Source organism: Lipingzhangella rawalii (assembly GCF_031628175.1).
GTDB classification, from domain to species: domain Bacteria; phylum Actinomycetota; class Actinomycetes; order Streptosporangiales; family Streptosporangiaceae; genus Lipingzhangella_A; species Lipingzhangella_A rawalii.
On record NZ_JAVLVT010000001.1, the window covers coordinates 344,417 to 401,206 of the forward strand.

52 protein-coding genes (2 of these 52 only partly in view) are annotated in these 56,790 nt (G+C 68.3%); 27 read left to right on the forward strand and 25 right to left on the reverse strand.

All coding sequences use genetic code 11. The annotated features are described in order from the left end of the window. The 3 genes in view from RIF23_RS01505 to RIF23_RS01515 are tightly spaced (at most 36 nt apart) and all read left to right on the forward strand, a layout consistent with a single transcriptional unit that may run on beyond the window. Nucleotides 1–1,025, forward strand: the 3' portion of a protein-coding gene (locus tag RIF23_RS01505) for an ABC transporter substrate-binding protein (protein WP_310910474.1). Its footprint begins 298 nt before the window's first position; the window shows 1,025 of its 1,323 coding nt (coding positions 299–1,323); its start codon lies beyond the left edge, outside the window; it ends in the stop codon at nt 1,023–1,025. A gap of 36 nt (nt 1,026–1,061) precedes the next feature. Then, nucleotides 1,062–2,423, forward strand: a complete 1,362-nt coding sequence (locus RIF23_RS01510; protein ID WP_310910475.1) for an ABC transporter permease subunit — start codon at nt 1,062–1,064, stop codon at nt 2,421–2,423. After that, on the forward strand, nt 2,420–3,355 hold the full coding sequence (locus RIF23_RS01515) for a carbohydrate ABC transporter permease (RefSeq protein WP_310910476.1): 936 nt from the start codon (nt 2,420–2,422) through the stop codon (nt 3,353–3,355). The genes RIF23_RS01510 and RIF23_RS01515 overlap by 4 nt, the downstream gene beginning before the upstream one ends. Nucleotides 3,356–3,478: 123 nt before the next feature. Here the strand turns inward: RIF23_RS01515 and RIF23_RS01520 are convergent, their stop codons facing one another. Beyond that, nucleotides 3,479–4,735: an ABC transporter ATP-binding protein gene (locus tag RIF23_RS01520; RefSeq protein WP_310910477.1), complete on the reverse strand. Its 1,257-nt coding sequence runs from the start codon at nt 4,733–4,735 to the stop codon at nt 3,479–3,481. Nucleotides 4,736–5,318: 583 nt separating this feature from the next. Here RIF23_RS01520 and lnt point away from each other — a divergent pair. Together lnt and RIF23_RS01530 are read left to right on the forward strand one after the other, a co-directional pair. Continuing rightward, on the forward strand, nt 5,319–6,950 hold the full coding sequence (lnt, locus tag RIF23_RS01525) for an apolipoprotein N-acyltransferase (protein WP_310910478.1): 1,632 nt from the start codon (nt 5,319–5,321) through the stop codon (nt 6,948–6,950). A 77-nt stretch (nt 6,951–7,027) separates the two neighbouring features. Continuing rightward, nucleotides 7,028–7,591, forward strand: a complete 564-nt coding sequence (locus RIF23_RS01530) for an FxsA family protein (RefSeq protein ID WP_310910479.1) — start codon at nt 7,028–7,030, stop codon at nt 7,589–7,591. A gap of 65 nt (nt 7,592–7,656) precedes the next feature. Here RIF23_RS01530 and RIF23_RS01535 read toward each other — a convergent pair whose 3' ends face one another. From RIF23_RS01535 to RIF23_RS01555, 5 genes are all read right to left on the reverse strand, one after another. After that, a complete protein-coding gene (locus RIF23_RS01535; protein ID WP_310910480.1) occupies nt 7,657–8,052 on the reverse strand; it encodes an RNA polymerase-binding protein RbpA in 396 nt (131 codons plus the stop codon). Nucleotides 8,053–8,190: 138 nt separating this feature from the next. Next, complete coding sequence (locus RIF23_RS01540) at nt 8,191–9,573, reverse strand: MFS transporter (protein ID WP_310910481.1); 1,383 nt, start codon at nt 9,571–9,573, stop codon at nt 8,191–8,193. Beyond that, complete coding sequence (locus tag RIF23_RS01545) at nt 9,570–10,418, reverse strand: glycerophosphodiester phosphodiesterase (protein WP_310910483.1); 849 nt, start codon at nt 10,416–10,418, stop codon at nt 9,570–9,572. The genes RIF23_RS01540 and RIF23_RS01545 overlap by 4 nt, the downstream gene beginning before the upstream one ends. An 88-nt stretch (nt 10,419–10,506) precedes the next feature. Next, nucleotides 10,507–11,163 carry an alpha-ketoglutarate-dependent dioxygenase AlkB family protein gene (locus tag RIF23_RS01550; RefSeq protein ID WP_310910485.1) on the reverse strand — a complete coding sequence of 219 codons (657 nt, stop codon included), beginning with the start codon at nt 11,161–11,163 and terminating at the stop codon, nt 10,507–10,509. A gap of 83 nt (nt 11,164–11,246) precedes the next feature. Continuing rightward, nucleotides 11,247–11,672 carry an OsmC family peroxiredoxin gene (locus RIF23_RS01555; RefSeq protein WP_310910487.1) on the reverse strand — a complete coding sequence of 142 codons (426 nt, stop codon included), beginning with the start codon at nt 11,670–11,672 and terminating at the stop codon, nt 11,247–11,249. Between the two features lie 308 nt (nt 11,673–11,980). On the opposite strand from RIF23_RS01555, the gene RIF23_RS01560 reads away from it, so the two are divergent. After that, complete coding sequence (locus tag RIF23_RS01560) at nt 11,981–13,405, forward strand: glycosyltransferase (RefSeq protein ID WP_310910488.1); 1,425 nt, start codon at nt 11,981–11,983, stop codon at nt 13,403–13,405. Here the strand turns inward: RIF23_RS01560 and aroQ are convergent. Both aroQ and RIF23_RS01570 read right to left on the reverse strand, forming a co-directional pair. After that, on the reverse strand, nt 13,374–13,835 hold the full coding sequence (gene aroQ, locus RIF23_RS01565; protein WP_310910489.1) for a type II 3-dehydroquinate dehydratase: 462 nt from the start codon (nt 13,833–13,835) through the stop codon (nt 13,374–13,376). The genes RIF23_RS01560 and aroQ overlap by 32 nt on opposite strands. Before the next feature lie 45 nt (nt 13,836–13,880). Next, nucleotides 13,881–16,391: a DEAD/DEAH box helicase gene (locus RIF23_RS01570; protein WP_310910490.1), complete on the reverse strand. Its 2,511-nt coding sequence runs from the start codon at nt 16,389–16,391 to the stop codon at nt 13,881–13,883. 191 nt (nt 16,392–16,582) lie between these two features. Here RIF23_RS01570 and RIF23_RS01575 point away from each other — a divergent pair, with 191 nt between their 5' ends. Continuing rightward, the gene (locus RIF23_RS01575) at nt 16,583–17,374 is read left to right on the forward strand and encodes a cupin domain-containing protein (RefSeq protein ID WP_310910491.1); all 792 of its coding nucleotides are present in this window, start codon (nt 16,583–16,585) and stop codon (nt 17,372–17,374) included. Nucleotides 17,375–17,438: 64 nt separating this feature from the next. Here the strand turns inward: RIF23_RS01575 and RIF23_RS01580 are convergent, their stop codons facing one another. Next, entirely contained in the window at nt 17,439–18,797 is a 1,359-nt protein-coding gene (locus tag RIF23_RS01580; protein ID WP_310910492.1) for an isochorismate synthase, read from the reverse strand. 179 nt (nt 18,798–18,976) lie between these two features. Here RIF23_RS01580 and RIF23_RS01585 point away from each other — a divergent pair, with 179 nt between their 5' ends. From RIF23_RS01585 to RIF23_RS01595, 3 genes are all read left to right on the forward strand, one after another. Further along, nucleotides 18,977–19,822, forward strand: a complete 846-nt coding sequence (locus tag RIF23_RS01585) for a DMT family transporter (protein WP_310910493.1) — start codon at nt 18,977–18,979, stop codon at nt 19,820–19,822. A gap of 143 nt (nt 19,823–19,965) precedes the next feature. After that, nucleotides 19,966–20,382, forward strand: coding sequence for an acyl-CoA thioesterase (locus RIF23_RS01590; RefSeq protein WP_310910495.1), 417 nt, complete (start codon nt 19,966–19,968; stop codon nt 20,380–20,382). After that, entirely contained in the window at nt 20,379–21,506 is a 1,128-nt protein-coding gene (locus RIF23_RS01595; RefSeq protein WP_310910497.1) for a zinc-binding dehydrogenase, read from the forward strand. Before RIF23_RS01590 ends, RIF23_RS01595 begins: the two co-directional genes overlap by 4 nt. A gap of 54 nt (nt 21,507–21,560) precedes the next feature. Here the strand turns inward: RIF23_RS01595 and RIF23_RS01600 are convergent, their stop codons facing one another. Beyond that, a complete protein-coding gene (locus RIF23_RS01600) occupies nt 21,561–21,764 on the reverse strand; it encodes a cold-shock protein (RefSeq protein WP_310910498.1) in 204 nt (67 codons plus the stop codon). A gap of 310 nt (nt 21,765–22,074) precedes the next feature. On the opposite strand from RIF23_RS01600, the gene RIF23_RS01605 reads away from it, so the two are divergent. Beyond that, nucleotides 22,075–22,491: a MarR family winged helix-turn-helix transcriptional regulator gene (locus RIF23_RS01605; RefSeq protein WP_310910499.1), complete on the forward strand. Its 417-nt coding sequence runs from the start codon at nt 22,075–22,077 to the stop codon at nt 22,489–22,491. 37 nt (nt 22,492–22,528) lie between these two features. Here RIF23_RS01605 and RIF23_RS01610 read toward each other — a convergent pair whose 3' ends face one another. The 3 genes from RIF23_RS01610 to RIF23_RS01620 all read right to left on the reverse strand — a co-directional run bounded on the left by RIF23_RS01610 (nt 22,529) and on the right by RIF23_RS01620 (nt 24,913). Then, nucleotides 22,529–23,077, reverse strand: a complete 549-nt coding sequence (locus RIF23_RS01610; RefSeq protein WP_310910500.1) for a GNAT family N-acetyltransferase — start codon at nt 23,075–23,077, stop codon at nt 22,529–22,531. An 80-nt stretch (nt 23,078–23,157) separates the two neighbouring features. Beyond that, on the reverse strand, nt 23,158–24,237 hold the full coding sequence (bioB, locus tag RIF23_RS01615) for a biotin synthase BioB (protein WP_310910501.1): 1,080 nt from the start codon (nt 24,235–24,237) through the stop codon (nt 23,158–23,160). 169 nt (nt 24,238–24,406) lie between these two features. Further along, nucleotides 24,407–24,913 carry an NUDIX domain-containing protein gene (locus tag RIF23_RS01620; protein ID WP_310910502.1) on the reverse strand — a complete coding sequence of 169 codons (507 nt, stop codon included), beginning with the start codon at nt 24,911–24,913 and terminating at the stop codon, nt 24,407–24,409. Between the two features lie 463 nt (nt 24,914–25,376). Between RIF23_RS01620 and rraA the strand changes: the two genes are divergently transcribed. The 4 genes from rraA to RIF23_RS01640 all read left to right on the forward strand — a co-directional run bounded on the left by rraA (nt 25,377) and on the right by RIF23_RS01640 (nt 29,605). Further along, the gene (gene rraA, locus RIF23_RS01625) at nt 25,377–25,877 is read left to right on the forward strand and encodes a ribonuclease E activity regulator RraA (RefSeq protein ID WP_310910503.1); all 501 of its coding nucleotides are present in this window, start codon (nt 25,377–25,379) and stop codon (nt 25,875–25,877) included. Nucleotides 25,878–25,995: 118 nt separating this feature from the next. Continuing rightward, on the forward strand, nt 25,996–28,212 hold the full coding sequence (gene pabB, locus RIF23_RS01630; protein ID WP_310910505.1) for an aminodeoxychorismate synthase component I: 2,217 nt from the start codon (nt 25,996–25,998) through the stop codon (nt 28,210–28,212). Between the two features lie 141 nt (nt 28,213–28,353). Further along, nucleotides 28,354–29,343 carry a DUF2332 domain-containing protein gene (locus RIF23_RS01635; protein ID WP_310910507.1) on the forward strand — a complete coding sequence of 330 codons (990 nt, stop codon included), beginning with the start codon at nt 28,354–28,356 and terminating at the stop codon, nt 29,341–29,343. 40 nt (nt 29,344–29,383) lie between these two features. Beyond that, nucleotides 29,384–29,605, forward strand: a complete 222-nt coding sequence (locus RIF23_RS01640; protein WP_310910508.1) for a hypothetical protein — start codon at nt 29,384–29,386, stop codon at nt 29,603–29,605. Nucleotides 29,606–29,723: 118 nt separating this feature from the next. Here the strand turns inward: RIF23_RS01640 and RIF23_RS01645 are convergent, their stop codons facing one another. Next, nucleotides 29,724–30,689 carry a bile acid:sodium symporter family protein gene (locus RIF23_RS01645; protein WP_310910509.1) on the reverse strand — a complete coding sequence of 322 codons (966 nt, stop codon included), beginning with the start codon at nt 30,687–30,689 and terminating at the stop codon, nt 29,724–29,726. A 255-nt stretch (nt 30,690–30,944) separates the two neighbouring features. On the opposite strand from RIF23_RS01645, the gene RIF23_RS01650 reads away from it, so the two are divergent. Both RIF23_RS01650 and RIF23_RS01655 read left to right on the forward strand, forming a co-directional pair. Then, nucleotides 30,945–32,270 (forward strand): aminotransferase-like domain-containing protein, encoded by a 1,326-nt coding sequence (locus tag RIF23_RS01650; RefSeq protein ID WP_407659352.1) that lies wholly within the window; start codon nt 30,945–30,947, stop codon nt 32,268–32,270. Between the two features lie 169 nt (nt 32,271–32,439). Further along, nucleotides 32,440–33,396 (forward strand): D-alanine--D-alanine ligase family protein, encoded by a 957-nt coding sequence (locus RIF23_RS01655; protein ID WP_310910510.1) that lies wholly within the window; start codon nt 32,440–32,442, stop codon nt 33,394–33,396. Between the two features lie 30 nt (nt 33,397–33,426). Here the strand turns inward: RIF23_RS01655 and ptsP are convergent, their stop codons facing one another. The 7 genes from ptsP to RIF23_RS01690 all read right to left on the reverse strand — a co-directional run bounded on the left by ptsP (nt 33,427) and on the right by RIF23_RS01690 (nt 43,455). Further along, nucleotides 33,427–35,190 carry a phosphoenolpyruvate--protein phosphotransferase gene (gene ptsP / locus RIF23_RS01660; RefSeq protein ID WP_310910511.1) on the reverse strand — a complete coding sequence of 588 codons (1,764 nt, stop codon included), beginning with the start codon at nt 35,188–35,190 and terminating at the stop codon, nt 33,427–33,429. A 222-nt stretch (nt 35,191–35,412) separates the two neighbouring features. Then, on the reverse strand, nt 35,413–36,126 hold the full coding sequence (locus RIF23_RS01665; protein ID WP_310910512.1) for a SanA/YdcF family protein: 714 nt from the start codon (nt 36,124–36,126) through the stop codon (nt 35,413–35,415). A gap of 515 nt (nt 36,127–36,641) precedes the next feature. Further along, on the reverse strand, nt 36,642–38,075 hold the full coding sequence (locus tag RIF23_RS01670) for an NCS2 family permease (RefSeq protein WP_310910513.1): 1,434 nt from the start codon (nt 38,073–38,075) through the stop codon (nt 36,642–36,644). Nucleotides 38,076–38,328: 253 nt separating this feature from the next. After that, entirely contained in the window at nt 38,329–40,728 is a 2,400-nt protein-coding gene (locus RIF23_RS01675; RefSeq protein WP_310910514.1) for a xanthine dehydrogenase family protein molybdopterin-binding subunit, read from the reverse strand. Further along, on the reverse strand, nt 40,728–42,080 hold the full coding sequence (locus RIF23_RS01680; RefSeq protein ID WP_310910515.1) for an 8-oxoguanine deaminase: 1,353 nt from the start codon (nt 42,078–42,080) through the stop codon (nt 40,728–40,730). The genes RIF23_RS01675 and RIF23_RS01680 overlap by 1 nt, the downstream gene beginning before the upstream one ends. Further along, on the reverse strand, nt 42,077–42,595 hold the full coding sequence (locus RIF23_RS01685; RefSeq protein WP_310910516.1) for a (2Fe-2S)-binding protein: 519 nt from the start codon (nt 42,593–42,595) through the stop codon (nt 42,077–42,079). The genes RIF23_RS01680 and RIF23_RS01685 overlap by 4 nt, the downstream gene beginning before the upstream one ends. Further along, a complete protein-coding gene (locus RIF23_RS01690; protein ID WP_310910517.1) occupies nt 42,586–43,455 on the reverse strand; it encodes an FAD binding domain-containing protein in 870 nt (289 codons plus the stop codon). The genes RIF23_RS01685 and RIF23_RS01690 overlap by 10 nt, the downstream gene beginning before the upstream one ends. Nucleotides 43,456–43,663: 208 nt before the next feature. Here RIF23_RS01690 and RIF23_RS01695 point away from each other — a divergent pair, with 208 nt between their 5' ends. Both RIF23_RS01695 and RIF23_RS01700 read left to right on the forward strand, forming a co-directional pair. Further along, the gene (locus tag RIF23_RS01695; RefSeq protein WP_310911207.1) at nt 43,664–45,292 is read left to right on the forward strand and encodes a PucR family transcriptional regulator; all 1,629 of its coding nucleotides are present in this window, start codon (nt 43,664–43,666) and stop codon (nt 45,290–45,292) included. Between the two features lie 9 nt (nt 45,293–45,301). Further along, nucleotides 45,302–46,558, forward strand: coding sequence for an MFS transporter (locus RIF23_RS01700; protein ID WP_310910518.1), 1,257 nt, complete (start codon nt 45,302–45,304; stop codon nt 46,556–46,558). Here RIF23_RS01700 and RIF23_RS01705 read toward each other — a convergent pair. Further along, nucleotides 46,458–47,231: an ArsR/SmtB family transcription factor gene (locus tag RIF23_RS01705; RefSeq protein WP_310910519.1), complete on the reverse strand. Its 774-nt coding sequence runs from the start codon at nt 47,229–47,231 to the stop codon at nt 46,458–46,460. The genes RIF23_RS01700 and RIF23_RS01705 overlap by 101 nt on opposite strands. 64 nt (nt 47,232–47,295) lie before the next feature. Here RIF23_RS01705 and RIF23_RS01710 point away from each other — a divergent pair, with 64 nt between their 5' ends. Together RIF23_RS01710 and RIF23_RS01715 are read left to right on the forward strand one after the other, a co-directional pair. Beyond that, nucleotides 47,296–48,300 carry a cytochrome P450 gene (locus tag RIF23_RS01710; RefSeq protein ID WP_310910521.1) on the forward strand — a complete coding sequence of 335 codons (1,005 nt, stop codon included), beginning with the start codon at nt 47,296–47,298 and terminating at the stop codon, nt 48,298–48,300. Next, nucleotides 48,297–49,154 carry an isocitrate lyase/PEP mutase family protein gene (locus RIF23_RS01715; RefSeq protein WP_310910522.1) on the forward strand — a complete coding sequence of 286 codons (858 nt, stop codon included), beginning with the start codon at nt 48,297–48,299 and terminating at the stop codon, nt 49,152–49,154. The genes RIF23_RS01710 and RIF23_RS01715 overlap by 4 nt, the downstream gene beginning before the upstream one ends. 262 nt (nt 49,155–49,416) lie before the next feature. Here RIF23_RS01715 and RIF23_RS01720 read toward each other — a convergent pair whose 3' ends face one another. Beyond that, the gene (locus RIF23_RS01720) at nt 49,417–49,941 is read right to left on the reverse strand and encodes an NUDIX hydrolase (protein WP_310910523.1); all 525 of its coding nucleotides are present in this window, start codon (nt 49,939–49,941) and stop codon (nt 49,417–49,419) included. A gap of 134 nt (nt 49,942–50,075) precedes the next feature. Between RIF23_RS01720 and RIF23_RS01725 the strand changes: the two genes are divergently transcribed. Then, nucleotides 50,076–51,632, forward strand: coding sequence for a serine/threonine protein kinase (locus tag RIF23_RS01725; RefSeq protein WP_310910524.1), 1,557 nt, complete (start codon nt 50,076–50,078; stop codon nt 51,630–51,632). Nucleotides 51,633–51,861: 229 nt separating this feature from the next. Here RIF23_RS01725 and RIF23_RS01730 read toward each other — a convergent pair whose 3' ends face one another. Beyond that, nucleotides 51,862–52,497, reverse strand: coding sequence for a flavin reductase family protein (locus RIF23_RS01730; RefSeq protein ID WP_310911208.1), 636 nt, complete (start codon nt 52,495–52,497; stop codon nt 51,862–51,864). Nucleotides 52,498–52,531: 34 nt separating this feature from the next. Here RIF23_RS01730 and RIF23_RS01735 point away from each other — a divergent pair, with 34 nt between their 5' ends. After that, nucleotides 52,532–53,470, forward strand: coding sequence for a threonine ammonia-lyase (locus tag RIF23_RS01735; protein WP_310910525.1), 939 nt, complete (start codon nt 52,532–52,534; stop codon nt 53,468–53,470). A gap of 201 nt (nt 53,471–53,671) precedes the next feature. On the opposite strand, the gene RIF23_RS01740 is transcribed toward RIF23_RS01735, so the two are convergent. Beyond that, nucleotides 53,672–54,574, reverse strand: coding sequence for a sucrase ferredoxin (locus tag RIF23_RS01740; protein ID WP_310910526.1), 903 nt, complete (start codon nt 54,572–54,574; stop codon nt 53,672–53,674). 131 nt (nt 54,575–54,705) lie between these two features. On the opposite strand from RIF23_RS01740, the gene RIF23_RS01745 reads away from it, so the two are divergent. The 4 genes from RIF23_RS01745 to RIF23_RS01760 form a co-directional block, all read left to right on the forward strand. After that, nucleotides 54,706–54,927: a hypothetical protein gene (locus tag RIF23_RS01745; protein ID WP_310910527.1), complete on the forward strand. Its 222-nt coding sequence runs from the start codon at nt 54,706–54,708 to the stop codon at nt 54,925–54,927. Nucleotides 54,928–55,056: 129 nt separating this feature from the next. Further along, nucleotides 55,057–55,548 carry a hypothetical protein gene (locus tag RIF23_RS01750; RefSeq protein WP_310910529.1) on the forward strand — a complete coding sequence of 164 codons (492 nt, stop codon included), beginning with the start codon at nt 55,057–55,059 and terminating at the stop codon, nt 55,546–55,548. Between the two features lie 87 nt (nt 55,549–55,635). Further along, the gene (locus tag RIF23_RS01755; protein ID WP_310910531.1) at nt 55,636–56,637 is read left to right on the forward strand and encodes a nitronate monooxygenase; all 1,002 of its coding nucleotides are present in this window, start codon (nt 55,636–55,638) and stop codon (nt 56,635–56,637) included. A gap of 101 nt (nt 56,638–56,738) precedes the next feature. After that, a protein-coding gene (locus RIF23_RS01760) for a helix-turn-helix transcriptional regulator (protein ID WP_310910533.1) crosses the window boundary here: on the forward strand, nt 56,739–56,790 show its 5' end (the start). It continues 398 nt past the right edge of the window; the window shows 52 of its 450 coding nt (coding positions 1–52); its start codon is at nt 56,739–56,741; its stop codon lies off the right edge, out of view.

Genomic DNA, 56,790 nt, shown 5'->3' on the forward strand with positions numbered 1-56,790 from the left:
CGGGGCTGATGGCCGAGTACGCCGAGCAGGGGGACCTGGAACCCCTCTCCGAGACGGTCCTTGACGAGGTGGACGCCAACTACGTCGACTACTGGCAGGAGCTGGGCACCGTGGACGGACACGCCTACGGGGTCATGCTCAAGGCCGCCCACAAGTCCCTGATCTGGTACCGGCCCGAGGCATTCGAGAATGCCGGTGTCGAGCCACCCGACACCTATGACGAGCTGGTCGGTGGGGTGGCTCCAGCGCTGGCCGAGGCGGGGGAGACCCCGTTCGCCATGTGCGGTAGCGACGGCTGGACCCTGACCGACTGGTTCGAGAACGTCTATCTCTCGCAGGCCGGCCCCGAGCGCTACGACCAGTTGCTGGAGCGGGAGATCGCCTGGACCGACGACTCCGTCGTGACAGCGTTGGAGACCTTGGCCGAGATTTGGGCCGACGAGTCGCTGATGCACGGGGGAACCGACGGCGCCGTGGGCACCGGTTTCCCCGACTGCGTCACCGACGTCTACGGAACCGAGGACGCGGCGATGGTGTACGAGGGGGACTTTGTGGCGGCCAGCGCCGAGGAAGCCGGGGCCGTGGTCGGGGAGGACGCCCGCGCCTTCACCTTCCCCGCCGTCGGCGACGAGGCACCGGTGGTGCTCGGTGGAGACATCGCGGTGGCGATGACCGAGGAGGAGGCGGCCCAAGAGCTTCTGGCCTTCCTGGCGACCCCGGAGGCGGGGACGGCATGGGCACAGCAGGGCGGATTCCTGTCCCCGAACGACAACGTCGACGTGGAGGCCTACCCGGACGAGTTCACCCAGGGGCTCGCCGAGAGCGTCCACCAGGCCGGTGACGACGTGCGCTATGACCTCTCCGACCAGCTCCCCAGCGGTTTCGGAGCGACCGAGGGCTCCGGCATGTGGGCCACGCTCCAGGACTTCCTACGGGATCCCGGTGACCCCGAGGCCATCGCCGAGGAACTGGAGGAGGACGCCGCTGCCGCCCATGGCAACGGCAGTGACGAAGACGACGACTAGCCGGTTTCCGTCGGCGCACCGAGACGGAGGACACCCATGGCGCAGGGTGGCGACACCGCGGAGCACCGCGGGCAGGAGCCATCGGAACTCAGCGCACCCACGGCGGCGGGCCGCCTCGGCCCACCGCCGTGGCTGGGGGCCGTGTTCCTGCTCCCCGCCCTGGTGTTCCTCGGCGCGTTCATGCTGTATCCGATCGGGTACTCGGCATGGCGCAGCCTGTTCGACGCGAGCGGCGACACCTTCGTCGGTCTGGACAACTACGTTACGATCTTCACCAACCCGGACACGTTCATCGCGCTACGCAACAACGTGATCTGGGTGGTTGTTGCCCCCATCGTCGTGACCGCGGTCGGGCTCGTGTTCGCCGTGCTCACCGAACGTATCCGCTGGGCCACCGCGTTCAAGATCGTGGTATTCATGCCCATGGCGATCTCGTTTCTCGCCTCTGGCGTGATCTTTCGGCTGGTCTACGAGCAGGATCCGGACCGAGGGCTGGCCAATGCGGTCCTGACCACGGTCAGCGACACCGTGTCCGCACCGTCACCGTATCCCGGTGCCAGCCCGCGCGACGACGCCGGACTGCACCCCGCGGAGGGGGGCTACACACTGGACGCCGAGGTTGCGCCCGGTCAGGATCCGGTGCTGCTGCCTCTCGTCGGCCTGCCCCCGGACGACCTCCCGTCCGAGGCTGAGCCCGCCACCGTCCCGGAACCGCAGGAATCGGCGATCACCGGAACGGTCTGGCTGGACTTCACGCCCGGCGCCGAGGGTACCCAGGGGGTGATCGACCCCGACGAGCGGGGAATGCCACAGATGCGCGTCGAGGTGCTGGACGGCGACGCGGTAGCGGCCGAAGCCGTGACGGGACCCGACGGAACCTTCGTGGTCCCCGAGCTCACCGCGGACACCTACACGGTCCGGCTGGCGGCCGACAACTTCACCGAGCCCTACCGCGGTGTCAACTGGCTCGGACCGACCCTGGTCACCCCCGCGATCATCGGTGCCTATGTGTGGGTGTGGGCCGGGTTCGCCATGGTGCTGATCTCCGCGGGACTCGCGGCGATTCCACGGGAAGCGCTGGAGGCCGCACGGGTGGACGGGGCCACCGAGTGGCAGGTGTTCCGGCGGGTGACGGTCCCTCTCCTGTCTCCCGTACTGCTGGTGGTATTCGTGACCCTGATGATCTATGTCCTCAAGATCTTCGACCTCGTCTTCGTCATCGCACCGGGTGACGTCCAACGCGACGCCAATGTACTGGCCCTGGAGATGTGGCGGGTCTCCTTCGGTGGCCCCAACGACCAGGGGCTGGGCAGCGCACTGGCGATCTTCCTGCTGGTGCTCGTCATTCCCGCGATGATCTTCCAGGTTCGCCGCTTCCGACAGGAGAGGGCGCAATGAGTAGCGACAGGCACGCGGCTGTGCCCCCGCCCCCGCCCCCGGTCCCGTCCGCAATCGAGGACCCGGCGGCGGGCGCTCCCCGCCGTTCGGTGGCCGCTCGGATCGTGGGCACGGTGGGTTCCGGTCTCGTGCAGGTGCTTCTGGTGCTGATCGCCCTGTTCTGGCTGGTGCCCACGCTGGGATTGTTCGTGGTGTCGCTGCGCGCGCCGGCCGACAACGCGGCCAGTGGCTGGTGGACCGTTCTTGCGCAGCCAGCGCAGTTGACCGCGCGCAACTACCAGGCGTTGCTCGGAAACGAGCCGTTCGTCGCCTCGTTCTGGAACACGATCGCGATCACCGTACCGTCGACCGTCCTGATCGTGGTGATCGCCTCACTGGCCGCCTACGCCTTCGCCTGGCTGGAGTTTCCCGGCCGGGACTGGATCTTCCTCGGGGTGGTGGGGTTGCTGGTGATTCCACTCCAGGTCGCCCTGATCCCGATCGCGCAGCTGTACGGACTGTTGGGGATCTTCGGCACACTCGGCGGCGTCATCCTGTTCCACGTGGGGTTCGGGCTCCCGTTCGCGATCTTTCTGCTGCGCAACTTCTTCGCGGCGATCCCCCGGGACCTGCTGGAAGCGGCACGGATGGACGGGGGACGCGAACTCGCCATCTTTCGACGGGTGATTCTTCCCCTCGGCGGGCCCGCGATTGCCTCCCTGACAATCTTCCAGTTCCTGTGGGTGTGGAACGACCTGCTCGTTGCCCTCGTGTTCGCCGGAACCGACGCCCAGCCCATGACCGTGGAGTTGCAGGGGCAGATGCGCCAGTTCGGCGCCAACCTGGACATCATCGCACCGGGGGCGTTTCTGTCCCTGATCGTTCCCCTGGCGGTGTTCTTCGCCTTCCAGCGCTACTTCGTCCAGGGCGTCATGGCCGGATCGGTCAAGTAGCACACGGGACACACGGGCCGCTCCCCGCGCGCCCGAGCTGCGGAGCCCGCACCCGGACCGGGGTCTTGAGACCGCCGAGCCGTCCCGGGGCTGGATCCCGGAACGGCTCCCGCGACACCAGCTCTAGCTCGCGTGTGCTGCCTGGGCCGTGGCCGCCGCACCCACGTTCTGGGGGTGACCAATCGCCAGGCCGCTGGTGAGGTCGAAGAAGTGCAGGTGCCGGGTGTCGACACTCAACCGCACCGGCTCACCGGGACGCACCGAACTGCGGGGGTTGACCCGGGCGGTGAACACCGACTTGTCTCCCTGGAGGGGCAGAGCCGCCGCCTCCGCGTCGTCGCCGTCGCCGGCGGCGTCGGCAGCGAGCGCCACGGCGTCCTCATGTTGGAGCGGCGGAGCGTTCACACTGAAGATGACGTTGATCTCGGTGCCGAGCTCCTCCGTGACGTCGGCGGTGACGTCCATATAGCCGAGATCGTGGTTGCTCAGCTCCGCGTCGTCGAAGTCCGAGGGGCGAACACCGAGGACGAGCTGGCGCCCGAGGTACTCCCGCAGCTCGGGGCGTTCCCGGAGGGTTTCCATCGGCAGCTGGAGCCGGTGATCGGCGAACTCGAGTCGGGCGCCGTCACCCTCACGCTCGAGCCGGGCCTCAACGAAGTTCATGGCCGGTGATCCGATGAACCCGGCCACGAACAGGTTGACGGGGCGGTTGAACAGGTTCTTGGGGGTGTCCACCTGCTGGAGGCGCCCGTCCCGCAGGACCGCCACCCGGTCGCCCAGGGTCATGGCTTCGATCTGGTCGTGGGTGACATAGACCGTGGTGACTCCCAGTTCGGAGTGCAGTTGGTTGAGGGAGGCGCGCATCTGCACGCGCAGCTTGGCGTCCAGGTTGGACAGCGGCTCGTCCATGAGAAAGGCCTGGGGCTCGCGTACGATCGCGCGACCCATGGCCACGCGCTGGCGCTGCCCCCCGGACAGGGCCGCTGGCTTGCGTTTGAGGTAGCCCTCGAGTCCGAGCATGCGGGCCGCTTCCTGGACGCGCTGGTTGATCTCGGACTTCGGGGTCTTGCGCAGCTTGAGTCCAAAGGCGAGGTTCTGCTCGACGGTCATGTGCGGATAGAGCGCGTAGTTCTGGAACACCATGGCGATGTCCCGGTTCTTCGGAGGAAGATCGTTGACCACGCGGTCCCCGATACTCAGGGTTCCCCCGCTGATCTCCTCCAGGCCCGCGATCATGCGCAGTGCCGTGGACTTTCCGCAGCCGGACGGGCCGACCAGCACCATGAACTCCCCGTCCTTGATCTCCAGGGAGAGCTGGTCCACTGCGGTCACGTTGCCGGGGTACACCTTGTCCACATTGTCCAGGACGATCTGGGCCATGGCCGGACACTCCTCGCCTTATGCTTTCGAATTTGATCGAATCGCGTGTTGATTCGTTCATCATCGAACATCATCGAAGGGGGGGTTGTCCAGAGGGGGAGGCCGGGCCGGGGGAACGCTGGCGTGCTCCGAGGAGGTGCGTTAGCCTGGCGCATGGCCCCAGAGCTCTGGCGCCGGCTTCGTGAGGCGGGTGAATCGACACGCGATCCGAATTGTGGGTGCGGTGAGGATCCCATGGCGCCGGGTATCTCGGTAGGCTGCTGACCAGTCCAGCACTGGACGGACCGGCTGTGCGGTCCGGTTCTTGCGTCGCTGGCCGCCGTGCCAGGAGCCAGGCACGATGGCGGGTGATGGTAAGCCCGGAGCCCGCGGTCGGGCGGGGGGTTGGACCCGGAAAAGGCCCGAGCATCCAGTAGACAACGGTCTCCGCGCTCGCCGCCGACGAGACGGATCCGGTCCGAAGGGTGTTCCGGGCCCTTTTCCGTGTTCCGCTACCGGGGCTGGAGTCCGCCGGACTCCAGCCCCGGTGTGTACCCGTAGGCTCAGGAGCACGGCGGGTACCGACAGCGGAGGTCGACTGTTCATGGTGGCGAAGGAGGCCCGGTCTCCGGATCGGGAGGGACCGCAGCAGCCGCAACATTCGGGCACGACGGCTGGTCTGGACGGTACGGTCGACCAACGATTCCCTCCAGAACCCGCAGGAACGACGTTACTGCGTGCGGGTGCTGCCGCGGGCTCGGGGCTGGCACAGCTCTTGGCGCTTCCCCCCTACGGTCTGTGGTACCTCGCCCCACTCAGCGCCACCCTGTTGCTGCTGGCCGTACGTGGCGTGCGGCCACGCCGCGCCGCATGGCTGGGCGCACTTGCGGGAGCGGCCCTCATGGTGCCGTTGATCCGTTGGCAGGCCGTGTTCGGGTTCGACGTGTGGCTGCTGATCGCAGCGGCGGAGACCGCCTACTTCATCCCGATGGCGGTGGGGATTGCCCTGGCGGCACGTCTACCCGGCTGGATCGTGTGGACCAGTGCCCTGTGGGTCGCCCAGGAACTGGTGCGGGCGCGATGGCCGCTCGGAGGGTTTCCCTGGGGCAAACTGGCCTTCAGTCAGCCGGACACTCCCTTCACCGGATACGCGGCGGTGGGCTCCTCGGCGCTGGTGACGTTTGCGGTGGCGGCAACCGGTGCGCTGATCGCCGCCGCTCTCCTTCGCCTGTGGCGCCAGCGCCGCCCCGACCTTCCCACCGTCATCCTCATGGTCGTGGTGGCGGGGATTGTCGCCGGGGGGACACTCACCCCCCGGCTGGGCTCGGTCGAGGCGGACCGCACGGTTACAGCGGGAATCGTGCAGGGCAACGTTCCCGGTGTCGGCGAGATGGACATCACCGGTGAACGCCGGGAGGTGCTCAACAACCACGTCGCGGCCACCCACGAGCTCGCCGACGCGGTGGCTGCGGGTGCCCACGAACAGCCCGACATGGTCATCCTGCCCGAGAACGCGAGTGACATTGATCCCTACCGGGACGCCGATGCCCAGGATGCGATCCAGGGCGCTGCCGACGCCGTGGACGCGCCACTCCTGATCGGGGTGACCGAGGTCGTGGGGGAGCAACAGCGCGAGGTGCAGTCGGTGGTCTGGGAGCCCGAGGAGGGCCCCGGCGAGACCTACGTGAAGCGTTATCTGGTCCCGTTCGGTGAGTACATTCCCTACCGGGACTTCTTCACCACGTTCGTGTCGAGGCTGGACCAAGTCGGCATGGACGCGATTCCCGGGACCGATCCGGGAGCACTCGACCTTGGCGAGACCCGGGTTGCCACCGCGATCTGTTTCGACGTGGCCTTTGACGCGCCCGTGCGCCAGGCCGTGGCCGAGGGTGGGGAGGTTCTGGTCGTGCCCACGAACAACGCCAACTACAACTTCACCGGGCAGTCGGAGCAGCAGCTGGCCATCACCCAGCTGCGTGCTGTGGAACACGGCCGGGCGGCACTGGTCTCCTCCACCAGCGGTATCAGCGCCGTGGTCGAACCGGATGGGTCGCTCAGCTACGTCTCTGCGGAGGCCCAGCGCGATATTCACGTCGCCAACGTTCCCGCGATGCAGGGCCACACCCCGGCAACGAGCCTGGGCGCCATCCCGGAGTGGGCGATCACCCTGGTCGGTGTGGGGGCGCTTGCCGTGGGATATGTCCTCCAGCGGCGCGCGAAGCGTGGACCGGCGTAGCCCGCGATGTGCGGGGAACGAATCCGGGTCGGGGCACGTTCCCCGCAGTGGAGACCTATGGTGATCGGGTGATGTCCATGCCCCTACTGATACTCGTCGCGATCGTGGCGCTGCCGTTCCTGGAGATCTGGAGTGCCATCCTGGTCGGCCAGCAGATCGGCGCCCTGTGGACCGTCGCCGCACTCGCGGCCGCGTCCGTCGCCGGCATCATGGTGATGCGCTGGTCCGGACTGCGGGTGATCCGGGATATCGACGCCACGGCACGAACCGGAGAGATGCCACGCAGGGGGATGCTGGACCCGGTCATGCTCCTCGTGGGGGGAATGCTGTTGGCGTTCCCCGGTTTCGTCTCCGGAGCCCTCGGGCTGCTGCTCGTGCTTCCGTTCACCCGGCCGGCCCTGCGCTGGGTCTTCGCAGCGTGGGCACGGCGCCGGTTCGAACGGATGCAGGCGCGCATGGATGCGGCAGCGACCGGCGCGCCCCCCGGAGTGGTCGTCGTGGACGGGGAAGTGGTGCGTCGGGACCCAGAGGCGCAGGCGTCCTCCGACGCCGCCGACGAGTCGCGCCCCACTGTGATCCGTGGGGAGATCGTGGACGGGAAACCGCCACACGGGGGCGGCCCCACCGGCCCCACGGCGTGACCAGCCCGAGACAGGCCCAGATGCCCGGGCTCCGTGGGATCCGGTGGTGGGCACGTGCTCCCGCGCTAGGAGGCCTGGGCGCTGGCCGAGTCCTCCTCGGCCTTGGCCTCCAGGTACTCCTGCTCCTTACTCCGTTGCGACCGCAGGAGCTCCAGGCGCTCGGCCAGCACCTCCTCCAGGTCCTCGACGCTGCGCCGTTCCAGCAGCATGTCCCAGTGGGTGCGAGCGGGCTTCGCCTGCTTTTCCTCGGGGCGATCTCCGTCCACCATCAGGGCGGTGTCTCCGCAGAACCGGCACTCCCAGTTGGTCGGGACGTCGGCTTCGGTAGCGAAAGTCACGGAGAATCGATGGCCCTGAGGGCAGTCGTAGGTGACCTCTTGGCGAGGGGCCAGGTCGGTGTTGCGGTCGTTCTCGTAGCTGGTCGCTCCGAGTCGCGTGCCGCGCAGTGCTCGCTCGGCCATCGTGTGAGTGCCTCCAGGCGCTGTGTCGGTGTCATCGGTGACAACGTGCCAGTCCGGGTCAGGATTCCCCGGAGCGGGATGTTCCAACCCCGTGACCACGATCGTCTCGTCAGCGCCCCTGGGTGCACAACTCGGTGCCTACAGGTGGGCGGGAACGGGATTTCCCGCCTGTTGCACACCACGCCGCAGGTTCGCCAGGACCAGCAGCACACCGCCCACGATGAAGAATGCCACAAGAGAGAAGATCGCCGCGCGGTAGCCCCCGGTCAGCTGGACCGCCACGAAACCCACCAGCGCCGCTGTGAGGGTTCCGGCCCGGTCACAGATCGTGTAGAGGCCGAAGTACTCACCCTCCTTGCCCCGGGGGATGAGCTGGGAGAACAGGGAACGGGCCAGCGCCTGGCTGCCGCCCAGGACGAGCCCGATGCAGAATCCGAGCGCCATGAACGGGAGGGCCTGCCCGGCCGGCAGAAAGTAGCCGCTGGTCAGAATCAGCGTCCAGCAGACCAGAATGGCCACCAGGGTGCGTTTCGTCCCCAGGACGGTGGCCAAACGCCCGGTCAGCCATGCTCCCGCGAAGGCGACGAACTGGATCATCACCACGGTGGTGATCAGGTCGTCCATGTCCAGTCCCAGGTCCTGCTCCCCGGTGGCGTACGGGCCGGCGAACCGGATCGTGGCCTGGATCCCGTCGTTGAACAGTAGGTAGGCACACAGGTACAGCAGTGTCTGCGGATACCGGCGCAGCTCGCGCAGGGTGTGCCACAGTTGTCGGAACGTCGCGCCGACCGATGCCGGGCGGTCCGCGGTCGCGGCTGGCGCCACACGGTTTCGCAGCGGCCGTACCGCCAACAGAGTGAAGCCCAGCCACCACAGACCCGCCGAGGCGAAGGCGATTCGGACCGCGTGTCCCTCGCCGACCCCAAGTGCCTCCGCATTGAGAACCAGGGCCAGGTGGACCAGAAGCAACACCACACCCCCGAGATAGGCGAACGCCCATCCGGTGGAGGAGACCCGGTCGCGTTCGTCGGCGGTGGCGATCTCGGGGAGGAACGCGTTGTAGACCACGAGTGCCGCCCCGTAGGACACGTTCGCGACGAGAAACAGGCCAACAGCCAACAGGTAGTTGTCGCCACTGGCCAGGTACAGGCAGGTCGTGGCGCTGGCACCGACGGTCGCGAACCCCAGCAACAGTCGCTTTTTCGTCCGCGACCGGTCGGCGATGGCACCGACCACCGGAAGGAGTGGGATCTGGATGGCGGGCGCCAACGCGGTGGCCAGAGGCCACACGGCGTTGTAGTGGATCGCCAGCCCCAACAGGTACACATGCTCACCACTGGGCGACCCCTGCGCGGCGGCGCGGGCGAGTTCGGCGAGGTAGGGGCCGAGGAAGACGGTGACGACCGAGGTCCAGAACACCTGGTTTGCCCAGTCGTACAGGTACCAGCCGCGTTGCTCCCGACGGCGCTGTCGGGGGTCGTTCGACGGAAGGTTGGTGGGGGGAGTGGGGGTGTTCGTCATGGTGGCCCGTCGTTCGTCCTTCCGGTGCTGTGCGTGCTGGGGACGGCGGTCCCGGGCCACTGGCCGCGTTCCGTGAGGACCCGGCGCAGCGCCACGGTGTTGTCGGTGACGATGCCATCCACCCCAGCGTCGAGCAGCCGGTGCATGGTGGATGCCTCGTTCACGGTCCACACATGCACCTGCATGCCGTGCCGGTGCGCGGTCCGGATCAGGTCCCGGGTCAACAGTGGGAAGCCACGAATATGCCGGGGGATCTGGACACAGCCGACACCACGACGCACCAGCAGTGACAACGCCCGGCTCCAAGCGCCGACTCTGATCCGGGCTACGTCCACGGGGCCCGCCGACATGCACACCGGCCGGTCCAGGATCCGACGAGCCCGTTCCAGGCGAGCCTGCGAGAAGGAGCCGACACACACCCGGCGCCAGGACCGCGTGCGGCGCAGGGCCCGTGCCAGCGGCTCCACGGCCCGATCATCCTTGATGTCGATGTTGAGACGGACCCGCGGCCAGGCATCCAGCAGTTCCTCCAGGCTCGGCACGGTCTCCCGGCCACCGACCCGGGCACGGCGAATTTCGGCGTAGTCCAGTTCCGCGATGGCCCCATCGCGGTCGGTCACCCGGTCGAGGGTGGCATCGTGGAAGGCCATGGCGACGCCGTCGCGGGAGGCGTGGATATCGGTCTCCAGGTACTGGTATCCGAGCTCGACTGCGTTCCGGAACGCGGGCAGGGTGTTTTCCAGGAGCAAGGCGTCGCGCCCCGGGGGACCTTCGGTGTCGGTCAACCAGCCGCCCCGGTGGGCCAGAGCGATCGGGGGACGGATGTCCAGATAGTGGTTGGTCAACGTTCCTCCCAGTGAGCCCCGGGGTGCACGCCCGGGACAGGGTCCGGTCAGTATGCTCAGCAGGGGCGAACCGCTGGAGAACAGGGGATCACGTGTCGGTGTCGAATCCGGTCGCGCGGATCGTGATGTTCAAGCGCCCCTCCGCGAGCCCACAGCGTGGGTCGGCCGTGTTCGGGTGGATCCGAACCACCCCATGGTGGGCCATACGTGTCGGACCTCCGAAGACGAACAGGTCGCCGCTGCCCAACTCGATGTCCGTGTAGGGGCGGCTTCGCGTTTCGGTGTTGCCGAAGCGGAACACACAGCTGTCTCCCAGGCTCACGGAGATGACCGGGGCGTCGCTGCGTTCGTCCCGGTCCTGGTGCATGCCCATCCGGGCCGTGGAGTCGTAGAAGTTGACCAGGGCGACGTCGTAGTGGGCTTCGTGGGCACCGTCCGGAGGCGTGTCGCCGTAGGCGTCCGCGAGTGCACGTCGCGCCAGCTGCTCCAGCTCCTGGGGGAATGGCTGGACGGGCTGGCCGTCGGGAAGAACCGAGGTGTAGCGATAGGGGCGCCAGTACCAACCGAGTGCGGTCATCCGGACGCTCATCACCCCGCCTCGGGTGCGGTGTTGGTGCAGTCCACCAGGTCCCTGCGCCCAGGACCGGCAGGTGTCCACCAGCCTGCGTTGACGCCCCGGATCCAGCCAGCCCGGTAGGTGGACAGCGCCGGGGGCGATCTCGATTCGTGGGATCTCAAACAGCATGTGTGTCCTTGTTCTGATCGGTGACCGGGTGGTGTGCTCACGGATCGGCCCCTGGCTTCTGCGCCCCGGTCACCGACCGCGCCTCACTCCAGAGTGGCGTCCAGCGTGATGGTGGTTCCGGTCAGGGCCTTGCTGACCGGGCAGTTGGCCTTGGCTTCCTCGGCGGCGGAGGTGAAGTCGGCGGCGGAGATGTCGGTGACCTGCGCCCGAACCGTGAGATGGCTGCCGGTGATGCCCTCCCCGGCCTGGAAACTGACCTCGGCGGTGACCCGCACGCTCGTGGGCTGGTATCCGGCCTTGGTGAGGCCGTTGGTGAGCGCCATGGACATACAGGACGAATGCGCCGCGGCGATCAGCTCCTCGGGGCTGGTCACGCTATCCGAGCCCTCGGCGCGGGCCTTCCAGGTCACCTCGGTCTCGGGAAGCGCCGAGGAGTCGACCGTGACGGTGCCACCGCCGGTGGCCAGGTCGCCCTGCCATTGGGCGTGTGCGCTGCGGACTGCTGCCATCGCGAGAACTCCTTGGATCGAATCTGTCACTGGGATGGCCCCGCGCACACCTCGTGGTGCGGGGCACGGTCCCTGAATACCAGGGTGTGGAGCGCGGCCCGACCACCGCGGTGGTCCGAAGTTTCTGGGTGTCTCTGTCGTACGCCGTCACATTCCCGTATAGTTACAGTGTGCAATCAATCTTGTTCGAAAAGTCACTGTCCGTCGATGCGGGACATCCTGATTGCGCGCCCCCAATCTTCCGAAACGACTGGCGGGTGGTGCAGCCGCCGACGCTGGGGGCGTGGACACCCACGCGGTCAGTGAGCGTGGTGATCCCAGCGTACGGCGGGCAGTCCGGAGTGGACCGGACCCTGGCGGCGTTGGCTGCACAGAGTTATCCGGGCCATCTGCTCGAAGTCGTGGTTGTCGACGACAACACGGCACCCCCGCTCCAGCTCCCCGAGGTGCGTCCGAGCAACTGTCGGCTGGTGCGAGCCCCGGACAACGGCTGGGGAACGGGTCATGCGCGGGCCTATGGCGCACATCTCGCCACCGGCGAGATCCTGTGCTGGCTCGACTCCGATCTGGTCCCAACGGTGCACCATATCGAGGCCCATGCCCGGTGGCACCACGCCCACCCGGAGGTGGTAACCCTCGGCATCGCCTACACCCAGGACCCCGAGCGGGCCGTGGCGCATCCGCACGTGCAGGATCTGGTGGCGAGCACCAACGGCCTCTGCCGGATCGGCCACCTCGGTTTCCAGGCCTACGTGGGGGCCGCGTCCGCTGTTCCCCGGTGGCTGTACGAGGAGACCGGGGGGCTGGATCCGACTCTCGGACCGGGGCAGGATCTGGAGTTCGGGTACCGACTGTGGCAGGCCGGGGCGGTCCTCGTGCCCGAGCGGCGCGCTGTCGCCCACTACACCGACGCGGCACCCCAGGCGACACTGTCCCGCACCCGAGCGCCCACGCGTCGCCTACGCACCGGGCGGCTCGCAGAGGTCATGCCCCAGCCGCGTTCCGACCGTACGCCGACGGCGGCGCAGCGGGCCACGGTGCCACTGGTGCGGGTGTCGGTGCAGGCGTTGGGGTACTCGGTGGCCCAGGTGCGCGCCACGGTCGACTCCCTACTCAGCGAACCGGGAGCCGATCTGAGCGTCGCGTTGGTGGCACCGTGGAGCCGGCTGGACACCGTCGCCGACCGTGCGGCGCAACACTCGCGGGAACTGGGACGTGAGGACCTGCTGGAGCTCCAGCTGGTGCAGGCAAACTACCTTGGGGACAGCCGTGTGGTGTTCACGGAATCTCCCCCGCGCACAGGGTTCCCCTCGCCCTATCTCCTGGAGATTCCCACGGGCGTACGGCTGCGGCCCGCGACCGTGCGCTGGCTGATCGCCAGGTCGGACCGGGCGCAGGCTGGTCTCCTGGAGCTCTCCACCGCCGGGGAGGGGAAACCGGCCCGGTTGTGGCGATGCCGTTCGGTGACCCGGGCCCTGCGGGTGCGAGAGTGCGGCGAGTCCTGGGCCCAGGCGGTGGCTCGGGTGCACGGTCGTTACCGCATTCGAGTCGAACAGGAGGAGCTCGAGGGTCCGGACGGTGGTGGTGCCCCAACCCCAGCAGCGTTCGTTGGTCTACCGGAGCTGTGCAGCCTGGCGCCGCCCAAGCCGCGCTGGTGGGCCTGGCTGCGTCGGGTGCGTGGATGGCTACGTCACTGTCGGTTTACTCCTGGCCGGAGGTCCACCGCTCGATGACGGCCCGCAGCCCCAGCTCGTAGCCGAACACACCGCAGCCGACGATGTAGCCGGAGGCCACCGCAGCGGTTAGCGAGGTGTGCCGGAAGGATTCCCGGGCGTAGACGTTGGAGATGTGTACCTCCACGTAGGGGGTTGGAACCGCGTCCACGGCATCGCGCAGCGCCACGCTAGTGTGCGCGTAGGCGCCGGGGTTGCAGACGATACCCGCGCTCCCGTGCGCGGCGTGGACCTGTTCCACGAGCTCGCCCTCATGGTTGCTCTGCACACAGGTCACCCGCACGCCGAGCTCCGCACCCAGGTCACGCAGGCGCTGTTCCACCTGGGGCAGTGTCGTCGATCCGTACTGGTGGGGGTCGCGTTGACCCAGCAGGTTCAGGTTCGGGCCGTTGAGCAGGAGTACGGTGGGGCGTTCGCCGGACTCGGCCACGTGGGATCCCCTCGGCTGTGTCGACTCGTGTGTGGGACAGCGATTCTACAGACGTTCCACGCCCGCCACCGTGATCGCTGCGTACCCCGCGGCGTCGGAGGCGGCAAGATCCACATCGGCGAGAATCGCCCAGTCGCGGTCCCCGGCAGGGTCGTCCAGCACCTGGCGCACCCGCCACACCCCCTCCGCCTCGGTGATCTGCACCAGGGTGGGCCCACGGGCATCCGGACCGATTCCGATTTCCTCATGCTCGGCGAAATAGGCCGCCAGGGCGTTCTGCCACCGGTCGGCGTCCCATCCGGTCGCACCATCCAGCTCGCCAAGCTCGTCGTAGCGCCCCAGGGCGGCCAGCTCCACCCGCCGGAACATGGCGTTGCGGACCAGCACCCGAAAGGCGCGGTGGTTGGCGGTGACAGGTGTGGTCTCTTCCTCCGTGTCCGGGTCACGGTCGGTTTCCGGATCGACCGAGGGGTTGGCCAGGCGTTCCCACTCGTCCAGGAGGCTGGAGTCCACCTGGCGCACCAGCTCACCCAGCCACTCCACGAGGTCGTGCACGTCCTCGGTCTTGGCGTCCTCGGGCACGGTCTGACTGACCGCCTTGTAGGCGCTGGCGAGGTAGCGCAGCACGATTCCCTCGGAGCGGGCCAGCTCGTAGTGGCCGACATACTCGGTGAAGGTCATCGCCCGTTCGTAGAGATCGCGCACCACCGACTTGGGACGGAGCGGATGGTCGCCAACCCAGGGATGGCCACGCCGGTAGGTCTCGTAGGCGTGCTCAAGAAGCTCCTCCAGAGGCCGCGGATGGGTGATCTCCTCCAGCCGCTCCATTCGCTCCTCGTACTCGATCCCCTCCGCTTTCATCGCTGCGACCGCTTCGGCCTTGGCCTTGTTCGTTTGGGCGGCCAGGATCTGGCGTGGGTCGTCGAGCGTGGCCTCGATGATCGAGAGCAGATCCAGGGCATAGCTGGGCGAATCCCGGTCCAACAGTTCGAATGCCGCCAGGGCGAAGGTCGACAGCGGCTGGTTCAGTGCGAAGTCCGCCTGGAGGTCGACGGTCAGCCGGACCCACCGTCCCTGCTCGTCCGGAGTGTCCAGCTCCTCCACGACTCCGCCGGCGCGCAGGGACCGATAGATCCCGACGGCTTCCCGAATGTGTCGCCGTTGGGAAGCAGGATCCTCATGGTTGTCGCGCAGCAGGTGCCGCATCGCTGCCAGGGCGTTTCCGGGACGCCCGATGACACTCAACAGCATCGCGTTGGTGACCTTGAATCGGGAACGCAGCGGTTCCGGCTGCGCGGCCACCAGGCGTTCAAAGGCGGTCTCGTCCCAGGCGACGAATCCCTCCGGCGGCTTCTTACGCACAACCTTACGGCGCTTCTTGGGGTCGTCGCCCGCCTTGGCCAGCGCCTTCTCGTTCTCCACCACGTGCTCGGGGGCCTGCACGACCACACTGCCGGCCGTGTCGAAACCGGCCCTGCCGGCCCGGCCCGCGATCTGGTGGAACTCACGGGCGGTGAGCCGACGCACCTTCGAACCGTCATACTTGGACAGGGCGGTCAGCAGGACTGTGCGGATCGGCACGTTCACCCCGACCCCCAGCGTGTCGGTGCCGCAGATGACCTTGAGTAAACCGGCCTGGGCCAGGCGTTCCACCAGACGTCGGTACTTGGGCAGCATGCCCGCGTGATGCACCCCGATTCCGTGGCGCACATACCGGGAGAGGTTCCTGCCGAAGCGTGTCGTGAACCGGAATCCACCAATTTCCTCGGCGATCGCATCCTTCTCGGCGCGGGTGCACATATTGATGCTGGTGAGGGCCTGTGCCTGGCTCATCGCCGCGGCCTGGGTGAAGTGCACGATGTACACGGGGGCCTGATGGGTGCTGAGCAGCTCCTCCAAGGTCTCGTGGAGGGGAGTGGTGCGGTAACTGTAGGACAGCGGCACCGGTCGGGTCGCTGAGGTCACGACCGCTGTGGTACGGCCGGTGCGGCGGGTGAGATCCTCCTTGAAGAAGGACACGTCGCCGAGCGTGGCCGACATCAACAGGAACTGTGCCTGTGGAAGTTCGATCAACGGAACCTGCCAGGCCCAGCCCCGGTCTGGCTCACCGTAGAAATGAAACTCGTCCATCACCACGGTGCCGATATCCGCCTCCGTCCCCTCGGCCAGGGCGATCTGGGCGAGCACCTCCGCGGTACAGCACACGATGGGGGCGTCTGCGTTGACGCTGGCGTCGCCGGTGAGCATGCCCACGTTCTCCGTTCCGAAGACGGAACAGAGGTCGAAGAACTTCTCCGAGACCAGCGCCTTGATCGGAGCGGTGTAGAACACACACTGGTCGCGGGCAAGTGCCGCGAACAGTGCGCCCGTCGCCACCAGGCTCTTACCGGAGCCAGTGGGGGTGTTGAGGATGACGTTGGCCCCGGAGACGAGCTCGATCAACGCTTCCTCCTGGGCCGGGTACAACTCGAGCCCCTGGGAGCCAGCCCACTCCTCGAAGGCCAGGTACAGGGTGTCGGGATCCGGGTCCTTCGGTAGCGCGTCGATGAGTCTCACCCGTCCATGGTGCCTTGTCGCAGCGGGTGAGTGGGCCGCCCCGGAGACCGTCGGGACTGCCCAGGCGAACAACGGCGAGCCCTCGGGTAGGCAGGACCGCTACCCTCCATCAGCGGCCCATCCCGCAGGAGCCGGGTGGTTTGGCCACCCCCCTCGGAGTGCCCGGTGTGGGTTGCGGTACCCGTGGAGCTATGACACACGTGCTTCATCTCCTGTCCGTCCACGACGAACAGTGGGACGAGGACGGACTACTGCGGCCCGCCTCGCTCCACGACGAGGGCTTCGTCCACGCCAGTGACAGTGCACACACCCTGCTGGCGGTCGCCAACTTCCTCTACCGCAACGCCTCGGCGCCACTGGTCGCCCTCGTCCTCGACGTGGAGCGGCTCGGGTGCACGGTGCGTTGGGAGGAGCCAAGCCCCGCCCCGCCGCCCGGGATTCCCGCCGGGACCACCTTCCCGCACATCTATGGTCCGCTGCGGCGGGAGGCGGTTGTCGACCGTCAGTACCTGCGCCCCGACCCCGACGGAGGGTATCTGGGGGTGGAACCACGCCCCGCGACCGCGGACATCCTGGACATGTACCCACATCCCGAAGGCGGATGGTTTCGCGAGACCTGGCGCACGGGCACCACCCTTACCCCCTCCGGATATTCGGGATCGCGCGCCACGGCAACCGCCATCCACTACCTACTGGGTCCCGGCGAATCATCCCGGTGGCACCGGGTACGTTCCGACGAGCTGTGGATCTTCAATCGGGGCGGCCCACTGGAGCTCTCCCTCGGCGGTGACACGTCCACACCCACCGCACCCACCACGATGCACCTCGGCCCCGAGCTTGAGCAGGGACAGCAGTGTCAGCTGCTCGTACCCAGCCAGACCTGGCAGTCGGCCCGCCCGGTGTCCGGGGAGTGCCTGGTGACCTGCGTCGTCTCGCCCGGCTTCGATTTTGCCGACTTCGAGGTCACCGCGAACGCAACCTGAGCCGCGGTCACCGCACGGGGCTTGGCCTCGTGCGGTAGCTGCGGTGGCACCATTTCCGTTGTTGTCAGTCGCTCAGGGCGCCCCGCATCACCCGGAATTTCGATCCGGCCTCGGCCAGTTCCGCCTCCGGGTCGGATCCGGCCACGATGCCGCATCCGGCGAACAGGCGGGCGCTCGAGCCCTCGACCAGTGCGCTGCGCAACGCGATCCCCCACTCGCCGGCCCCGTGGGCGTCGATCCAGCCCACGGGGCCCGCGTAGCGGCCGCGGTCCATGCCCTCCAACTCCCGGATCAGCTCCAGAGCTCGACCGGTGGGCGTGCCACCGACCGCGGCGGTCGGATGTAGGGCAGCGACAACGTCGAGGGTGGAGGTATCGGGACGCAACCGCGCCCGAACCGCGGAGGCCAGGTGCTGCACGTTACGCAGGCGCAGTAGTTCCGGCCCCCCGGGCACCGTGATGTCGGCGCACAGTGGAGCAAGCGTCTCGCGCAGGGACTCTACCGCGTAGCGGTGTTCTTCGGCGTCCTTGATCGATGCACACAGCTCGTCGGCGAGCTTCTCGTCCTCCGTGTCCGAGGCCCCGCGGGGGCGGGTCCCAGCGAGGACCAATGACGAAACGGTGTCGGTGTCGGTCGCGGCTCGGCCCGACGAAGCCGTGGCGTCCGCGCCGGTGACTCCGGGGTTGGTGCTCGCAACGGCGCGGCGGAGGAGAAGTTCTGGGGTGGCGCCGACCAGTCCGTCGACCGCGAAGGTGTAGCAGTCGTCGAAATCGTGCGTCAGCCGCTTCAGTACGGTCCGGAGGTCGATGGTGTCCGCCGCGTGTGCGTACTGGTCGCGGGCGAGGACCACCTTGTCGAGCTCGCCGCGTTGGATGCGTCGAACCGCCGCGGCCACCGCGTGGACCCAGCGACGGGGACCCAGCGCACCGGTGGTCCAGCGTAGGAGCCCCAATGGTGCAGGGTTTCCCGTTACCAGTTCCGGACTGGGTGCGGGCGCATCGGTCACCTCGGTCCCGGTGCGCGGAACAACCGTGGTGATCCACGCCTGACCATCTCGCCGCCCCACGATGATCTGGGGCACGATCAGGACCGACCCCGCGGAGGCAGGATCGAAGGTGAAGCTGCCGAAGGCTACAGGGCCACAGCCGGGACGTTCCACGGTGTCCTGGACATGTGCGGCGTCCAAGAGCTCGTCGAACCAGGCGCGGGCCCGGGCGAATCGAGCCGTGCGCTGCTGGTCGGACGGGCCGTCCTCAGCGGGGAGCCGCAGCCGGGCGGCCTCGCCCCAGCCGACGAGGCCCTCCCCCCGCTGGATCCACGCGAGTGGCCGTGGGGTGGGCAGAATGTCGAGTAGCTGCGGGCAGTCGGGTAGTGGGGTCGTGCGTACCGTCAGGCGCGGCGGGAACCCAGGCACGTCATTCACGAAGTTCGAGTCTATGCGTCACCTTGGCGTGGCCCACCCCATGCCAGGGCACCCCCGGACGGCCGGACCGGCCGCCCGCGTCCTAGAATCACGGTTCCCCGGGCCGTGTGCCGGCTCTCCGCAGACTCCGAGCGGCGTCGGTTGCGCGGCCACGCGCCCTTGGAAGGTGAACGCGCCCGTTGACCACCCTCGTTGTCGCCGCGGTTCTCACCGCGGCCTTGTTGCACGCTTCGTGGAACGCGATCGCTCACGCGATCACCGACCGATTCGTAGGATTCGCTCTGATCAGTGTCGGCGGGGCCGTGTGCTCGGGGCTGCTGCTGCCCGCGGCGGGTGTTCCGCATCCGGCCTCGTGGGGATATCTGGGCGTGTCGGTGCTGCTGCACGTGGTCTACCTGGCCTTGCTCATGCTCTCCTATCGGCTCGGTGACTTCGGGCAGGTCTATCCGCTGGCACGTGGCCTGGCGCCGCTTGCGGTGACCGTCGCTGCCGCGGTCTTCATCGGGGAGACTCTGGCACCGACGCATCTTCTGGGAGTCCTCGTGATCAGTTGCGGCCTGCTCAGCCTCGTCTTCGCGGCCGGTCGCCCCGGACGGGGGCAGGTTCCCGCGTTGGTGGCCGCGGCGGGAACCGGACTGATGATCGCCTCCTACACGGTGGTCGATGGCGTGGGGGTGCGCCTGTCCGGAGACGTGTTCAGCTACACGATCTGGCTGGCCTTCCTGCACTTCCTCGTGTTCTCGCTGGTCCTCTTCGCGATTCGCGGTCCGGTCCTGGTGAGGCAACTCCGCATGTCCTGGTGGCAAGGGCTTCTCGGTGGAGTGATCTCGATCGCTGCCTACGGACTGGTGCTGTGGGCCCAGACCATGAGTCCGCTGGCGGGTGTCGCCGCCCTGCGGGAGGCGAGCATCGTGTTCGGAGCGATGATCGGCGCGGTGTTCTTCCAAGAGACGTTCGGGCGAATGCGGGTCCTGGCCGCCGCGACGGTGGCCACCGGGATCGTGCTGTTGAACCTGCACGTGTAGTCGGATGCCACGTGCGCACGGAACCTATCATTGTTAGGTTTTGTGGGTGCGGAACGACACCGTGCTCGCACAGCAGTAACCAGAGGCCGGTCGGCCGACACATCCGCCCACTGCTGGGGTGGGCGGACCGGAAAGGGGGCGGGATGTCCGCCGAGTACGCTCACTGGCAACGCGTACCGATGCGTTGGAGCGACAACGACATCTACGGGCATGTGAACAACACCGTGCACTACCTCGTCATGGACAGCGTGATCAACGCATGGCTCGTCGACCATGCGGGGCTGGACATCCACGAGGGCGAAGTGATCGGCCTGTGTGTGCGATCCGGATGTGAGTACCGGGCGCCCGTGTCGTTTCCCGATGCCTTGCAGGTGGGACTGCGCGCCGGACGTGTCGGCACCTCCAGTGTCACCTGGGAGGTGGGAATGTTTCGGGACAGTGACGGCGAACCCGTCGCCTACGGCGACTTCGTTCACGTCTTCGTAGACCGTGCCAAACGGCGTCCCCGCGAGCTTCCGGCCGCCATGCGAACCGCGATCGAAGGGCTGGTGGTGCAGTGAGTAGTGAGGTCACCGCGGCGGTGCTGGTGGAGTCCGGGCGGCCGCGTCCCTACGCGTCATCGAATCCGGTGGAGTTGACCCGGCTGCACCTGGACGAACCGGGGCCCGGAGAGCTTCTGGTCCGGGTGCGGGCAGCGGGCCTGTGTCACTCGGATCTGTCGGTCGTCAACGGTGCGCGCCCCCGCCCCGTACCCATGGCGCTGGGGCACGAGGCCGCCGGTGAGGTCGTGGCCGTTGGCGGAAACAGTGCGTTCACACCCGGTGACCATGTGGTCCTCGCCTTTGTCCCGAGCTGTGGCACCTGTTCCCAGTGTCTGGACGGGCGCGCAGCCCTATGTCAACCAGGAGGACAGGCCAACCGCGACGGCACGCTCCTGGGTGGCGGGATGCGTATGAGCCGTGCGGACGGGTGCCGTCCCTACCATCACCTGGGTGTCTCCGCATTCGCGGATCACATCGTGGTGTCCGAACGCTCGGCGGTGCGCATCGACGAGGACATTCCCTTCGATATCGCAGCCCTCTTCGGATGCGCGGTACTGACCGGAGCCGGGGCCGCTCTGCACGCCGCCCAGGTGCGCCCCGGAGACACCGTGGCGGTGGTGGGACTTGGCGGTGTGGGGCTGGCCGCACTGTTGGCGGCCCGGGCCGCGGGTGCCGCCGAGATCATTGCTGTGGATCTCGTCGCCGCCAAGCGGGAACGTGCCCTGGAGTTGGGGGCGAGTCACGCCGTCGTCGGTGGAGAGGAGGCCAGCACCACGATCCGGGAGATCACGGAGGGTGGCGCGGACCATGTCATCGAGACCACCGGTGTTCCGGCGGCTCTCGAAGGCGCCTACGCGGCAACCCGTCCCGGGGGTATCACCGTCACGGTCGGCCTTCCCGAGCCCGACTCGCGGCTTACCCTGCCCGCGTTGAGCCTGGTCGCCGAGGAACGCACGCTCCGGGGCAGCTATCTGGGCTCGTGTGTACCCCAGCGGGACGTGCCCCGGTTCGTGGACATGTACCGGGCGGGCCTGTTGCCGGTGGACGCGCTACTGTCCCATCGGCTGGATCTCACCGAGATCAACACGGGATTCGATCGGCTGGCCACTGGTGAGGCGCTCCGCCAGGTCGTACTGTTCTGAATCCGCTGGCCGAGATCCCGTCGGGATCTCGGCCAGCGGCACGGCGGGGGCGAGCTAGATGGAGCGCACCTGCTCCGCCTGCGGGCCCTTGTTGCCCTGCGTGACGTCGAACTCCACCCGCTGGTTCTCGTCGAGGTTACGGAACCCGCTGCCCGCAATGTTGCTGTAGTGCACAAACACGTCCGGGCCACCCTCGTCCTGGCTGATGAAGCCGTAGCCCTTCTCGCTGTTGAACCACTTCACGGTTCCCTGCGCCATGTTCTCTCCCGAGTTCAATGTTGGGACGGAGTCCGGGGCCGGACTCCCGGATCGCGTTCGATACGCGGTGCTACACAGTCCCAGTCAGAAGAGCTGACACGAGAACCAGACGCCCGCGTCGGTACCGTTCCGCGAGCGTCAGACACAAGCAAAACATCTACACAGAAACACACGATCACTGCCGTCAATCCTACCCCATGGCAGCGGCCGACGAGGAGCTCGACGCCCTGCCAGACGCTGTTCACGTGGGGCGCCCCGCCGCCGGCGACGTCCGCCCGGGTTCGTACAATGCTCCTGGAAGGAGGCGGGGATGACGGATCGTCCCATCGGATATTGGTTGAAGCAGCTGGACCGGCTTATTGACGACAGCTTCGACCAACTCCTGCGCCAGCGTTCCCTCGGCCGGAGGGAATGGCAGGTGATGCGGGCCCTCAACGAGCGGCCCCTCCGTCCGGATGACCTCGACGCGGAGTTCACACCCTTCATGGCTTCGGCGGCACCCGACCTCGAAACGGTGGTGGCCGAGCTGGTGGCTCGCGGGCTCGTGCGACGGGACCCCACATCGGGGATGCTGCACCTCACGGAGCGCGGAGAACAGGTCCACACCGAGCTGTGGGCGGAAGTACGCGCCAGCCGGGATCGCATGACCAGTGGGATCAGTGGGCAGGAGTACCAGGCAACGATCGACGTCCTGGCCCGGATGGCGGGAAACCTCCAGCAGAACTGAGGACCGGCCGGCACCGCCCGAGGCACGCTCCCGGCCCCTACGCAGGGCGTGCCCGCCGGTACAGCACGCACGGCTGTAGTCGGTGGTCGGGATCGAGGTGGGGATGGGTGAAGTCGTCGGCGGGGTCGCGCGTCATACCGATGCGACGCATCACCGCGCGGGAGCGCTCGTTGCCGGCCGCGGTTACGGAGACGATCTCGTCCAGGTCGAGATGGGCATAGCCGAATTCGAGGGCCGCGTGCGCGGCTTCGGTGGCCAGCCCACACCCCCACGCTGACCGAACCAGTCGCCAGCCGATCTCGACCGCGGGGGTGAAATGGGCCTGGTAGGGGACGTGGATCAGGCCGGTAAATCCGAGGAAACGACCGGTCTCCCGTTCTTCCAGGGCCCAGAATCCAAAGCCATGCTTATCGAAGTGACGCTCCATGGCGTTGATGCTTTCGTCGGACTCTGCGGAAGTCCGGAGCGCCGGAAAATAGTGCATCACCTCGGCGTCGGCGTTGAGCGCGGCAAAGGGAGCTCGGTCCCGCTCGTCCCAGCGGCGCAACAGGAGCCGTTTCGTCTCGAGCTGCGGTTCAGGGGGCAACGCGTCCTCCGGGGGGCCTGGGGCTTCTTGGGCGACAGAACAGGATAGCGTTCTGGGCGAACCGGCCCGGGACCCCGCGCTCAGGCGTTGGGAGGAAGGTCTGTACCTGCGCCCCGTCTGCGGGCGCGCACCTCGGCACTGCGGTGTGTGGGCAGAGTGTCCTGGCCGGCGCCCTCGACCACGAACCCGGCATCATGGATCAGGTCGACATCGGCCTGTCCGGGCTGGCCCTCACTGGTGAGGTAGTCCCCGAGGAAGATTGCGTTGGCCACGTGCAGCGCGAGTGGCTGGAGCCCACGCAGGTGGAGCTCCCGGCCACCCGCGATCCGAACTTCCGCATCCGGGAAGGCCAGCCTGGTCGCCGCGAGGATGCGTAGGCAGCGGTTCGGTGTCAGCTCCCACGTTCCGGCCAGCGGTGTCCCGTCGAAGGGGATCAGAAAGTTCACTGGAACAGAGTCCGGGTTGAGACTGCGCAACTCCAACAGCGCGTCGACCAGTTCGGAGTCGTTCTCCCCCATGCCCGCGATGAGCCCGGAGCAGGGGGACAACCCGGCCTGTGTGGCCTGCTGGACGGTGCCGACCCGGTCGGTGAAGGTGTGTGTGGTGCAGATCTCGGAGTAGCGCTCGCCCGAAGTGTTGAGGTTGTGGTTGTAGGCGTCGGCCCCGGCCTCGCGCAGCCGCTCGGCCTGACCGTCGCTGAGTAGTCCCAGGCAGGCACACACTTCGACGTTGGGCTGTTCCTCCCGAACCGCTGCGATGGTGTCCGCGACCCGGCCGACGTCCCGGTCGGTGGGGCCACGGCCACTGGCCACCAGACACACGCGCTTCGCTCCCGCGGCGATCCCGGAACGTGCCGCGGAACGCACCTCGTCCGGCTTCAGCCAGGTGTAGGTGAGGATGTCCGCCTGGGAACCGAGGCGCTGCGAACAGTAGGAGCAGTCTTCCGGGCACAGGCCACTCTTCAGATTGACGAGGTAGTTGAGTTTCACCCGGTCCCCGAAGTACCGCCGGCGGACGCGATGAGCCGCGGTGACCGCCTCCAGGGTCCGGTCCTCCGGCAGCTCCAGGACCGAGCGGAGCTCGTCGTGGGTGAGTGGGTCCAGGTTCTCGGCCTTGGTGGCGAGCTCGAAGACGTCGGGTGTGTACGCACTGGTAGCCATGGCTCACATCCTCGGGCACACCGGAACCGGACACCGAGGGGGACTGTGCCAAAAGACACGGCGTGGATTTTGGGGAAATCACCACTGTGCCGCCGAGTCAGATCCGGTACGTCCGTGCGGACGGGGGACCGCACCGGCCGCCGCCCCGATGGCCAAACGGCACAGCTACCTAATCCGACCCCCAGTTGTGCAGGCTGAACGGAATCCCCCGGCGGTAGTGGTGGATGCCGGTCGCGCAGTAGTCGAGGAGGTTCTCGGGAAGATCGTCCAGGTGGAACCAGGAGACGGCGTCATGTCGGTCCGGTTCAGCATTGTGGGGGTGCCCATGCCACCGGGATGTGGCGAAGAAGAACCCGATCCGATCCTCGCTGCCGCGGTGGTGGGTGACGTGGGCGAACTCCAGATCCTGCACCGGGACATACAGGGCGAGCTGTTCCCGCACCTCCCTGCTCGCGCGCTGGGACAGAGCCTCCCAGGAGTGCAGCCGTCCACTCGGCAGGGTCCACATGCCATCGCAGCTGCCCGTGTTGGCGCGGTGGACCAGAAGTAGGTGTGTGTCGTCGCGCAGCAGTACGTGGACGTCGACGGCGAGGGTGTGGGTGCCGGACGTTCGAACTCCCAGAGTGGCGTCGAGGACACGGTCCCACTCGCTGTCGAAACGGTCAGAGTGCTCCACGGTGACTGGCTCCTCCCTCGGTGCGCTGCGGATCGACCCACGGGGTTTGATCGTCGGGGGATCCGCGGTGGACTGCCGTGGATTCCTCGACATTGGCCTGATCCGGCCACTCGCTTGCGCAGGTGTGTCCCGGGCGGTAGGGAGCACAGGTTTTGGTCCGGCGTCACCGGTCGATCCGTCCTGCGGTTGCCTCGGTGTGCCGATGCTTCGCGTGCGGGTCCGCCGTGTGGTCCGCGTCTGCCGCATCTGCATGTGGAGCTCGTGGGGGGCTTCGGGAGGACGGTGGTTGTGACCATTCTGCTCTGGGGCGCCGTCTCCGTCGGCTGCGGGGGGATGGGCGACGATGCCCTACTCCCGGCCAGCGCGCGGTCTACGGTGGTGTTCCTCGAGGCTGCTGTCCCGCCCTGCGCTACTGGGAAGTAACTTTATGGGTGTACCGAACCTGCGAAGGGGAGCACAGAGCATGACCGAGACAACCGACAGCCCCTCGAATCACGCGACGGCTGACCTGATCGACGCCCACGGCTCGGAGATCGACAGCTGTCACACCCAGTTCCGCCAGTTCGGGAGGCACCGGTCCTTCTGCGGTCCAGTGCGTACCGTGCGATGCCACGAGGACAACGGCCTGGTCAAGGAGATCCTGAACTCCGCGGGCCACGGGGCGGTGCTCGTGGTCGACGGCGGAGGGTCAGTGCGCAGTGCCCTGCTGGGTGATCTCATTGCCGCCGCCGCGGTCGACAACGGATGGTCCGGGGTGGTGATCCACGGGGCGGTGCGGGACTCCGCGACGCTGGAGACCCTGGATCTGGGGGTCAAGGCCCTGGGTACCAATCCGCGCAAGTCGGACAAGGACGGGGCCGGGCGTGTGGACGTGCCCGTCACCTTCGGTGGTGTGACCTTCAACCCGGGACAGTGGCTCTACAGTGACGAGGACGGAATCGTCGTCAGCGCCACACAGCTGTAGGGCTCCTGCTCGGCGCCGGTCGAACGGGCCCGGCGGTGCGGCTTGTCCCGACGTGCCCGGAATGTCCGGAAGGGCCGTACCCTGGGAGATCGGCGCCGAACGGGGAGGGAAGCGGGGTATGCGCATCCTGCTCGTGGACAACCACGACTCCTACACGTACAACCTGTTCCAGCTCTTGGCCTCGGTGGCCGCAACCCCACCGACGGTCGTGACCAACGACGACGCGGCCTGGTCGCACCTGGACCTCCACAGTTTCGACGCGGCCGTGGTCTCGCCCGGTCCCGGCCGTCCCCAGCACCCCCGCGACATCGGACACGGCATCCGGATCCTCGACGACGCACAGTTGCCGGTCCTGGGGGTGTGTCTGGGCCATCAGCTTCTCGCGCACCACAGCGGCGCGGAGATCGCGCTGGCGCCCGCACCCCGCCATGGGCACCTCACCCGGGTCCGTCACGATGGCACCGGGCCGTTCGCCGAGCTCCCCCAGGGGTTCACGGCCGTGCGCTATCATTCGCTGGCGGCCACCGAACCGCTCCCCGCCGACCTACGGGCCACCGCATGGGCCGAAGACGGGGTCCTGATGGGCCTCGCCCACCGCGAACTTCCCCGGTGGGGGGTGCAGTTCCACCCGGAGTCCATCGCCACCGAACACGGGCGCGATCTGGTCACCAACTTCCTCGCACTGGCCCGCAGGGCGGCGGGCTCGCCCCAGCGATCGGCCACCGCCACGAACCGCACCACGTCCAGTAGTTCGCCCCCGGCCCCGCACCGACCCCCGCGGGCCGACGCGTCTCCTCCGGCCCACATCGAGCCGGAGGGAAACCTGCGACTGTCCGACGGGGATCGCGTGTGGTGGTCCACCCTTGACCGGGAGATCGACACCGAGGCGATTTTCCGCCGCTGCTACGCGGCGGCCCCCTACGCGGTCTGGCTGGACAGTTCGCAGGCCGAAGCCGCCTCCCGTCCCCCATCCTCGGCGAACGCAGCCCCGGATCCGCACACGGACACAGCCAGGTTCTCCTTCCTGGGAGCCCCGGATGGGCCACGGGCACAGGTACTGCACTATCGGGTCGCCTCCGGGGCCGTGGTGGTGACCGATGCCCACGGCACCGAGCACACCGAATCGGGAACGATCCTGGACGCGCTCCGGGGACGGGTGACGGGCCATCCTTCGCCGACCCCGTTTCCGTTCGACTTCGCGGGTGGCTACGTCGGCTACCTCGGTTACGAGGTCAAGGCAGACTGTGGATTCGGTTCCGTGCACAGGAGCGCCGCCGTTCCGGACGCGGTGTGGGTCCGTCTGGACCGGTTCGTTGTAGTCGACCATGTCGCCAGGCGCACCTACGTTGTGGCACGCGGCCGCGACACGACCACCGAGACCAGCGCATCCCGAACCTGGGTGCAGACCATGGTGGCGGCCCTGGCCACCATCGAGCCCGCCGGAACGGCTGCCGACGTGCCCCCGCCACCGGAACCCGCTGCGGTGGAGCGCTGGCTTCCGCTCAGCCGTGGCGACTACCTCAGTCGGGTCAAGGAATGCCTGGGACACCTGGCTGCGGGCGAAAGCTACGAACTGTGCCTGACCACCCAGCTGCACGCTCCCGCTCCCGCGGACGAGCTGGATTTCTACCACCGGCTACGGTATGCCAACCCGGCTCCCTACGGGGCGCTGCTGCGGCTGGGGGAGCTCACGGTGCACAGTGCCTCCCCGGAGCGGTTCCTGCGCATTGACGACACCGGAACCGTGGACAGCAGACCGATCAAGGGGACCGCCCCACGACACCACGATCCCACCGACGACGCGCGGGCGGCCGCCGACCTGCGCACGGATCCAAAGACCCGCGCGGAGAACCTGATGATCGTGGATCTGCTGCGCAACGACCTGGGACGGGTGTGTGAGGTGGGTACGGTGACCGTTCCACAGTTCATGTACACCCGCTCCTATGCCACGGTGCACCAGCTGATCTCCACCGTTCGGGGACAGCTCCGTTCCGACGCCGGCCCCCTGGACGCGATCGCGGCCTGTTTCCCGGGCGGATCCATGACCGGGGCCCCCAAGCGGCGCACCTGCGCGATTCTGGACGAGCTGGAAGACGAACCCCGCGGTGTGTACTCGGGGACGCTCGGCTACATCGGCTACGACGGCGGAACCGACCTCAGTATCGTGATCCGGACCGCGGTGCGGTCCCATGGAGAGTTGCGTATCGGTGCTGGTGGGGCCATCGTGCTGGACTCGGACCCGGATGCGGAGTATCGGGAGATGGTGACCAAGGCCGCGGTTCCCCTGCGTGCACACCGGGCGTTGGACTCCCCGATCTCCGAGACGTCGGTGTGAACGGGCTCACTGCCGCAGTGGCCGGGGACCGCTAGTCTGCTTGCGAGTCTTCACCGGACACTGGGGGTGTCGCGGTGCGCTACCCACGTCGCGTGCGGCCGGTCAGTGACCAGGTGGACCCAAGAGCGAACGGAGTACCCCGTGGAACAACAGCTCGACACCGCCCAGTGGTACCGCACCTTCGCCGGCCACACCCGAGGCCACAGCCAGGACTACGAACGGCTGTGCTCCGCGATCGCCGACGACCAAACCATTCTCACCCTGCTCGCGGAGCTGCCACAGCCACGACGGCAACCGAATCTTCTGCTGGCCTCCGTCCGCTACCACCAGGGACCCGTCCATGACGTCCCCCGGTTCCGGGATTGGCTCGTGGAGCACTGGCCCCAGGTGCGCACCACGATGCTCCAGCGGCGCACCCAGACGAACGAGGTGGGGCGCTGCGCCACTCTGCTTCCGGTGCTCGCGGCCCTGCCGCAGCCCCTGGCACTGATCGAGGTCGGAGCCTCGGCGGGACTGTGCCTGTACCCGGACCGGTACTCCTACCGCTACCACGGCGACCTCCACACCGAACTGGGGCCGACGCACAGCCCGGTGGTGCTTGACTGCACCGTCGCGGGAAGGCCGCCACTGCCCGATTCCCCGCCGCGGGTGGCCTGGCGTGCCGGTATCGATCTCAATCCCCTGGACGTCACCTCCCCCGACGACATCACCTGGCTCGAGTGTCTTGTGTGGCCGGGACAACCCGAACGGCTCCGGACCCTGAACGCCGCCGTCTCCGTGGCCCGGGCCCAGCCACCCACGCTGTGGTCGGGCGACCTTAACACCGGGATCCAGGACCTGCTCCGTCGCGTGCCCACAGGGGCCACCCCGGTGGTGATGCACACGGCGGTGCTCGCCTATCTGGACCGCGGCGCGCGGGAACGCTTCGCCACCACGATGCGCGAATTCGACGGGTACTGGATCTCCAACGAGTCACCGTCAGTGTTCCCCGAGATCAACGCGCATGCACCCGCCGCACCCACGGAGGCGGAAACGTTCCTGATGGCGGTCAACGGTACACCTGTCGCCTTCACCGCCCCCCACGGTCAGCGTATGGACTGGTTCGCCGACCACCACCCGGCCGCCCTGTAGACACGACCTGTGCCGATGCCGGCCGGGAAGGACGACACGCGTGTACCAGCCGGCCCCACCGGCGTCCCCCGTGTCCGCCGGGCTGACCACCGTCGTGTTGCTGCCCCGCCGCGCCGATACCGAGCGCACGGACCTCGCCGTGGTTGACATCCCGTGCCACACAGCCGTGTCCCACCGGGAGCTGCTGGAGGTTCTGCGCTCCACGGGCCGTGTCAGCCCGGAGAAGCGGGAGCCCACCCGCCCCCACAACGACACGCGCTGAAGTGGGTGGGAACCGCCTCGTCTGGGGGAGAGGGAAGACGAGCGGGAAAAGATACGGCCCCTGGCGGGCCCGCCTGTTCGCGTTGCTGCCCTGCGGCGCGTGCGGGTGGACTCCATGGTCACTCCGGTGGGCGGGAGCATCGGGCATCAGGAGGTATCTGGCCCGTGGGCTGGCGAGCCCAGACGGTGGCCAACACCGCGCCGGACAGGTTGTGCCACACGGAGAACAAGGCTCCGGGAAGTGCGGCCAGGGGAGCGAAGTGCGCGGTTGCCAGAGCGGTGGCCAGGCCCGAGTTCTGCATACCCACCTCGATACTGACCGCGCGTCGGGTCTCCTCCGGCAGCCGGCTCGCCCACGCCGCGCCGTACCCCAGGAGGAGGCCGAGCGTGTTGTGCGCCACCACGGCCAACGCCAACAGTCCACCGGTGGTCAGGACCTCGTCGGCATTGGCTCCAAAGATCGCCGCGACAACCACCATGATGCCCAGGGCGGACACCACCGGTAGCAGGGGAAGGGCCCGTTCCACCAGCCGCGGAAGCAGGGTACGCACCACCAGGCCCCCCAGGACCGGAAGCAGCACGATCTGGACGATATCGGTGAACAGGGCCGTGGCGGCGACCTCCAGGGTCGATCCGGCCAGCCACACCACCAACAGGGGAGTGACCAGGGGAGCCAGCAGGGTGGACACGGTCGTCATGGACACCGACAGGGCCACGTCGCCGCGGGACATGTAGACGATGACGTTCGACGCCGTCCCTCCGGGTGCGGCGCCGACCAGGATCATGCCCACGAGCAGCGGTGGCGCCAGGCCGAGCCCGGTGCCGACTCCCCAGGCCACGAGCGGCATCACCAGGAACTGGGTCGTGAGCCCGAGCGCGACGGCGCCGGGGTGGCGCAGTACGGTCCGGAAATCCACGGGCCGAAGCGTCAGCCCCATCCCGAACATGATGATGCCGAGCAACAGGGGAATGTGTGGAGCGAGCCTGGCTGCCTCGTCACCGGTAACGAGCCCGATCGCGGCGCCCGCCACGACGAACAGCGCGAACCAGCGCCCCACCCACGTGTTCTGCTGAGCTGTGGCCATCTCTCCTCCCGCCCGTGTATGCCGTCGGTGTAGCACGCCGCCCCTGGGGCCGGTCTCGGCCACGGTCGCACGTCCGTCGTGCCGGGCGGCACGCGCGGTCCGGTTGCGCATAGACTTGCGGAAATCACCGGGACATTCGCGGCACAGTTTCCTACGACCGCCTCGCCGGACACGGGCAGCGCCGCCCGATCCGAGCGGAGGTGTGCCGTGCACAGTTCCCGAACCGGCAGTGCCCGACGCATGCGGAGGTGGATCGTGTCCGTAGATCCCCGAGAGTCCCACCAGCCGAGCCCGCACGGCTCCCGGATCGACCCCTATGTTGACGCCTACGCGGCACGAGCACAGGGGATGGTGGCTTCGGAGGTACGGGCACTGTTCGCCGTGGCGTCCCGCCCTGAGGTGGTATCCCTGGCCGGGGGCATGCCCAACGTGAGTGCGCTGCCGCTGGACGACCTAGGGGACATCGTACGATCCGTGGTCACCGACCAGGGGGCCACGGCCTTGCAGTATGGCCCGGCACAGGGTGATGCGCACCTGCGCGAACAAATCTGTGCGGTGATGGCTGAGGAGGGGATCGATGCCAGCCCCGACGATGTGATCGTCACTGTTGGCTCGCAGCAGGCGCTGGACCTGGTCACCCGGGTGTTCGTGGATCCGGGGGACGTGGTGTTGACCGAGGCCCCCACGTACGTCACTGCGATCAACACCTTCGCGGCCTTCCAGGCTGACATCGTCCACGTTTCCATGGACGAGGACGGGGTTGTCCCCGAGGCGCTCGAAGAAACCCTGGCCCGTCTGGAGTCCGAGGGACGCCAGGCCAAGTTTTTCTACACCGTGCCCACGTTCCAGAATCCCGCGGGTGTCACCTTGAGTAGCCAGCGGCGGCGCCAGGTTGTGGAGATCTGCCGCCGGTTCAACCTGCTGGTGCTGGAGGACAATCCCTACGGGCTGCTGGGCTTCGAGTCGGACCCGATGCGGGCCCTGCACGCCGACGCTCCCGACAACGTCATCTACCTGGGCTCGTTCTCCAAGACCCTGTCCCCGGGGTTCCGGATCGGCTGGGCTCTGGCGCCGGCAGCGGTTCGGGCCAAGCTTGTGCTGGCAGCCGAGTCGGCGATGCTCAGCCACTCGATCTTCAACCAGCTGGTGGTGGCCCGCTACCTGGATGTGCATCCGTGGCGGGAACAGATCAAGGACTTCCGGGAGATGTACCGTCGCCGGCGCGACGCCATGCTGTCCGCGCTCGAGGCACAGATGCCGCCGGGAACCACCTGGACCCGCCCGGGAGGTGGCTTTTTCGTCTGGCTCACGCTTCCCGAGGGGCTGGACGCCAAGGCCATGCTGCCGCGGGCGGTCAGCGAGCGGGTCGCCTACGTGCCCGGCACCGGCTTCTTTTCCGGAGACGAGGGGCGACGCAACATGCGGCTGTCGTTCTGTTACCCCACACCCGAACAGATCCGCGAGGGGGTGCGCCGGCTGGCGGGCGTGGTCGAGGCCGAGATCGCCTTGCGTGATACCTTCGGCAACGTTCCGGCGCCGCAGAGCTCCGGCGGGGACACCCCCCGACCCGATCTTCCCTAGGGCGTGGAGGCAGCCGAATCCCAAGTCGATTGACCAGAACGCAGCCAGTGTGGTGCAGCAGGGGCGCTGCCAGCCAAGCCAGCATGCCTTGACCGCCACGGCAGTGGAGGAATGTCCCGTGACCAACGTTGAACCCCACGCACGTGGGTACGAGCCGAAAGGTGGTGCGGTGTCGGATCTTGACCGAGTGCTGGTGCTGGCAGGCGGCATGTCTCCCGAACACGAGGTCAGCTTGCGTTCGGGACGCCGCGTTGCGGAGGCCCTGCGCGGCCTGGACCTGGAGGTTCAGGTTGCCGACGCCGACGGTGAGCTCCTGCGCCGACTCCAGGACGACCCGCCACAGGTGGTCTTTCCGGTGCTGCACGGCTCCTCTGGGGAGGATGGTGCGATTCGGGAGATCCTGGATCTGACCGGGATTCCCTATGTCGGTGCCGGCCCGCAGGCCTGCCGGGTCACCTTCGCCAAGCCGATCGCTTCGGGTCTGGTGGCCGATCAGGGTGTGCGGGTACCCCGGGGGGTGGCTCTCCCGAAGTCGGCGTTCCATGACCTGGGTGCCCCCGCGGTACTCCAGCGGGTGGTGGACCAGTTGGGGCTGCCCCTGTTCGTGAAGCCGGCCGCGGGCGGGTCGGCGTTCGGCGCAACCGCGGTGGGATCGGCGGACGCCCTGTCCTCGGCCTTGGTGGGCTGCTTCGCCTACAGCGACACGGCGATCATCGAGCAGCGCATTGACGGGGCCGAGGTGGCGGTGGCCGTACTGGACGTGGGCGACGGCCCGGTTGCCCTGCCTCCGGTGGAGATCGTCCCGGATGGCGGGGTGTACGACTACGAGGCCCGCTACACGGCGGGTCGCACCGAGTTCTTCAGTCCCGCCCGGCTCTCCGACCCGGTGGTTGCGGCGGTCCAACAGGCCGCTGTCACCGCGCACACCGCCCTCGGGCTGCGGGATGTCTCGCGGACGGACGTGATCGTGGACGCCGACGGGCAGGTGTGGTTCCTGGAGGCCAACGTTGCGCCGGGGATGACGGAGACCTCGACGCTTCCGATCGCCGTGTCCGCTGCGGGACGGGACTTCGCCGAGGTATGCCGCGAGCTGGCACATCGGGCGCTCCTGCGTGGCTCCCGCTGACACCCTCGCCGGAGCCGTGGCGGCCGCAGCCTACTGTGTCGTGCCCGGGTCGCCCACGGCTCCGGCGAGCTCGGCAGTCAGCCGGTCTCGCACCGCCTCGGCGCTGTCCAGCGTCGAGGCCTCGGCCACGATCTCGGTCAACCGGACCGCGTCCAGACGCGCCAGGACCGCCTTGATCTGCGGGATCGCGGGGGGCGCGGCGGAGAGCTCGTCGACACCGGCACCGACGAGGGCAGCCGCGGTGAGCGGGTCAGCGGCGGTCTCCCCACATACCGCGACCCGTGCGCCGCTCCGGTGCCCGGCGGCGACCACCCCGCGTACCAGTTGCAGTACCTCTGGCGTGCACAGCTCCGGTATGCCGGCAACCGCAGCGTTCGTCCGGTCCGCGGCGAACAGGTACTGCACCAGGTCGTTGGTGCCCAGGGACACGAAGTCCACCAGTGGGGCAAGGCGGTCGGTGGCGAGCGCGGCCGCGGGTACCTCGACCATGATGCCGACGTCGATGTCGGCGATGCCCGCCCGTTCGGCTTCGGCTGCCTCGGCGAGGATCTCCTGTGCCCGACGGATCTCCGCGCAGGTGGTGACCATAGGGAACATGACAGCCAGCCGTTGGCTGGGATCCGTGCACGAGCGGGCGGCCCGCAGCACGGCCCGCAGCTGGTCGCGCAGCAGCTGTGGCTGACCGAGCCCCAGGCGTAGCCCGCGCAGCCCTAGTGCCGGATTGGCCTCCGTGCCGCGTTCCGCGAACGGCAGTGGCTTATCCGCTCCGATGTCCATGGTGCGGAACACGACACGCGCTCCGGGAAGCTGCTGGGCAACCCACCGGTAGTATTCGGCCTGCTCGGCGACACTCGGTGGCTGTCGGGCCCGCAGAAACAACAGTTCCGTGCGTACCAGGCCAGCTCCCTCGGCGCCGCAGGAGACAGCGTTGCGGGCCGCATCCGGGGTGTCGATATTGGCTGCCACCTCCACCCGGCGTCCGTCCCTGGTGTGGCCGGGTCGGTGCGCGGCCGCACGCAGCCGGAGGGTCGTCTCCGCCTGCGCGGTGAGTTCCTGCTGCACCTGAGCCCGCGTTTCCTCGTCCGGATTCAGCGTCACGGTTCCGTCATCTCCGTTGACGAGTACCGGGACGCCTTCGCGGACCAGGTCGGTGATGCCCGTAACCCCCATGACCGCCGGGATGCCCAGGGCGCGTGCGAGGATGGCGGCATGGCTCGTGGACGTCCCGGAGGCGCAGACGATTCCCCGGACGTAGGCCCGGGGGAGTCGTACTGTGTGTGCCGGCGTCAGCTCGTCGGCGACCACGATGCAGGCAGCGGTGGGAACGGGACGCCCCGGCTGTCGCCCGGCGAGGACCGCGAGGACCTGGCCCCGAACGTCGTCGAGGTCGGCGACCCGTTCGGCCAGGGACGGATTTGTCGAGGCCGCGAGCGTGGAGCGGAACTCGGAAAAGGCGTCACGGACGGCGGCCGGGGCGCGGCTCCCCTCCTCGATCGCAGCGTGGATCCGCTCGGCCAGCGCCGCGTCGGTGGCCATCTGTGCCTGGGCGTGGAAGATCTCCGCGTGGGTTGTGTCTGTGGCCGCACTGACCTCAGCGGCAAGCGTTCGCAGGGCGGTCGCGGCTGCCCGTAACGCGTGGTCGACCCGCCGGTGCTCGTGGTCGGGCTCGGCCGGGGCGGCCGTTTCCTCCTCGTCGGGGGCTGCGGCTGCGGTGGTGATGACGAAGGCCGGCCCCAGCGCGATCCCCGGGCCGGCGGGGCGCCCCGGATGGTGGCCGGTCGGTACGGGAGTCACTGTGTCAATTCCACCATTCCGGGGGCCGGAGAGCCAGGGGGCACGCTTCCCCACCAGCCTAGGGAGTGTTTCTTGAACGCTTTCGGATGAGGGAGCGGCTCTCCAGGGCGAGGCCCCGCAAGCCGATGTGCGAACGGCATCCTGGTTTGGCTGTGTGCGCGCATCGGCGCAGCGCGCGTCGTCCTGGGAGACGCGAGCCCGAAATGGTTCACGAAACAGGACCTAGATCTGCTCCCATGGCGCGGTGGTCTGCGTCGCCGGGGCGGGATCGCGCCTATCCACAGCAGCGGTCCCGCGGTGTGGTTCGGGGCGCAGGAGGACGGTGCCCAGTGCGTGAATCCGGGCGGGGACCTCCCGCAGGTATCCGTGTACGGTCCCGGCGGGTCGACTGTCGAAACTGGAGTGGCCCACCCCGACAGCGTCGATCCCGGCACTTTGGCACAGGGCCACGGCGCGTGGCAGGTGGAACGCCTGCGACACCACGACCGCGGCGTGCACATCGAACACCTCCCGGGCGCGCACACACGAGTCCCAGGTTCGTAGCCCCAGAGGGTCGGTGTTGATGTCGGTGGGCGCAACCCCTGCCGCGACGAGATAGTCCCGCATCGTGTCCGTCTCGTGGTGATGTGCGGGACTGTTGTCCCCCGTGACGAGGATCGTGGTGACGTGCCCGTCCGCGTAAAGGTCCCGGGCCACGTCCAGCCGTCCGGCCAACACTCCGCTGGGCCGGCCGTCGTCGCGGACCCCGGCACCCAGCACCAGCGCCGTGGGGCGTTCGGGCAGCGGCTCGGCGGTGGCCGGGTAGCGGTCGCCCGCGCTGCTCCCGTAGGCCCACACCTGCCCGGTGATCCCGACCGTCACGGCCAGGACGAGCAGTCCCCAGCCGAGCCGTGTCACCCATCGCCTGGGCACGGTCACCCCCAGTTCACTCCGCATCTGCTCCCACCACGTGATGGTGTGGGGGCTCCAGCCGCCGCCGTCGAGTGCCCCCGGCGACACAGATTCTCCTGTCGGACCGTACCCGGACACCAGAGTCCCCACAGCCGGAGTACACCGGCACCGTACGGTCCGCAAACGGAACCAGTATCGCCTTCGAACAGGGGGTGGGGACACGGCTCACCGCCGTATGCGGTGCGGCGCGAGGTGGAGGATCTCACGGCCCTCATCGACACGGTTGGTGGGACGGCGTGTGTTCATGGGTTCGTGTCCGGGCGGCACTGGCGTTACCAGCCGCGGCACCATCTGGCCGAGGTCCGGACTCCCACGCTCGATATGGACAGGGACCGCAGCGACGCCCAGTTTCACTGGTGGACCACGGACGTGGCCGCCACCCTGCCCCGCGCCGAACACCGTCGGTTCCGGGGCGTGGCATGGGGTTGCGGCGGAGGAGCTGGTCCCGGTCATGGCCGGGTTCCTCCGCCGCGGGAACGGCTGATGCGCTCCGGGGTGCCCTACGAAACGCCCAGAAGGATCTCTACCCCACCGATGGCGAAGTAGAACACGAAGACCAGGGTCAGGATCCACATGAGCCAGCCCACTTCCACGGACCGGCCCTGGGCGGTCTTGAGGACCGTGTGCGCGATGATGCCGGCACCGATCCCGTGGGCGATTGAGTAGGCGAAGGGCATGACCGCGATCGTGAGGAATGCCGGGACGGCGGTGGTGATGTCGGACCAGTCGATACGCCCGATGTGCATCATCATCATCGCGCCCACCAGAACCAGCGCACACGCCGCGGCCTGGGAGGGCACGATTCCTGTCAGTGGGGTGAACAGCATGGCGAGCAGGAACAGGACCCCGGTGACCACGCTGGCGAGGCCGGTGCGGGCCCCCTCGCTCACCCCGGCCGTGGATTCCACGAACACCAGCGTCGCCGAGGAACTGGTGATCCCCCCGGACACGGCGCCCGCTCCGTCAACGGTGAGGATCTCGTTGACGCGCGGCATCCGGCCTCGCTGGTCGGTGATCCCGGCCTTTTCCCCGACCGCCAGGATTGTGCCCAAGGCGTCGAAGAAGCCGGCGAGTACCAGAGTGAACAGGATGATTCCTGCGCTGGCCACACCCGCTGAGGTCCAGGCTCCGAACAGGTCGACCTGTCCGAACAGGCTGAAGTCGGGGCTGGACATGATCTGGTTCGGAAGCTCGGGTACCTGTTCACCCCATGCCTCGTCCGGTACGGCGAACAGGCTGTGTACCACCACGGCGAGCACGGTAGCCGTGACGATGCCGTAGAAGATGGCCCCGGGGACTGCCCGGGCGAGCAGCACTGCGGACACCAGCAGTCCCACGATGAACACCACGACCGGCCAGCCGGCCAGATGGCCGACCGTGCCCAGCTCGAGCAGGGCGCTGTCGCCCTGACTGACGAAGGTGGCGTTGTTTAGGCCGATCAGTGCGACGAACATGCCGATGCCGACGCCGATCGCGACGCGGAGGTTGGCGGGAAGGGCATTCATCACCGCGGTGCGGACACCGGTGACGACCATCAGGATGATCGCCACTCCCTGCCACACCACGAGGCCCATCGCCTCGGGCCAGGTCATCTGTGGGACCGCCTGGTAGGCGACGACGGCCATCACCCCCAGGGCGGCGGCCAGAGCGATCGGGGCACGTCCAATGACCCCCATCAGGATGGTGATGAAACCGGCCGAGAGCACGGTCATCGTGGTGAGCTGAGCGTTGTCGAGAGTTTGGCCGTTGATGTCCTCGGCTCCACCGAGGATGAGGGGGTTGAGGACGATGATGTAGGCCATCGCCATGAAGGTGGTGAGGCCACCGCGGAATTCTCGTCCGTATGTGGATCCGCGTTCGTTGATGAAGAAGTACCGGTCGAGCCAGGATCGACCGGTCCTGGTCGGGGTGGACGCGGAGTTCGCCTGGGTCATGATCCCCTCCTGGAGGGATGAGGGCGCGGTTGGTCCGCAGCGTCGAATTTAGTTACTTTTAGTCATTTTTTAGTTTCAATTTGTTATTGAATATGGGGCACGAGATGTGGGTGCCGAGTCCCGTGGCGGTGCGGGATGGGGCCGCCGGTATGACCGGGACGAGGTACCCGCCGCGGCGACACGGGCGCCTGTGGCGCCGCGGCGGGCAGTTGGAGCGTGGACGCAGAGCCGTGGAACTCGGCCCTGTGTCCACTCAGGTGTGCAGGCCGACGATGTCGTCGACGCGTACGGGTGCGTGCGTTAGCGGCCGCCCGGTGGCATCGCGGATCGCCGCGATGATCGCTGGTGTGGAGGACAGAGTGGGAGGCTCACCCGCGCCACGGAGACCGTAGGGCGCGTTGGGGTCGGGATTCTCCAGGATCTCGTGGCGCATCGGCGGCGTGTCGAGGCTGGTGGGGATCAGGTAGTCGGTGAACGACGGATTTCGGATCTCGCTGTGATCCACCTGGATCTCCTCCATCAGGGCCAGCCCGAGCCCCTGGGTGGCACCCCCCTCGATTTGTCCCGCCAGCTGCTGGGGATGCAGGATCTTTCCGACGTCCTGGACCGCGTCCAGGGAGACCACCTTGACGAGTCCCAGTTCCGTGTCGACGTCCACGACCGCGCGGTGCACGCACATCGCGAACTGGGTGTGGGAGTTGCCCTGTCCGTGGACCGGATCCAGGGACTGGGTGGGGCGATGGTGGAACTCGCGGGTTTCCTCCACGACTTCCGAGTCCAGCACGTCCTCTAGGGCCGCCACTGGCCCCGCCGCCGCGACGAGTTTTCCTCCCTCCAGCCGGAGCTCGGAGTCCGCGAGCTCGGAAGGCACGAGCCCACGGCGGCGTGCCAGGGCAACCACCGACGCCCGTACGGCGGCACAGGCGGCCTGCACCGCCCCACCGGTCATGTAGGACTGGCGGGAGGCTGACGACGATCCCGCCGACCCCACTCCGGTGTCGGAGGGGTGGATCGTCACCCGCTCCACCCCCAGCTCGGTTCGGGCAATCTGTCCCTTGACCGTCACCAGGCCCTGTCCCACCTCGGCGGCGGCGGTGTGCACCAGGGCGGTGGGCTCTCCTCCGATCACCTCCAGGCGAACGCGTGCGGTGGAGTAGTCGTCGAAGCCCTCGGAGTAGCAGATGTTCTTCACCCCCACGCCGTAGCCCACTCCGCGGACCACCCCCTCGCCGTGGGTCGTGTTGGCGACACCCCCGGGAAGGGTGCGCAGGTCGGGTGGGTTCGACTCCGTCGGGACCGCACGTGGCTCGGGCATGGGCAGGTTTCTGGCCCGCTCGAGCATTTCGGCCATGGGCAGGGGCATGTCGATTTCCTGGCCGGTGATGATGCGCGAGCCCTGGCTCATGGCGTTCTTGATCCGCAGGTCCACTGGATGCATGCCCAGCCTGTGGGCGAGCCGGTCCAGCTGGGATTCGTAGCCGAAACAGGCCTGCACGGCCCCGAAGCCGCGCATCGCTCCACAGGGCGGGTTTGTGGTGTAGACACCGTACGCGTCTACCGACACGTTCGGGATCTCGTAGGGACCCATCCCCAGGGAGGACGCCACCCCCACCACGGCCGGGGTGGCCGAGGCGTAGGCGCCACCGTCCAGGACAATCTCCAGGGTTGCGTACAGCAGGGTTCCGTCGCTGAGAGCGCCGTGCTCGTAGCGCATCTGCGCGGGGTGGCGGTGGACGTGCCCGTAGAAGGACTCCTCACGGTTGTACACGATCTTGACGGGCCGGCCGGTACGCAATGCGAGCATGCAGGCGTGGATCTGCATGGACAGGTCCTCGCGGGCGCCGAAGGCGCCCCCGACCCCGGCCAGGGTGAGGCGTACCTTGTCCTCGGCGAGGCCCAGCGCGGGAGCGATCTGGCTCTGGTCCACGTGGAGCCACTGGGTCGCGATGTAGAGATCCACCCCACCGTCTTCGGCTGGCACGGCCATGCCGGACTCGGGGCCCAGGAACGCCTGGTCCTGCATGCCGACCTCGTAGTCGGTCGTGACCACGACGTCGGCCTGGGCCCGCAGCTCCGCCGGGGTGGCCCCCGAGGCGAAGGCACCGGTTCGTACCGGCTGGTGGCGGACCAGGTTGCCCCGCTGGTTGTACTCCTCGTGGACGGGCAGGGTGCCGTCACTGTGGACCCGGGGGCAGTCCTCGTCGAAGGCGGATCGACGTGGATCGTGTACCGGTTCCAACACCTCGTAGTCCACGTGGATCCGGTCCAGTGCCCGGCGGGCGGTTTCTGGGTGGTCCGCGGCGACGATGGCCACGGGCTCGCCGCGGTAGCGGACCTTGTCGAAGGCCAGCACCGGCTGATCCTGGATCTCCAGTCCGTAGCGTTTGGCTCCGGGAACGTCCTCGTGGGTGAGGACGGCATACACCCCGGGCAGGGCCACGGCGCCGGTGATGTCGATTCCCCGGATCCGGGCATGGGCGTGTGGGCTGCGCAGGGTCATTCCCCACAGCATGTCTTCGTGCCACATGTCCGAGGAGTAGGCGAAGTCCCCGGTGACCTTGAGTGTCCCGTCCGGCCGGAGTGGACTGGCCCCCACACCGTCCTCGGTGGCACTGGACAGGGGCGTGCGCGTCTGCGTGGGAGTGCCGGCCATCAGCAACTCACCTCCTGGGTCAGTCTGTGGTGTGCGGCACGGCCCGCGTGTGCGGCCGTGCCGATGGACACGGTGCGCAGCTCGCCGCGTTCCACCACGGGCGAGCCGCCGACCAGCACCAGCTCCAGTGGGGGAGGAGGGCCGAAGGTCAGCGCCACCACCGGGTCGTCGATGACGTCGTATCCGAATCCGTCGATACGCCACAGTGCGACGTCGGCGAGCTTGCCCACCTCGAGCGACCCCAGCTCGTGCGCCCGACCGAGGCACTGTGCGCCGCCAAGCGTGGCCATGTGCAGGGCCTGGCGGGCGTTCAGCGCGGTGGGACCCAACCGGGCGCGGGCCATCAAAATGGATTGGCGCATCTCGGCCGACAGCTGGGTGAGTTCGCTGGAGGCGGGTCCGTCCACCCCCAGGCCGACGGGGGCGCCGGCGTCCAGAAGCTCCGTGACGCGACAGATTCCCGCCCCCAGCCGTGCATTCGACGTGGGGCAGTGGGCGATCCCGGTCCCGGTGTCCGCGATGCGCTGGACGGCATGATCCGACAGGTGTACCCCGTGCGCGAACCACACGTCCGTGCCGAGCCAGCCGAGCTTTTCGGCGTATTCCACGGGGCTGCATCCGAACTCCCGGGTGCACTTCTCTTCCTCGTCGATGGTCTCGGCGAGGTGGGTGTGTAGCCGCACCCCCTTGCTGCGGGCCAGCTCCGCGGAACCACGCATCAGGTCCGCACTGACCGAGAACGGCGAGCACGGGGCCACGGATACCCGCGTCATCGAGTCGAAGGCGGGGTCATGGTGGGTGTCGATCGCGTCCTCGGTTGCTGCGAGTGCCCCGTCGAGGGACTCCACCACCGAGTCCGGGGGAAGCCCGCCCGCGGAGTGTCCCCGGTCCATCGATCCGCGGGCCAGGTCGAGTCGGAGGCCGACTCTGCGGGCCGCGTCGACCTCGGCCGCGACAATGTCGCCGCGGCCCGCTGGATAGATGTAGTGGTGATCCGAGGCCGTGGTGCATCCCGAACGGGCCAGGTGTGCCAGGCCAGCCACCGTGGTGTCGGCGACGACCTCGGCGTCCAACCGGTGCCACATCTCGTAGGAGCCCACGAGCCACTCGAACAGGGTGTTGTCGGCGAACAGCCCCTGAGTGGCCCACTGGTAGAGGTGATTGTGGCTGTTGACCAGACCAGGGGTGGCGACACAACCGCGGCCGTCGATCCGCCGAGCCTGGGGGAGCGAGGGTGCCGGGCCCGCGCCGATGTGGGTGATCCTGCCCTCCTCCAGGATGAGGTGGCCATGGGGGATCTCCGCCTCGGATACCGGAACGATGTGGGCGCCGTCGATCACCACCCGGTTCATGAGCCTGCCTCCGCAACCCGTTCCGCCTCGCGCGTGGCCGCGAGTCGTACGGCGTCGACGATCTTCACGTAGCCGGTACAGCGGCACAGATTTCCGGCGAGCGCCTCCCGGACCTCCTCCTCGTCGGGGACACCCGCTCCGCTGTGCACGCTGCGGGTGATCAGGTCATCGGCCTGTACCAGTAGCCCGGGGGTACAGAACCCGCACTGCACGGCTCCGCACTCCACGAACGCCTCCTGGATGGGCGCCAGGCGTCGTTCGCTTCCGGAGCTGGGCGCGGCGAGTCCCTCTACCGTGCGGACAGTGCGTCCGGTGGCCTGGCCGGCAGCGACCATGCAGGAGCACGCGGTCACTCCATCCAGGTACACGGTGCATGATCCGCACTCACCCTGTTCACAGGCGTTCTTGCTCCCAGGAAGGCCAAGCCGCTCCCGGAGGACGTACAGGAGGCTCTCACCTGGCCACACGTCATCAGCCGTGACCTGTTCGCCGTTGACCTCGAAACTCACGCGCACTGCTTCTGCTCCCCTCGGTAGTCGTTCACGGCCCAGACCAGGGCGCGCCGCGCCATGACCGAAAGCGCGTGCCGGCGGTAGGCGGCGCTGCCCCGCACGTCGTCGATCGGCGTGGCCTCGGCCGCCACACGCCGACCGAACTCGGCGCAGACGGCGGCGGGTAGTGGCCGCTCCCCGGACCAATCGATCTCCGCGGCGACGAACTGCTCCGCCTCTGCTGCGCGGATCGGCGTGGGCGCACAGGATCCGATCCCTGTGGCAACCTGCTGGTGCTCCCGGTCCAGGCTCAGCGCGAAGCTGCATACGGCGATCACCATGGCGTTGCGGGGGCCGAGCTTGGTGAACTGTTGCGGCCCGCGGGGGCGGGGAAGCAACACAGCCGAGATCAGCTCGTCGGGCTGGAGGTCGACGCGCTTGACCCCGAGGTAGAAGTCTCGGGCCGGTACCTGACGTACGCCGCGTACGGATGCCAGCTCGATCGTTGCGTCCGTGGCCACCAGCGGTGGATGGCAGTCCCCGGACGGGGAGCCAGCCCCCAGGTTGCCACCGACGGAGCCACGGTTGCGGATCTGCGGCGATGCGACGGTGCGGGCAGCCTGGGCGAGAGCCGGGGCCGAGTCACCCAGCTGTTCGGCCACCCGGGTGTAGCTCACCGCCGCACCGAGCCGGACGTGCTCCGCGACGGGGCTGATCTCGTGCAGCTCGGCGATGCGGGTGAGGTCCAGCAGTGCGGAAGGCCGACGTCGGTCGAAGTTCAACTCGACCATGACGTCGGTGCCTCCCGTGATGGGCACCGCCTCAGGGTGCGCGCTCTTGATCTCGAGCGCCTCCTCCCAGGTGGGAGGGCTGAAGAACTCCATGGCTATCCTCTGTCGTGTGGACGTGGTGTGCGTCTCAACGTGGCTCTGTGTGAAGTACAGCACTGGACGATCTTGTAAACCAGGACGCGAAACCATGAACCGCACATCCCGCACACCCCCTGCCTTCGTGTTTTCCTACAAGAACCCTGTGGGTTACCGTTCACAGAACGACTCATCGGTCCAGCGGATGACCACACAGGGGGCAGCCATGGTGCTCAGCGAGCTCATCGCGATCTCGCGACTACGTCTGCGCCTGTTGACCGGTGCCGAACACGCGGGGCGTCGGGTGCGCTGGGTCTACACCACCGACCTGCCGCGTCCGCAGCGCTACCTCAACGGCGATGAGCTCGTTCTGACCGGCATGATGTGGCGAGAGAACCCTGCGGACTCACGCGAATTTGTCCGGGCCCTGTGTGAGGCCGGCGTTGCGGCCCTGGGGGCGGGAACAGCAATCGGTGAGATTCCCACCGATCTGGTGCAGGCCTGCGCCGAGCACGACCTGCCTCTGGTGGAGGTCCCCAGCGACGTCTCGTTCGCGACGGTGACCGAGGAGGCGCTGCATCTGCTGACCCGAGACCGAGCAGACGCAGCCACCCAGCACCGTGGACGCCACCGCCACCTGATGACGGAGCTTGCCGCGGGGGCAGAACTGCCGGAGGTGTTCGGCGCGGCCACGGCCGAAGCCGGGCTGCGTGCCTGGGTCGTGTCCAGCACCGGTCGCCTGGTGGCCGCTGGCCCGGACGAGGAGACCCGCCGCCTGGGCCCGGACCAAGAACAGCGCCGACTGCTGGCACGCAGCGCACTGCGCGGCGGCAGCGCCCAACGCAGCCAGTCCCTGCCCGCGACCGACACCGCACCCGAGCGCGTCGTCACCCTCACCCCGATTCGGACGAGGACGGCCCACCCCCTGACCGGATGGCTGCTGGTGTGTGACGGCCCCTGTGACGAGTGGAGCGAGGCGCATCGGGAAGCCGCCGCCGAACTGGCATCGTTGGTGATGTTGGCGCGGGGACGACTGGAGGAACGCGAGCTCCTGGCCGCCCAACACACCGAACGTCTGGCCTCCCTGCTGTCCGCACGTCGATTCGACCAGGCAGCGCAGGTCATCACCGCCGCCACGGAGGGACTGGCCGGATCCCAGGGCGGAGGAATGCCCCGGGAGCAGCCCCGCATCGCCCTCAGTGCCGAACTCAGCCCCCCAGCCACCCCCCCCGATCTGGCGCGGCGGATCCTCTCGGAACTGGTTCGCGAGTACCGCGGGGCCGTGGTGACCGGGGAGAACAACGACGCGCTGGCCCTGGTCCCCGTTCCCGAACATGAGCAGGACTCACATCGAGCGGCCCAGCAGCTGCGGGCCCATCTGCGCGGGGCGGTCGAGGTACTGGAGGCCGGCCTGGCCGAGCGACGGTTCGCGCTCGGGGTGAGCTCGGTCGTTCACGGCATTCCCGACCTGCGTGGCGCCGCGGTGGAGGCGCGGCACGCGCGCCGACTGGCCGAGGTGCGCGACGGCCAGGCCCAGGTCATCGCCGGTGCTGAAATCGACTCCCACGAGCTGCTGCTCGCCTCGGTGCCCGAGGAGGTGCGCTCCTCGTACGCGGAGCGGCTGCTGGGGCCGATTCTGGCCTACGACGCCGAGCACCGTTCGGAGCTTGTGGACACCCTGGAGAGTTTCCTGGATCATTCCGGATCCTGGCAACGGTGCGCGGAAAGCTTGCACGTCCACGTCAACACCCTGCGGTACCGCGTTGGCCGAATCGAGGAGCTGATCGGGCGGGACCTGTCCCGGCTGGAACACCGGGTGGATGTATTCCTCGCGCTACGGCTGCGCGGACGCTGAGTGGCCACTATGACGCCCCCCACCGCCGGTGCTGCCCTACTCGGACGCAACTTTGTGCTGTTGCTGACCGCCACCGTCCTGACCTGCACCAATTTCGCTCCCCTGCTGTCGGTCCTGCCGCTGTGGTCAGCCCAGGCCGGTGCCGACACCAGTGGCCTGGGGAGCATCACCGGCACGATGATGGCTGCCACGGTCGGGGTGCAGACCCTCATGCCTTGGATCCTGAGGCGGTTCGGGCTTCGACTCGTGTTCGCCGTGGGTGCGCTCCTGCTGGGCCTGCCCACCCTTGCGTACTCCGTGAGTGCCGATCTGTCCTGGGTATTGGCCGTCTCGGTGGTGCGTGGGGCTGGATTCGGCATGGTCGTGGTCAGCGGCAGTGCCCTGGTCGCCACACTGGTCACCCCGGCCCGGCGGGGGACAGCAGTGGGACTCTACGGTATGGCCGTTGGAATCCCACACGTGCTGGCCCTGCCGCTGGGGGTGTGGTACGCCCAACATGCTGGGTTCCACGCCGTGTTCGTGGCCACCGGGGTGTTGTGTGCCGCCGCCGTACCACTTCTGGCGTTGATGACCAGCCCCGTCGGGATCCAACACACCTACCACCCCGAGACCGACACCCAGGTTGACGCCCCCGAGGTGCCCAGCTGGCCCGTGCGGGTGCTGGCCACGCCCTGGATCGTGATGCTGGCCTGCGCGTCGGCCACCGGCGGGGTGACGTCGTTCCTCGCCCTGGCCCAACCCGAGCTAGCGCCGGCCGCCCTGTTCCTGCTCTACCTGGGAGTGGTAGCAGGCCGGTGGGGTGGCGGAGTGTTGACCGATCGCACCGCGCCCGGACGACTGACCCTGCCCGGACTCACCGTGGCATGTCTGGGAATGGGTGGGCTGGCCCTAGCGGCGGGATCCGAGGCACACGCCTCCGTGGGCGTGGCTGTACTGACTCTGGCGGCCGCCACTCTGTACGGCACCGGTTTCGGTGTCGTACAGAACGACACCCTGGTGGTGATGTTCCACCGTGCGGGACCAGCGGGAACGGGATCGGCCAGTACCGTGTGGAACCTCGGTTACGACGCCGGCGTCGGTGCGGGTGCCCTCGTTGTGGGTATGGTGGCCTCCGGCCTGGGGATCTCCGGTGCCTTCGCGGTCAGCGCGCTGGCGATGGGCCTCATCACTCCTCTGGTATGGCGCGACGGCCGTCGGGATCCTCCTCCCAGGCCGCCGCGGCAATGTTCAACTCATGGGCCAGCGCGGCCTTGCCCTGCGCGGTGATGCGCGCCGCCCGCCCGGAGCCCACCCGTACCACCCAGCCCCGTTCGACCAGCTGCCGGTAGAGGCACGCGCCGGCCAGTCCGGCCAGGTGGCGTCGCCGCTCGGTCCAGTCCAGGCAGGCACGAGTCACCGGACGGCGGCGTGAGCGCAACTCGGCCTCGGCAACACCGAGCCGCTGGGTGAACCAGATCCACCCCTGGGGCGTGAGTGCCAGTGCCGCAGTGTCGTCCAGATGACCCGCGGCAATCAGGCCATCGGTCAGTACGACTCCCAGGCGCCCCGCCACGTGGTCAAAGCAGGTGCGTCCGCGGGCCAGCGCCCCGGCGGCGGTCACCGCCCGCAACGAACTCCGGCGGACCGACGCGGAATCCGCCCCGGAGCTTCTCGCGTCCTCTCCCGAGATGCGGGCCAACTCTTCGAGGAGGGCGGCGACGTGCGCCCCGGCCAGCTGCACGTACCGGTGTCGCCCCTGCCGGTGTTCGACCAGCAGGCCAGCGTCCACCAGTCGGTTCAGGTGCTCGCTCGCGGTGGAGGGTGCCACACCGGCATATGCGGCGAGCTCCCGCACCGTCCAGGCGCGTCCGTCCAACAGGGCCAGACACAGTGCGCAACGGGTGGTGTCGGCCAACAGGCCGGCCAGCCGCGCCAGCCGTCGCCCCGGTGGAGATGTCATGGTCCCCAGTCTGCCCCGCGACGTTTCGGCCGCCACCGAAATGTCGCAGTCCTAGCGTTGCCGCATGACATTTCATCCCCAGATCGTGCAGACCCATGCTGGCGTTCGGGCGGTCCTGAGCAGTCCTGAGTTCAGTGTCCCCGGCCCGAACGCGCCGACATCGCCCCGGGGACACTCCCAGGCGTTACTCCGGGACGTGGCCTGGCTCCGAAACCAGGTGTCCCGGTTCAGCGGACCGCAGGATCACCCACGTCGCCGCGCCCTTGGCGTTGCCGAACTCGATCGGATCCCCACCGGGGGACTACGTGCCGCGGCGCGTCGGTGCTGCGAACAACGACTGGCCGCGCGGGGAGCGGGGCCAGTCGAGGTCATGGGTGCGCTGGCGCGCCCCGTTCCACTCGACACCCTGGCCATGGCGCTCGGTGTCGGTGCGGGCCTAGCCGCGGACGTGGCGTGTGTGGCCCGCGTCTATCCACCCGCGGCCGAGGCCGATCCGGAGGCCGATGCGGCCGTTGAGCGCCTGGCCCGCAGGTGTGCCACCCCGGCGGTGGGGGAGCGGCCAGGACACATCGTCGGATCCGAGCTCTGCGCCGCGCGGATCGGACTCCTGGTGCAGGCCTGCGACGCCACTGCGGGATTGATCGGCAACGCCGTGATCGCCAGCGCACGCCACAGCCACACCGGTCCCCGGGCTCAGCTCCTGGCCGAGACTCTGCGTTACAGTCCTCCGGTACGTTCCACTCGTCGGGTGGCCACGGCGCACACGACGCTGGAGCACGGATCGATCGCGGCGGGTCGGGAGGTGCACCTTGACCTGGCGGCAGCGAATCGGGATGCGGCAGTGTACGCGCAGCCGCACCGTTTCGTACCGCAGCGTGCCGAGACCCAGCATCTGGCTTTCGGGTTCGGTCCCCGTGCATGTCCCGGTGCCCCCCATGCCATGGCGTTGGCCGCCGGAACCCTGGACGCGCTGGAGTCTCACCGGGTCGTGCCGGACCAGCCGACGGTGATCCACGAGCCCACGGGGCACCTTTGGATCCCGCAGCGGGTGGAGGTGGACCACCGATGATGCGAACCCGCCTCAGCCACACCCTGTATCGCCTGCATCGGGCGGGGGACCCGCTGCTGCTGCCCAACGCCTGGGATTTCTCCTCGGCGGCGGCACTGGCGGCCGCCGGGTTTCCTGCCGTGGGGACCACCAGCCTGGGGCTAGCCGCGGCGCACGGGTTCGTGGACGGCACGGGTGCCAGCCGCAGTCGGACTCTGGAACTCGCCGCGCAGCTAGGTGACCTGTCCGTTCCGGTAACCGTGGATATCGAGGCCGGGTTCAGCGACACCCCGGAGGGGGTGGCGAACCTGGTCGGCCACCTCGTTGATCTCGGCATCGCCGGGATCAACCTGGAGGACGGCCGGGATGGGGGAGTACTTGCGTCGACTGCCGAGCAGTGTTCCCGCATCCGTGCGGTCAAGGAGCGGGTTCCGGACGTTTTCGTCAACGCCCGCACAGACACCCGATGGCTGGAGGTGGAGCCCAGCCCTCACCTTGATGAGACCCGGAGGCGCATCCGTGCCTACGCCAATGCCGGTGCCGATGGGGTATTCGTCCCGGGAGTCCTCACCGCGGCGGAGATCGAGCAGCTTGCTGCGGCCGTTTCCGTTCCACTGAATGTGCTGTATGTCCCGGACTGGTACAGCCCGACACAGCTGGCTCAGCTGGGGGTGGCACGGATTAGTACCGGATCGTGGCTGTTTCGTGCGTCGCTTGCGGCGTTGCTCGCAGCCGCCAGCCGATTCCGGGGGGAGCAGGACGACACTGGGTGCCGCGTTCCCACCTACGGTGAGGTTCAGGCGCTGGTCGAGAGCTCGCATGGGGGAGCCATCTCGTGTCCGCAGCCGGATGCCGGCCCGGCGGAGGCGCCTTAGGCCGTGTGGTGTGGGCGGAGGTGGCGCGGATGTCGTCGCTCAGGCTGCCGGGGCCAGGGGACAGCCGTTCATGCGTTCGAGTTCACTGCGGATTCCGCGCAGGTCAGCGTTGGCTTGGCGGTGGGATTCCCCACGGGAAGCGGTGCGCGAACCGGGCGAGAACGCCGGAGAACTCTTCCGGCCAGGTTTCGAGGTCAAGGGCAGGCGCACACACGGTCACCCACCTTGTGGGTCCATAGTGCCGCACGCTGTCGTTGCAGTGCTAGTGGACCGAGGCCTTTCCGGGACTTGTGTCTCGGGTTGTGGCGGACGGCTCGTCCCGGACCACGTACTCGACGGTGCCACTGGTGCGGGCGCGTAGGGCGGCCGTCAGTCGGGGGGCGACGAGGGGGTGGACCAGGGTGCTCGCCTGGTCGGGGGAGACGAAGTCGTAGCCGTCGAGTTCTTCGGTCTGGAGGGTGATCCCAGTGTCCGGGGAAATGGTTCCACAGTCGAAAACCAAGGACAGGAAGGGTCGTGGGCGTTCCCCCCGTGGGCCATTCCACTGGCAGGCCAGAAATCTCCCGGCCGTCACGTCCAGACCGACCTCCTCGGCGACCTCCCGCTCGCAGGCTCGGTGGGGCGGTTCTCCGTGCTCGACAACCCCGCCGGGCAGGGTCCAGTGCTCCCGGTAGTTGGGGTCCACGATCAGTACCCGGCCATCGGGGGTCGTGATCAGTCCGGAGGCCGAGAGGTAGGCGGTGGGGAGCTGGGCGAACCATTCCGCGGCAGGGAGGGGCGCATTCATGGTTCGCACTCTAGTGCACCTCTATAAATCTACATTGTAAAGGTGGATGATTGGTAATCCATCTCCTCACCTCAGCCCCGCTCCACATTAGCTACGATCACAAGAGTGCCCGAAACAGTCTGCGGAGGTACGGAGTGGAGTCCCTGGCGAGTGGTGACCCGGAGCGCATCGGGCGCTACCGTCTGATCGGCCGGCTCGGATCCGGCGGGATGGGACGGGTCTACTTCGGACGCTCGGCGGCTGGCCGCCCGGTGGCGGTCAAGCGGATCCATGCGCACATGGCCGCTGACCCAGCGTTCCGTGAACGTTTCGCCCGGGAGGTCGCCGCGGCACGCCAGGTCAGCGGGGCTTTCACCGCCCCGGTGATCGACGCGGATACCGAAGGCGAGATTCCCTGGCTCGTAACGTCCTATGTCCCGTCTCTACCGCTGGACACAGCGGTACGCCAGCATGGGCCCCTGCCGGAGTCCACAGTCCGGGTGCTAGCCGTGGGGCTGGCGGAGGCACTCACCGAGATCCACCGGTGCGGGTTGATCCATCGGGATCTCAAACCGGGAAACGTGCTTCTCGCCGAGGACGGCCCACGTGTGATCGACTTCGGGATCGCTCGCGCCAGTGAGGGGACCGCCGCCACCCAGTCCGTCATCGGCACTCCCGGGTTCATGTCGCCGCAGCAGGTGAACGGAGAGCCGTTGACGGCCCGAAGCGACATGTTCTCCCTGGGAGCGGTGCTCGTCTACGCGGCTGCTGGTGTTGGGCCCTTCGGGGAGGGCGCGATGCCCACCATGGTCATGCGCATTATGAACAACCCTCCGGACCTCAGTTCGGTTCCGCCCTCGCTGCACGGGATCGTGGCCGCATGCCTGGCCAAGGAGGAAAACGTGCGTCCCGATCCGGGACAGCTGCTCGACACGATCGGGGATGTGCCCGCCAGCGGATCCTGGCTTCCACCCGCGGTAATGCAAGGTGTGCAACACCAGACCCGTCAGATCAATGCGGCACTGGCCCAGACCACAGACGCATCGGTGGCCACCGCGGTTGCGCCCGGCGCGGGTGACGAGGCCCAAACCTTCGCCTTCGAGGCATCGCCCCAACCGGATCCGCCTCGCCCCACTCAGGCAATGCCACCCACCGCACAGGCGGATACCGAGGTAGCGGGGGGTGATCCCGCCTATGCGCATCTCTACCGCGGACGTCCGGCGCAGCCGCAGCATCCGGCGGACACGCCCCAACGCACCGACGAACGGGAACACGCCGAGCGGGAGCGGCGCCGACGCGAGGAGGAGCGTGCACACCGACGGCGCCTCGACGCCGAACGCAATGCCACACGTCAGGCCCACCGCCGGGCCCGCAAGGCCAGCCAGCCCAGTCTGTGGACGTTCGCCGCGGTCTTCCCGCTGTTGATCATCCCGTTGGTCCAGATCCCGCTGGGCGTTGCCGCTGCCTACGGCTGGGCCTGGTTCAGTGCCAGTGACATGTACTGGGGCACACCCTGGTACTACGTCGGTGTTTTCGCCTGGCCGGAGGGCCTGCTGCATGCAACCATGCTGGGCTATTTCCTGTTCAACAACTTGATCGGGCTGAGCTGGCTGTTTCAGTCACTACGCAGCAGCTTCGTCGTGGGGGTGGTGCTGGCGCTGTTGGTGATCCTCACAACGAACGCGGCACTGGTGCACTTCGGTTTCTGGTGAGTAGTGGGCCGTATCCGATTCGGGTCGTGGTTCGGCCTCCCACTACGACCCTACGACCGGCACGGTTGCTCCGCCTGGTGGCGACCGGAGTGATCGCCGGATCGGGAACATCCGCACGGGGATTCTGTGATCTGTGCCGGTTTGTGGCTGAGATTGGGGCCGTTGCGGCCGTTATCAGGACCGGAACACGACCGGAGTGCTGTTGGAACGCACCGAGACGGCATTGCTCCTACACAGAGGTGGTCGGGTGCTGCGGGGTGTGCCATGCGGGCCAGTCCGAGTAGCGAATCCGGTCCAGGCTGGTGACTTCGCCGATTGTGCCCCACTCGTTCTTGCCGAGTCGGGACACCGGCCGCAGACGCGTGATCTCCGGTAGACCATCGACGAGGGTCTCCTCGGCGACCGCGATGTGTACGACCTCCCCCAGCACAACCGTGGAGTCGCCCAAGGGGACGGTGGAGTGCAGCCGGCACTCCAGTGCGGATGGGGAGGCCGCCACCCGCGGCGGCGTCACCACCGTACTGGACTCGGGAGTCAGGCCGGCTGCGGTGAACTCGTCCATGTCGGCCGGAAAGTCGGTGGCGGTGGCGTTGATCTCCTCCTGGAGGTCGGTAGGGGCGAAATTCACCACGAACTCGCCGGTTTCCTCGGCGTTGCGCAACGAGTCCTTACGCCCCACCGAGGTGAACTGCACGATCGGTGGCTGGGCACAGGCAACGGTGAAGAAGGAGTGCGGCGCCAGGTTGGGAACCCCACGTGGGGAGACTGTCGAGATCCAGGCGATGGGCCGGGGAACGACGAGCGACGTCAACAACTGGTAGATCCGCCGTCCGGGCAGCTCGGCAGGAACGAAGTCGGTACGCATCATTTCCAAGGATAGGTGCGGCATACTGGGGAGCGTGCGCTTGGTCAGCCTGGAGGACGTGCGTGTCGCAGCCGAACGTATCCAGGGGAGGGTGACGCACACGCCGCTCGTGGCCGGTCCCCCCGGACCGGTCGAATTGATGCTCAAACCCGAGAGCCTCCAGCCGGTCGGGTCCTTCAAGTTGCGCGGCGCCACCAACGCGCTCGCTCGGCTCAGCCCTCGGCAGCGTCAGCTGGGGGTGGTCACCCATTCCTCGGGCAACCATGGCCGTGCCCTGGCTCAGGCCGCCCGGACGGTGGATGCGCGCTGCGTTGTGGTGGTTCCGCAGGGAGCGGCCGAGGTCAAGGTGGCCGCGATCCGTGCGGCGGGAGCCGAGGTTGTGGTGGTTCCGCCAGCAGACCGCCTGCACCGTGCCCGCCAGATCGCCGAGTCCTCCGGGATGGCACTCGTGCCGCCGTTCGACCACCCGGACATCATCGCGGGTCAGGGCACGGTGGGGTGGGAGATCGCCAGTCAGGCCCCCGATGTGGAGGTCGTGGTGGTGCCGGTAGGTGGGGGTGGCCTGGCCGCCGGGACAGCGACCGCCCTGCGGAGCATGCGCCCCGAGGTCACGGTGGTTGGGGTGGAGCCGGAGCTGGCCGGTGACGCCGCGCAGAGTCTGGCCACGGGCCGGTTGACTGTCTGGCCGCCCGGACACACCGGCCGCACGGTTGCGGATGGTCTGCGAACGGGACTCTCCGAGCTGACCTTTGCCCACCTGTGCGAGCGCCTGGACGATATCGTCACGGTTCGTGAGGACGAGATCCGAACTGCCGTGCGCCGACTGGCCACGGAGGCCCGGCTGGTCGCCGAACCCAGCGGGGCCGTGGCCACAGCCGCCGTTCTGGGGGAACGCACCCCGCCAGGGCGTACCGTCGCCGTGGTTTCCGGGGGCAACGTGGATCTCTCGCTGCTGCGTGAGGTGCTGGCCTGAGTGGTGAGCTGTGATGCCGACGGTCGGCCGGGCCTCCAGCGCGATTTCATCGAGTCGTCGTGTTCGGGGCACACAGTGCCGACACCCTATCGCCGCGTGCAGTGCGGGGCCTGTGCCGGGCCCGAGGGGCTGCCGCCGGCCGTTGTCCACATCGATCCCGCATCCCAGTCGGGAATCCGATCCACGGTGTGGGCAGTGGGGCTACACGGGGCGCAGCGTCACGTCCGCAACGGGTTCCACTGCTGCGCAGGAGGGCATCCGTGGCTGGGTGGGTTCCGTGCGCAGCCGCACCGTGTGTTCCGTTGCGTCCGCGCGTAGGGTCACCACATGCCCCTCACTGGTGGTCTCCCAGCACAGTGGCTGCACCGCATCCAGGGCATCGATTCCCAGACGGGAGCGCAGGGCCGCCTCGGCGGCCTGCACTTCGGGGCGGTCGGCACAGCGGCCGCGAAGGTGTCGCACATCCAGGCGGCCCGAGGCGAACTTCTCGGTGACCCGCAGGGCTGCGGGCGGGTCGAGCCGGCCGAAGTACAGTCCATGCGGAAGTGTCACCAGGTTTCCAGCGAACCGGTGTCCGCCTACGTGCGAGGTTTCCCACACCTGTCGTCCGGCGGCTGCCAGCGCTTCGGCCACCGGCCGGCCCAACATCGCGCAGCAGGCGTCCTTCTTGGCGTGCGTGCACACCAGGTGTATCGGCTCCGGTTCCTGGGTGCCCACGCCAGGTGGCTCGGGACGCAGGACCGCGGGCAGGTCCAGGTCGAGGAGGGCACGCGGCTCCGCCAGGTCCAGGCGCCGCAGCCAGGGCCCGTCCCGGCCGGAGTGGGCGAGGTAGGCCGTCCGTGGCCCCCCATTGGGCCGTGAACGTCCGTCGGGACGACGAATCAACTGGGCACGGATGGGCAACTCCGTGCTGAGCTCCGCAAGGCGCGTGGCCACCGCCGGATCCAGCACGCTGTCGGCCAGTGCGTTGGCACCCCAGGTTCCGGGGTGTTCCAGCAGAATCCAGCCCGTGGCGTGCGCTGCGGTGCCGGCGATCGGTTCGTTCAGATAGCGTCCGATCGCCGCGCAACCCCGCGTTCCGTCCGGTGCGGAGGGCAGCCGCACAGTGTCCTCCCTGCTGTGGATGATGGGCCGGGTATCCAGCCTGCCAGGTCGTCGTGGGCTACTCGTCCCCGTGGTGTTGTGCGTCCCCGCTCCCCACGGGTAGCTTCGCCGCGAGGAAACGGAGTCGCGTCATGGCCACGGCCGATCGACGAGAACACATCATTTACTACACGATCTACAGCGTCGTTGCGCTCTTGGGGCTCACCCTGCTGCTGGTGTTTGGCGGCGATCCGCCGGGACCGGCGGGGTGGCTGTTTCTGGGTGCGGCCGCCGTTTCTGCCCTGGTGTACTCGCTGACTGGCGTCAATGTCTTGGGCCGGGGTGGATCCTCGGGCGGGGGTGGGGCGCCGTAACAGCCGGGAGCCACGCCACGGCACGTGTTCCAGGCAGGCGTCAGCGGTTAGCCTGGTCTCCGCGGTGCGGAGCGATCCGGCAACGATCCGGCACAGTGCACCGAATGCACATCGACGCGGGAGGCCACGGTGAGAGACACATTCGACCGGGCAGCGCTGCGCGATCTCGCCGCTACGTACGCACCGCGCACGGTCCGGCCCCTGGAATTGTGGGAGGCCAGTGGCATGCTGCTCAAGGCCTACGCCCTCACGGCCTCCGGGGACGAGGTGGATGAGGCGCTGGTGGAGCGTGCGCACGATTTGACGGTAGCCCAGACGCGCACGGACGTGGCGGTGGGCGCCCTGGGCCTGGGAACGGTGATCGTGCACCGCGGTGCCGACGGCGACTATGTGGTCCTGTTGAACTGGGTCGAAGGCTTCATGTCCCGAACGACGATCTTCGTCGGGCCGCGGGGCCAGCCGGCACGACTCCGTCCGGCTCCGGCCGGCCTGTCTCCCTGCGTGTGGGAACTTGCGGTGCTCGGTCATGAGCGCGCCGCGTTTCGGCGTCTGTTGCAGGCCGCCGACCAGGAGGCTGGAATCATGGTGTGGCGGGACGACACGGTTGAAGGTGAGGTTTGACTCCTCGCCGTCGTCGTGCTGGCGATGAGACGGAACACACCGGAACCATCGCATTCTCTGGGGAGCGCGTGGCCGGAGGACGGGTAGATGCTCACGGAACTGCACAGACCGATCGTGGCGGCTCCCATGGCGGGTGGTGTGAGTACGCCCGCACTGGCTGCGGCCACGGCTTCCGGCGGTGGCTTGGGTTTTCTGGCAGGTGGGTATCGCACTGTTGCGGCGATGGCCCAGCAGATCCAGCAGCTGCGTGCGCTCACCAGCGCCCCTTTCGGCGTGAACCTGTTCGTGCCCGGCCGTGACACGGCACAGCCCGCCCCGGTTGCTGCCTACCGAGACCGGATCGCGCCCGAGGCGCACCGCCTGGGTGTGGAGCCGGGGCCGGCCGAGTGGCACGATGACGACTACTCCGCCAAGGTCGCCCACCTTGCCGCAGATCCGGTCGCCGTGGTGAGTTTCACGTTCGGCTTGCCCACGCCGCAGCAGCGGCGTCAGCTGCGGCGGGCGGGGAGCCTGTTGATGGCGACCGTGACCAGCACGGCCGAGGCCCGGTTGGCTGCGGAGGCAGGTATGGACGCGTTGTGCGTGCAGGGGACCGAAGCTGGCGGACACCAGGGATCCTTCGACGATGTCCACGAGCGGACCACACCCTTGGTGGATCTGCTGGGTGCGGTGCGGGCCGAGGTGAACCTGCCTTTGGTGGCCGCGGGGGGCATCGCCGACGCGGCCGCGGCCCGCCTGGCCCTGCGTGCCGGTGCGGCGGCGGTGCAGGTGGGTACCGTGCTGCTGCGGTGCCCGGAAAGCGGCGCCAGCGCCACACACCGGGCTGCGCTGGCCGATCCGCGCTTCACCCGGACGCGGGTGACCCGGGCGTTCAGCGGGCGCCGCGCCCGAGGGCTGGAGAACCGTTTCCTGGTCGAGCAGGACGCCGCGGCACCTGCGGCCTACCCGCAGGTGCACTACCTCACCGGACCCCTGCGCGCCGCGGCAGCCCGCAGGGGTGAGGCTGAGGCACTTCACCTGTGGGCTGGCACCGGATGGCGGTCCGCCAGCGAACGTCCCGCCGCGGAGGTGGTCGCCCAACTCGGGTAGCCACCAGGGGCACAGCGGGGCGGGGCTGCTCCGGGCAGGCACTCAGTTCTGTGGACTCCAGAATGCTGGGAAATGCTGGGACGACATGGCACGATAGACAGGTGACCAGCAGATCCGGGGCGCGGCCGCAGCTGAGTGACCTGGTGCGGCTAC

Coding starts and splice junctions, on each gene's coding strand:
- RIF23_RS01510 (WP_310910475.1), top strand. CDS start 1,062: ATGGCGCAGGGTGGCGACACCGCGGAGCACCGCGGGCAGGAGCCATCG.
- RIF23_RS01515 (WP_310910476.1), top strand. CDS start 2,420: ATGAGTAGCGACAGGCACGCGGCTGTGCCCCCGCCCCCGCCCCCGGTC.
- RIF23_RS01520 (WP_310910477.1), bottom strand. CDS start 4,735: ATGGCCCAGATCGTCCTGGACAATGTGGACAAGGTGTACCCCGGCAAC.
- lnt (WP_310910478.1), top strand. CDS start 5,319: ATGGTGGCGAAGGAGGCCCGGTCTCCGGATCGGGAGGGACCGCAGCAG.
- RIF23_RS01530 (WP_310910479.1), top strand. CDS start 7,028: ATGCCCCTACTGATACTCGTCGCGATCGTGGCGCTGCCGTTCCTGGAG.
- RIF23_RS01535 (WP_310910480.1), bottom strand. CDS start 8,052: ATGGCCGAGCGAGCACTGCGCGGCACGCGACTCGGAGCGACCAGCTAC.
- RIF23_RS01540 (WP_310910481.1), bottom strand. CDS start 9,573: ATGACGAACACCCCCACTCCCCCCACCAACCTTCCGTCGAACGACCCC.
- RIF23_RS01550 (WP_310910485.1), bottom strand. CDS start 11,163: ATGCTGTTTGAGATCCCACGAATCGAGATCGCCCCCGGCGCTGTCCAC.
- RIF23_RS01555 (WP_310910487.1), bottom strand. CDS start 11,672: ATGGCAGCAGTCCGCAGCGCACACGCCCAATGGCAGGGCGACCTGGCC.
- RIF23_RS01575 (WP_310910491.1), top strand. CDS start 16,583: ATGACACACGTGCTTCATCTCCTGTCCGTCCACGACGAACAGTGGGAC.
- RIF23_RS01590 (WP_310910495.1), top strand. CDS start 19,966: ATGTCCGCCGAGTACGCTCACTGGCAACGCGTACCGATGCGTTGGAGC.
- RIF23_RS01600 (WP_310910498.1), bottom strand. CDS start 21,764: ATGGCGCAGGGAACCGTGAAGTGGTTCAACAGCGAGAAGGGCTACGGC.
- RIF23_RS01605 (WP_310910499.1), top strand. CDS start 22,075: ATGACGGATCGTCCCATCGGATATTGGTTGAAGCAGCTGGACCGGCTT.
- bioB (WP_310910501.1), bottom strand. CDS start 24,237: ATGGCTACCAGTGCGTACACACCCGACGTCTTCGAGCTCGCCACCAAG.
- rraA (WP_310910503.1), top strand. CDS start 25,377: ATGACCGAGACAACCGACAGCCCCTCGAATCACGCGACGGCTGACCTG.
- pabB (WP_310910505.1), top strand. CDS start 25,996: ATGCGCATCCTGCTCGTGGACAACCACGACTCCTACACGTACAACCTG.
- RIF23_RS01645 (WP_310910509.1), bottom strand. CDS start 30,689: ATGGCCACAGCTCAGCAGAACACGTGGGTGGGGCGCTGGTTCGCGCTG.
- RIF23_RS01665 (WP_310910512.1), bottom strand. CDS start 36,126: ATGCGGAGTGAACTGGGGGTGACCGTGCCCAGGCGATGGGTGACACGG.
- RIF23_RS01670 (WP_310910513.1), bottom strand. CDS start 38,075: ATGACCCAGGCGAACTCCGCGTCCACCCCGACCAGGACCGGTCGATCC.
- RIF23_RS01675 (WP_310910514.1), bottom strand. CDS start 40,728: ATGGCCGGCACTCCCACGCAGACGCGCACGCCCCTGTCCAGTGCCACC.
- RIF23_RS01680 (WP_310910515.1), bottom strand. CDS start 42,080: ATGAACCGGGTGGTGATCGACGGCGCCCACATCGTTCCGGTATCCGAG.
- RIF23_RS01690 (WP_310910517.1), bottom strand. CDS start 43,455: ATGGAGTTCTTCAGCCCTCCCACCTGGGAGGAGGCGCTCGAGATCAAG.
- RIF23_RS01695 (WP_310911207.1), top strand. CDS start 43,664: ATGGTGCTCAGCGAGCTCATCGCGATCTCGCGACTACGTCTGCGCCTG.
- RIF23_RS01700 (WP_310910518.1), top strand. CDS start 45,302: ATGACGCCCCCCACCGCCGGTGCTGCCCTACTCGGACGCAACTTTGTG.
- RIF23_RS01705 (WP_310910519.1), bottom strand. CDS start 47,231: ATGACATCTCCACCGGGGCGACGGCTGGCGCGGCTGGCCGGCCTGTTG.
- RIF23_RS01710 (WP_310910521.1), top strand. CDS start 47,296: ATGACATTTCATCCCCAGATCGTGCAGACCCATGCTGGCGTTCGGGCG.
- RIF23_RS01715 (WP_310910522.1), top strand. CDS start 48,297: ATGATGCGAACCCGCCTCAGCCACACCCTGTATCGCCTGCATCGGGCG.
- RIF23_RS01720 (WP_310910523.1), bottom strand. CDS start 49,941: ATGAATGCGCCCCTCCCTGCCGCGGAATGGTTCGCCCAGCTCCCCACC.
- RIF23_RS01730 (WP_310911208.1), bottom strand. CDS start 52,497: ATGCGTACCGACTTCGTTCCTGCCGAGCTGCCCGGACGGCGGATCTAC.
- RIF23_RS01745 (WP_310910527.1), top strand. CDS start 54,706: ATGGCCACGGCCGATCGACGAGAACACATCATTTACTACACGATCTAC.
- RIF23_RS01755 (WP_310910531.1), top strand. CDS start 55,636: ATGCTCACGGAACTGCACAGACCGATCGTGGCGGCTCCCATGGCGGGT.